This is a genomic window from Pantoea ananatis LMG 2665 (genome assembly GCF_000710035.2).
Taxonomy (GTDB): Bacteria; Pseudomonadota; Gammaproteobacteria; order Enterobacterales; family Enterobacteriaceae; genus Pantoea; species Pantoea ananatis.
This window is the reverse complement of sequence record NZ_JMJJ01000004.1, coordinates 1,207,241-1,264,911: the sequence shown is the minus strand read 5'-3', so window position 1 is coordinate 1,264,911 and position 57,671 is coordinate 1,207,241. Positions and strand designations below refer to the sequence as shown.

The 57,671-nt window shown below is 54.9% G+C and carries 52 protein-coding genes (2 of these 52 running past the window's edge); 24 read left to right on the top strand and 28 right to left on the bottom strand.

Annotated features, from left to right (window positions below; all coding sequences use genetic code 11):
• Positions 1 to 1,523, top strand: partial view of an ATP-dependent RNA helicase HrpA gene (hrpA, locus tag EL29_RS07680; RefSeq protein WP_028715183.1) — the final stretch only. The gene continues 2,377 nt to the left of window position 1, outside the view; only the last 1,523 of its 3,900 coding nucleotides appear in the window; the start codon falls outside the window, past its left edge; its stop codon occupies positions 1,521 to 1,523.
• A gap of 89 nt (positions 1,524 to 1,612) precedes the next feature.
• On the opposite strand, the gene EL29_RS07675 is transcribed toward hrpA, so the two are convergent.
• The 6 genes from EL29_RS07675 to rstA form a co-directional block, all read right to left on the bottom strand.
• The gene (locus tag EL29_RS07675; RefSeq protein ID WP_013025882.1) at positions 1,613 to 2,422 is read right to left on the bottom strand and encodes a trypsin-like serine peptidase; all 810 of its coding nucleotides are present in this window, start codon (positions 2,420 to 2,422) and stop codon (positions 1,613 to 1,615) included.
• A gap of 115 nt (positions 2,423 to 2,537) precedes the next feature.
• Entirely contained in the window at positions 2,538 to 2,618 is an 81-nt protein-coding gene (ydgU, locus tag EL29_RS23510) for a small membrane protein YdgU (RefSeq protein ID WP_013025881.1), read from the bottom strand.
• Positions 2,619 to 2,700: 82 nt separating this feature from the next.
• Positions 2,701 to 3,153, bottom strand: coding sequence for an acid resistance repetitive basic protein Asr (gene asr / locus EL29_RS07670; protein ID WP_029571422.1), 453 nt, complete (start codon positions 3,151 to 3,153; stop codon positions 2,701 to 2,703).
• Between the two features lie 167 nt (positions 3,154 to 3,320).
• Complete coding sequence (locus EL29_RS07665) at positions 3,321 to 4,808, bottom strand: carboxypeptidase M32 (RefSeq protein WP_028715182.1); 1,488 nt, start codon at positions 4,806 to 4,808, stop codon at positions 3,321 to 3,323.
• Positions 4,809 to 4,826: 18 nt separating this feature from the next.
• Positions 4,827 to 6,128: a two-component system sensor histidine kinase RstB gene (gene rstB, locus EL29_RS07660; RefSeq protein ID WP_013025877.1), complete on the bottom strand. Its 1,302-nt coding sequence runs from the start codon at positions 6,126 to 6,128 to the stop codon at positions 4,827 to 4,829.
• Positions 6,125 to 6,850 carry a two-component system response regulator RstA gene (gene rstA, locus EL29_RS07655; protein ID WP_014593781.1) on the bottom strand — a complete coding sequence of 242 codons (726 nt, stop codon included), beginning with the start codon at positions 6,848 to 6,850 and terminating at the stop codon, positions 6,125 to 6,127. Before rstA ends, rstB begins: the two co-directional genes overlap by 4 nt.
• A gap of 174 nt (positions 6,851 to 7,024) precedes the next feature.
• Between rstA and EL29_RS07650 the strand changes: the two genes are divergently transcribed.
• A complete protein-coding gene (locus tag EL29_RS07650; RefSeq protein ID WP_028715181.1) occupies positions 7,025 to 7,435 on the top strand; it encodes a hypothetical protein in 411 nt (136 codons plus the stop codon).
• On the opposite strand, the gene EL29_RS07645 is transcribed toward EL29_RS07650, so the two are convergent.
• On the bottom strand, positions 7,432 to 8,820 hold the full coding sequence (locus EL29_RS07645) for a basic amino acid/polyamine antiporter (RefSeq protein WP_015700238.1): 1,389 nt from the start codon (positions 8,818 to 8,820) through the stop codon (positions 7,432 to 7,434). The genes EL29_RS07650 and EL29_RS07645 overlap by 4 nt on opposite strands.
• 210 nt (positions 8,821 to 9,030) lie before the next feature.
• The gene (gene ydgH / locus EL29_RS07640; protein WP_013025873.1) at positions 9,031 to 9,984 is read right to left on the bottom strand and encodes a DUF1471 family protein YdgH; all 954 of its coding nucleotides are present in this window, start codon (positions 9,982 to 9,984) and stop codon (positions 9,031 to 9,033) included.
• Positions 9,985 to 10,517: 533 nt separating this feature from the next.
• Between ydgH and pntA the strand changes: the two genes are divergently transcribed.
• Both pntA and pntB read left to right on the top strand, forming a co-directional pair.
• Entirely contained in the window at positions 10,518 to 12,050 is a 1,533-nt protein-coding gene (gene pntA, locus EL29_RS07635; RefSeq protein WP_028715180.1) for a Re/Si-specific NAD(P)(+) transhydrogenase subunit alpha, read from the top strand.
• A gap of 3 nt (positions 12,051 to 12,053) precedes the next feature.
• Entirely contained in the window at positions 12,054 to 13,442 is a 1,389-nt protein-coding gene (pntB, locus tag EL29_RS07630) for a Re/Si-specific NAD(P)(+) transhydrogenase subunit beta (RefSeq protein ID WP_019105164.1), read from the top strand.
• Between the two features lie 48 nt (positions 13,443 to 13,490).
• On the opposite strand, the gene uspE is transcribed toward pntB, so the two are convergent.
• Both uspE and fnr read right to left on the bottom strand, forming a co-directional pair.
• Entirely contained in the window at positions 13,491 to 14,444 is a 954-nt protein-coding gene (gene uspE, locus EL29_RS07625; RefSeq protein WP_013025870.1) for a universal stress protein UspE, read from the bottom strand.
• A gap of 119 nt (positions 14,445 to 14,563) precedes the next feature.
• Complete coding sequence (gene fnr / locus EL29_RS07620; protein ID WP_013025869.1) at positions 14,564 to 15,304, bottom strand: fumarate/nitrate reduction transcriptional regulator Fnr; 741 nt, start codon at positions 15,302 to 15,304, stop codon at positions 14,564 to 14,566.
• Between the two features lie 318 nt (positions 15,305 to 15,622).
• Between fnr and smrA the strand changes: the two genes are divergently transcribed.
• Entirely contained in the window at positions 15,623 to 16,189 is a 567-nt protein-coding gene (gene smrA, locus EL29_RS07615) for a DNA endonuclease SmrA (RefSeq protein ID WP_014593778.1), read from the top strand.
• On the opposite strand, the gene EL29_RS07610 is transcribed toward smrA, so the two are convergent.
• Entirely contained in the window at positions 16,186 to 17,106 is a 921-nt protein-coding gene (locus tag EL29_RS07610; RefSeq protein WP_013025867.1) for a LysR substrate-binding domain-containing protein, read from the bottom strand. The genes smrA and EL29_RS07610 overlap by 4 nt on opposite strands.
• A 318-nt stretch (positions 17,107 to 17,424) precedes the next feature.
• On the opposite strand from EL29_RS07610, the gene EL29_RS07605 reads away from it, so the two are divergent.
• Complete coding sequence (locus tag EL29_RS07605; RefSeq protein WP_013025866.1) at positions 17,425 to 18,765, top strand: MFS transporter; 1,341 nt, start codon at positions 17,425 to 17,427, stop codon at positions 18,763 to 18,765.
• A gap of 67 nt (positions 18,766 to 18,832) precedes the next feature.
• Positions 18,833 to 20,173, top strand: a complete 1,341-nt coding sequence (hglS, locus tag EL29_RS07600; RefSeq protein ID WP_028715179.1) for a 2-oxoadipate dioxygenase/decarboxylase HglS — start codon at positions 18,833 to 18,835, stop codon at positions 20,171 to 20,173.
• Positions 20,174 to 20,206: 33 nt separating this feature from the next.
• On the opposite strand, the gene EL29_RS07595 is transcribed toward hglS, so the two are convergent.
• Complete coding sequence (locus tag EL29_RS07595; RefSeq protein WP_028715178.1) at positions 20,207 to 20,641, bottom strand: DoxX family protein; 435 nt, start codon at positions 20,639 to 20,641, stop codon at positions 20,207 to 20,209.
• Positions 20,642 to 20,813: 172 nt separating this feature from the next.
• Here EL29_RS07595 and EL29_RS07590 point away from each other — a divergent pair, with 172 nt between their 5' ends.
• Positions 20,814 to 22,334, top strand: a complete 1,521-nt coding sequence (locus EL29_RS07590) for a carboxylesterase/lipase family protein (RefSeq protein ID WP_019105167.1) — start codon at positions 20,814 to 20,816, stop codon at positions 22,332 to 22,334.
• Between the two features lie 189 nt (positions 22,335 to 22,523).
• Positions 22,524 to 24,194 (top strand): methyl-accepting chemotaxis protein, encoded by a 1,671-nt coding sequence (locus tag EL29_RS07585; RefSeq protein ID WP_013025862.1) that lies wholly within the window; start codon positions 22,524 to 22,526, stop codon positions 24,192 to 24,194.
• Positions 24,195 to 24,250: 56 nt separating this feature from the next.
• On the opposite strand, the gene pepT is transcribed toward EL29_RS07585, so the two are convergent.
• On the bottom strand, positions 24,251 to 25,477 hold the full coding sequence (gene pepT / locus EL29_RS07580; RefSeq protein ID WP_014605778.1) for a peptidase T: 1,227 nt from the start codon (positions 25,475 to 25,477) through the stop codon (positions 24,251 to 24,253).
• Between the two features lie 127 nt (positions 25,478 to 25,604).
• Between pepT and EL29_RS07575 the strand changes: the two genes are divergently transcribed.
• Together EL29_RS07575 and EL29_RS07570 are read left to right on the top strand one after the other, a co-directional pair.
• The gene (locus tag EL29_RS07575; RefSeq protein WP_013025860.1) at positions 25,605 to 27,200 is read left to right on the top strand and encodes an ABC transporter substrate-binding protein; all 1,596 of its coding nucleotides are present in this window, start codon (positions 25,605 to 25,607) and stop codon (positions 27,198 to 27,200) included.
• Between the two features lie 102 nt (positions 27,201 to 27,302).
• Positions 27,303 to 27,569: a DksA/TraR family C4-type zinc finger protein gene (locus tag EL29_RS07570; RefSeq protein ID WP_014605780.1), complete on the top strand. Its 267-nt coding sequence runs from the start codon at positions 27,303 to 27,305 to the stop codon at positions 27,567 to 27,569.
• Between the two features lies 1 nt (position 27,570).
• Here EL29_RS07570 and EL29_RS07565 read toward each other — a convergent pair whose 3' ends face one another.
• The 6 genes from EL29_RS07565 to ynfM all read right to left on the bottom strand — a co-directional run bounded on the left by EL29_RS07565 (position 27,571) and on the right by ynfM (position 32,244).
• Positions 27,571 to 27,669 (bottom strand): YoaK family small membrane protein, encoded by a 99-nt coding sequence (locus tag EL29_RS07565; protein ID WP_015700245.1) that lies wholly within the window; start codon positions 27,667 to 27,669, stop codon positions 27,571 to 27,573.
• A 26-nt stretch (positions 27,670 to 27,695) separates the two neighbouring features.
• Positions 27,696 to 28,019, bottom strand: a complete 324-nt coding sequence (locus EL29_RS07560) for a hypothetical protein (protein ID WP_013025858.1) — start codon at positions 28,017 to 28,019, stop codon at positions 27,696 to 27,698.
• 456 nt (positions 28,020 to 28,475) lie between these two features.
• A complete protein-coding gene (locus tag EL29_RS07555; RefSeq protein WP_014605781.1) occupies positions 28,476 to 29,660 on the bottom strand; it encodes a sugar transporter in 1,185 nt (394 codons plus the stop codon).
• Positions 29,661 to 29,825: 165 nt separating this feature from the next.
• Positions 29,826 to 30,371 (bottom strand): cytochrome b561, encoded by a 546-nt coding sequence (cybB, locus tag EL29_RS07550; RefSeq protein WP_019105174.1) that lies wholly within the window; start codon positions 30,369 to 30,371, stop codon positions 29,826 to 29,828.
• Positions 30,372 to 30,573: 202 nt separating this feature from the next.
• Positions 30,574 to 30,831 (bottom strand): hypothetical protein, encoded by a 258-nt coding sequence (locus EL29_RS07545; protein ID WP_028715177.1) that lies wholly within the window; start codon positions 30,829 to 30,831, stop codon positions 30,574 to 30,576.
• Between the two features lie 165 nt (positions 30,832 to 30,996).
• Positions 30,997 to 32,244 (bottom strand): multidrug efflux MFS transporter YnfM/SxtP(Kp), encoded by a 1,248-nt coding sequence (ynfM, locus tag EL29_RS07540; RefSeq protein WP_028715176.1) that lies wholly within the window; start codon positions 32,242 to 32,244, stop codon positions 30,997 to 30,999.
• A 95-nt stretch (positions 32,245 to 32,339) separates the two neighbouring features.
• On the opposite strand from ynfM, the gene EL29_RS07535 reads away from it, so the two are divergent.
• From EL29_RS07535 to bioD, 3 genes are all read left to right on the top strand, one after another.
• On the top strand, positions 32,340 to 33,227 hold the full coding sequence (locus EL29_RS07535) for a LysR family transcriptional regulator (protein WP_014593769.1): 888 nt from the start codon (positions 32,340 to 32,342) through the stop codon (positions 33,225 to 33,227).
• 133 nt (positions 33,228 to 33,360) lie between these two features.
• On the top strand, positions 33,361 to 34,578 hold the full coding sequence (mlc, locus tag EL29_RS07530; protein WP_015700249.1) for a sugar metabolism global transcriptional regulator Mlc: 1,218 nt from the start codon (positions 33,361 to 33,363) through the stop codon (positions 34,576 to 34,578).
• A 115-nt stretch (positions 34,579 to 34,693) separates the two neighbouring features.
• The gene (gene bioD, locus EL29_RS07525) at positions 34,694 to 35,392 is read left to right on the top strand and encodes a dethiobiotin synthase (RefSeq protein ID WP_019105177.1); all 699 of its coding nucleotides are present in this window, start codon (positions 34,694 to 34,696) and stop codon (positions 35,390 to 35,392) included.
• Positions 35,393 to 35,516: 124 nt separating this feature from the next.
• Here bioD and osmV read toward each other — a convergent pair whose 3' ends face one another.
• The 4 genes from osmV to EL29_RS07505 form a co-directional block, all read right to left on the bottom strand.
• Entirely contained in the window at positions 35,517 to 36,653 is a 1,137-nt protein-coding gene (gene osmV, locus EL29_RS07520; protein WP_015700251.1) for an osmoprotectant ABC transporter ATP-binding protein OsmV, read from the bottom strand.
• A complete protein-coding gene (gene osmW, locus EL29_RS07515) occupies positions 36,653 to 37,300 on the bottom strand; it encodes an osmoprotectant ABC transporter permease OsmW (RefSeq protein ID WP_013025849.1) in 648 nt (215 codons plus the stop codon). The genes osmV and osmW overlap by 1 nt, the downstream gene beginning before the upstream one ends.
• A gap of 9 nt (positions 37,301 to 37,309) precedes the next feature.
• A complete protein-coding gene (locus tag EL29_RS07510) occupies positions 37,310 to 38,173 on the bottom strand; it encodes a glycine betaine ABC transporter substrate-binding protein (RefSeq protein WP_235193304.1) in 864 nt (287 codons plus the stop codon).
• 64 nt (positions 38,174 to 38,237) lie between these two features.
• On the bottom strand, positions 38,238 to 38,954 hold the full coding sequence (locus EL29_RS07505) for an ABC transporter permease (protein ID WP_013025847.1): 717 nt from the start codon (positions 38,952 to 38,954) through the stop codon (positions 38,238 to 38,240).
• A 377-nt stretch (positions 38,955 to 39,331) separates the two neighbouring features.
• On the opposite strand from EL29_RS07505, the gene EL29_RS07500 reads away from it, so the two are divergent.
• Positions 39,332 to 40,795, top strand: coding sequence for an MDR family MFS transporter (locus EL29_RS07500; RefSeq protein WP_015700253.1), 1,464 nt, complete (start codon positions 39,332 to 39,334; stop codon positions 40,793 to 40,795).
• 95 nt (positions 40,796 to 40,890) lie between these two features.
• Here EL29_RS07500 and EL29_RS07495 read toward each other — a convergent pair whose 3' ends face one another.
• Both EL29_RS07495 and EL29_RS07490 read right to left on the bottom strand, forming a co-directional pair.
• Positions 40,891 to 41,187 (bottom strand): DUF1161 domain-containing protein, encoded by a 297-nt coding sequence (locus EL29_RS07495; RefSeq protein WP_022622813.1) that lies wholly within the window; start codon positions 41,185 to 41,187, stop codon positions 40,891 to 40,893.
• Positions 41,188 to 41,232: 45 nt separating this feature from the next.
• Positions 41,233 to 41,556: a DUF1283 family protein gene (locus tag EL29_RS07490; RefSeq protein WP_013025844.1), complete on the bottom strand. Its 324-nt coding sequence runs from the start codon at positions 41,554 to 41,556 to the stop codon at positions 41,233 to 41,235.
• A 132-nt stretch (positions 41,557 to 41,688) separates the two neighbouring features.
• On the opposite strand from EL29_RS07490, the gene EL29_RS07485 reads away from it, so the two are divergent.
• On the top strand, positions 41,689 to 42,015 hold the full coding sequence (locus tag EL29_RS07485) for a YnfA family protein (RefSeq protein WP_028715174.1): 327 nt from the start codon (positions 41,689 to 41,691) through the stop codon (positions 42,013 to 42,015).
• A gap of 28 nt (positions 42,016 to 42,043) precedes the next feature.
• Here the strand turns inward: EL29_RS07485 and ydfG are convergent, their stop codons facing one another.
• Positions 42,044 to 42,790, bottom strand: coding sequence for a bifunctional NADP-dependent 3-hydroxy acid dehydrogenase/3-hydroxypropionate dehydrogenase YdfG (gene ydfG / locus EL29_RS07480; protein WP_014605789.1), 747 nt, complete (start codon positions 42,788 to 42,790; stop codon positions 42,044 to 42,046).
• 372 nt (positions 42,791 to 43,162) lie between these two features.
• Here ydfG and guaD point away from each other — a divergent pair, with 372 nt between their 5' ends.
• The 5 genes from guaD to dcp are packed head-to-tail and all read left to right on the top strand — an operon-like array spanning position 43,163 to position 51,149.
• Positions 43,163 to 44,491 (top strand): guanine deaminase, encoded by a 1,329-nt coding sequence (gene guaD / locus EL29_RS07475; protein ID WP_022622812.1) that lies wholly within the window; start codon positions 43,163 to 43,165, stop codon positions 44,489 to 44,491.
• Positions 44,488 to 45,927 (top strand): xanthine dehydrogenase small subunit, encoded by a 1,440-nt coding sequence (xdhA, locus tag EL29_RS07470; RefSeq protein WP_014593763.1) that lies wholly within the window; start codon positions 44,488 to 44,490, stop codon positions 45,925 to 45,927. Before guaD ends, xdhA begins: the two co-directional genes overlap by 4 nt.
• Positions 45,917 to 48,283, top strand: coding sequence for a xanthine dehydrogenase molybdopterin binding subunit (gene xdhB / locus EL29_RS07465; protein WP_014605792.1), 2,367 nt, complete (start codon positions 45,917 to 45,919; stop codon positions 48,281 to 48,283). Before xdhA ends, xdhB begins: the two co-directional genes overlap by 11 nt.
• Positions 48,270 to 49,058, top strand: a complete 789-nt coding sequence (gene xdhC, locus EL29_RS07460) for a xanthine dehydrogenase accessory protein XdhC (protein ID WP_028715173.1) — start codon at positions 48,270 to 48,272, stop codon at positions 49,056 to 49,058. Before xdhB ends, xdhC begins: the two co-directional genes overlap by 14 nt.
• A 48-nt stretch (positions 49,059 to 49,106) precedes the next feature.
• Positions 49,107 to 51,149 carry a peptidyl-dipeptidase Dcp gene (dcp, locus tag EL29_RS07455; RefSeq protein WP_028715172.1) on the top strand — a complete coding sequence of 681 codons (2,043 nt, stop codon included), beginning with the start codon at positions 49,107 to 49,109 and terminating at the stop codon, positions 51,147 to 51,149.
• 30 nt (positions 51,150 to 51,179) lie between these two features.
• On the opposite strand, the gene hpxO is transcribed toward dcp, so the two are convergent.
• Positions 51,180 to 52,337, bottom strand: a complete 1,158-nt coding sequence (hpxO, locus tag EL29_RS07450; protein WP_019105184.1) for an FAD-dependent urate hydroxylase HpxO — start codon at positions 52,335 to 52,337, stop codon at positions 51,180 to 51,182.
• 259 nt (positions 52,338 to 52,596) lie between these two features.
• On the opposite strand from hpxO, the gene EL29_RS07445 reads away from it, so the two are divergent.
• Together EL29_RS07445 and ampC are read left to right on the top strand one after the other, a co-directional pair.
• Complete coding sequence (locus EL29_RS07445; RefSeq protein WP_028715171.1) at positions 52,597 to 53,778, top strand: glycosyltransferase; 1,182 nt, start codon at positions 52,597 to 52,599, stop codon at positions 53,776 to 53,778.
• A 532-nt stretch (positions 53,779 to 54,310) separates the two neighbouring features.
• Entirely contained in the window at positions 54,311 to 55,453 is a 1,143-nt protein-coding gene (gene ampC, locus EL29_RS07440) for a class C beta-lactamase (RefSeq protein WP_028715170.1), read from the top strand.
• Positions 55,454 to 55,511: 58 nt separating this feature from the next.
• Here the strand turns inward: ampC and EL29_RS07435 are convergent, their stop codons facing one another.
• Positions 55,512 to 56,405 carry an SDR family oxidoreductase gene (locus tag EL29_RS07435; protein WP_014593760.1) on the bottom strand — a complete coding sequence of 298 codons (894 nt, stop codon included), beginning with the start codon at positions 56,403 to 56,405 and terminating at the stop codon, positions 55,512 to 55,514.
• 611 nt (positions 56,406 to 57,016) lie between these two features.
• Between EL29_RS07435 and EL29_RS07430 the strand changes: the two genes are divergently transcribed.
• Positions 57,017 to 57,671 carry the 5' portion of a helix-turn-helix transcriptional regulator gene (locus EL29_RS07430; protein WP_013025833.1) on the top strand. 95 nt of this gene lie beyond the right edge of the window, so the window shows 655 of its 750 coding nt (coding positions 1–655); the start codon lies at positions 57,017 to 57,019; its stop codon lies off the right edge, out of view.

The following is a 57,671-nucleotide window of genomic DNA, read 5'->3' as shown; positions in this document are numbered from 1 at the left end:
CGCTGTTTGCTTTCTACGACCGGCGCGTGGGCAAGGATGTCGTTTCAGCCCGCCATTTTGACACGTGGTGGAAGCAGGCCAGCAAAACCAATGCTGAACTGCTGAACTTTGATAAGCAGATGCTGATCAAAGAGGGCGCGGATAAAGTCAGCCAGCTCGACTATCCCAACGTCTGGCATCAGGGAAACCTTAAACTCAAGCTGAGTTATCAGTTTGAACCCGGTGCGGATGCCGATGGCGTGACGGTCCATATACCTTTACCGCTGCTTAACCAGGTGGAGGAAGCGGGTTTTGAATGGCAGATCCCCGGCGTGCGGCGTGAGCTGATCATCGCCCTGATTAAATCGTTACCTAAGCCACTGCGCCGCAACCTGGTGCCTGCTCCTAACTATGCTGAAGCATTCTTAGGCCGTGTTACCGCCATGGAGATGCCATTGCTGGATGCGCTGTCGCGGGAATTCCGCCGGATGACTGGCGTGACGCTGGAGCGAGACAACTGGCAGTGGGAACAGGTGCCCGATCATCTGAAAATGACGTTTCGGGTTGTCGATGAGCACAACCGCAAACTTCAGGAAGGTAAAGATCTTGCTGCGCTGAAACGCCTGTTAAAAGGAAAGGTGCAGGAAACGCTCTCTAACGTGGCGGACGATGGCCTGGAGCAGAGCGGTTTGCACCTCTGGAGCTTTGGCGATTTACCGCGCAGTTACCAGCAAAAACGCGGCAGCTATGAGGTAAAAGCCTGGCCTGCTCTGGTTGACGAGAAGGACAGCGTGGGCATCCGCTTGTTTGACAGCGAGCATGAGCAGCAGAAAATGATGTGGCGCGGTCAGCGTCGCCTGTTGTTGCTGAATATCCCGTCCCCCGTGAAGTATCTGCATGAAAAGTTGCCGAACAAAGCCAAGCTGGGGCTGTATTTTAACCCTTACGGCAAGGTCATGGAGCTGATTGATGACTGCATTGCCTGCGGCGTTGACAAGTTAATCGCAGAAGCCGGTGGCCCGGCATGGGAGCAAACGCAGTTCGAAGCGCTAAGGGAAAAAGTGCGCGCCGAACTCAATGATACCGTGGTAGAGATCGCAAAGCAGGTTGAGCAGATTCTGACAGCGGTATTTTCGATTAACAAACGTCTGAAAGGGCGGGTAGATATGACGCTGGCGCTGGCACTGGCGGATATCAAAGCGCAGATGAACGGCCTGGTTTACCGGGGTTTTGTCACCCAGAATGGCTGGCAGCATCTGGCAGATACGCTGCGTTATCTGCACGGCATTGAGCGACGGCTGGAGAAGTTGCCGGTCGATCCTCATAGCGATCGCGCCCGAATGCTCAAAGTGCAGGCCGTCGAGCAAGCGAGGCAGGCATGGTGGAATAAATTGCCGCCGCAGCGTCAGGATGACGCGGACGTGCAGCATATCCGCTGGATGATTGAAGAGCTACGAATCAGCCAGTTTGCGCAACAGCTGGGAACGCCTTATCCGATCTCGGATAAACGCATCCTGCAGGCGATGGAGCAAATCGCAGGCTAGTTGCCGAGACAGCTCGCGTAAAAAAAAGCCCGCACCTTGATGGATGCGGGCTTTTTTATGTGTTCAGATCGTGTAACCCTTCAGGCAACCTACTGGGCCAGCGCTTCAAGCCGGTCTTTAAAGGAGGTCACGGCAATCGCCCGGTTATCCGCAAGATAGCGATCTTTTGCGGCAGGTGCCGAACTCTGCACGGCAATCAGCTGCCAGCCTTTATCGCCTTTCAACAGTAGCGGCGAACCGCTGTCACCCGGCAGCGTATCACACTGGTGCGATAACACGGCACGCTGCGCCCAGCCGGTGATCAGGCAGTCGCTGTGTGAATACAGGCTGTCAAGATGATCGGCAGGGTAGCCAGCCTGAGTCACTTTACGTCCGGCTTCTTTAAGCGCGTCCGTTAAATCACTGCGTGAACCATCAAACAGCGGAATCGGCGTAATGGCAGAAGGGGGATTACGTAAAATAACCAGACCATAGTCGAACGGTGCTGCGCTGCTGGGGACGATCCATCCTTCGCCATCGGCTTTTAGCCTGTGGACCAGAGAAGGTTCAACGCGGGCATCAATGTCGTGGATCTCGTAGCGCCAGCCTTTTTTGGTCGACATAAAGCGCAGCGCGACCGGTTTATCAAACTTGCCCGGTGGCGTCAGTAAACAGTGGCCTGCGGTCAGTGCCAGATGTGGTGAAATAAGCGTTGCGGTGCACAGGTTACCACTTTCGGTTTCCAGTTGACCTATCGCATCCCAGGGCGCGTCGCTGACGTCGGTAATCGCCTGACGATGATCCTTACCAAAAAACAGCATTTTTATTTCGGCAGGCGTCGGTGAATCATCATTATCATCGGCATGAACAACGGCGGTGAAACTGAAAAGTCCAACGATTAACAGGGTAGCCAGGCGCATAGAACTCTCAATAGCGAGAAAAAGAAAACGTTTTTGTTATTACTGAAGTGACATAACTATAGTCAGTGAGCGGTAAAAAAGGGAGTCTTTTCAGTTAATCAGTACGCGACAGCGACTAAATAAAAAAACTGGCCGCGATAACGCCACATAAGATCATCACAATCAGAATAATTTCGAAGCGATAGCGACGGACCATATTAGCCACTCCAGTAAAGAAACACCCGGCAGAACCGGGTGTTTTAATTATTAACGCTTACTCGGAACCCTAAAGGGTGACCTTATTTTTTAGCGGCTTTTTTGTGGTGCTTTTTAGCAGCCTGGGCTTTCTGAGCTGGTTTAGCTTTGTGGTGTTTTTTAGCGGCCTGGGCTTTCTGGGCTGCTTTAGCTTTGTGGTGTTTTTTAGCAGCCTGAGCTTTCTGGGCTGGTTTAGCTTTGTGATGCTTTTTAGCGGCCTGCGCTTTCTGAGCGGTATCTTTCTTAGCGACTTTCTTTTTAGCCGCCTGAGCTTTCTGCGCGGTGTCTTTCTTCACTGCTTTTTTCTTAGCAGCCTGAGCTTTCTGTGCAGCTTTATGGTGCTTCTTGTGAGCGGCAGCTTTGTGTTCGGTCTTAGCAGGTGCAGCGGTAGTAGTAGTGGTAGCAGCAGCGGCTGGAGCAGCAGTTGTCTCGGCAGCGAAAGCAACTGAAGACAGACCCATGGCAGCGGCGATTACCAGTGCAAATAATTTTTTCATTGCAAAACCCTCGGACTATTTTTTCATGTGTAGCCCACTGCGGGGCCGGTGAAATGACTATATGAGAAAATAACAGGCGCGTCCGTGGGTCATTGGTATCGCCGTGTAACCGATTGTACAAAGTGGGCGGGGGGAAGTGAAAGGCGGCCTTCAGGCCGCCTGCTACCTTAACTGTTCAGGTAACGCTGCTCAAGATGTTTGCGGAAATAGTCCGGGTTCAGCGCCTCTCCCGTGGCATTAAGCATCAGCTGATCGGTAGAGAAACGGCTGCCGTGTTGCCAGATATTCTGTTGGAGCCAGTCAAAAACGGGCTGCAGTTCGCCATGCAAAATCAGCTCTGCCGACTGTGGAATCGCTTTTTGCAAAGCCTGGAACAACTGAGCCGCGTACATCGCGCCCAACGTATAGGTCGGGAAATAGCCGAACGCGCCATCGGTCCAGTGAATATCCTGCATGCAGCCGTTGCGGTAATTCCCGCGCGTATTAATGCCCAGAGACTGCTGCATTTTCTCATCCCAGAGTGCGGGGATATCCTCGACCTCAATCTCACCTTCGATGAGCGCACGTTCAATTTCATAACGCAGAATCACGTGGGCCGGATAGCTCAGCTCGTCGGCATCCACGCGAATCAATCCGGGTTTTACCTGCTGAGCTAAACGCACAAAGTTATCAGCCTGCAGTGCCGGTTGCGCCCCCATCTTAGCGATCACCTGCGGCAGGATGCGTTGCAGGAACTGCGCGCTGCGGCCCAACTGCATTTCCATAAACAGACTTTGTGATTCATGAATGGCGGTGGAGCGCGCCAGTGCCACCGGCTGGCCCCGCCACTGTTTGGGCAGGTTTTGCTCGTAACGGGCATGGCCGGTTTCATGGATCACGCCCATCATGGCACTCAGAAATTCATCCTGATTGTAACGGGTGGTGATGCGCACATCGTCGGGGACACCGCCGCAGAAAGGATGCGCACTGATATCCAGCCGACCATGGTTAAAATCAAAGCCCAGCTCGGCCATAATGCTCAGCCCCAGCTCGCGCTGCGCCTCAATGGGGAATGGCCCCTGAGGGGGTAACTTGGGTTCTTGCGCCTGTTTTTCCACCACCTGTTGCAACAGCGCCGGTAGCCAGGTTTTTAACTGTCCAAACGTCTCATCCAGTCGGGCGCTGGTCATCCCCGGCTCAAAAACATCGAGCAGGGCATCGTAACGGGAACAGCCATTGGCTTGCGCGCGCAGTTGCGCTTCCTCACGACTTAAGCGCACCACCTCTTTCAAATTTGTGGCAAAGCCCTGCCAGTCATTGGCGGGACGCTGGCTGCGCCAGGCATGTTCACAGCGCGAACCCGCAATGGATTTTGCTTCGACCAGTTCGGCAGGCAGTAAGGTCGCCTGGGTCCAGGCGCGACGCATCTCGAGCAGGTTGGCGCGCTCTACATCATTGAGAGACTGCTGTTCTGCCTGCTCAAGCCAGTCACCCAGGCGCTTGTCTGTCAGGATCTGGTGCTGCAAAACACTCATCTCCGCCAGCGCTTCACCCCGCGCCGCACTGCCTCCTGGTGGCATCGTGGTCTGCATATCCCATCCGGCAATGGCGCTGACGTGGCTGAAACGCGACAGGCGCTGAAAAGTGGCACAAAGTTGTTGATAAGCTGAAGTCACATAATGCTCCTGAATGAGTTAACGTCGGGGCAGTTCCCGAAAGGGAAGATCCAGCGGCCAGCAAAAGCGAACGCTGGCCCCGCCTAGCGGGCTGGTTTCAATAGAAACCCGGCCACTTAATGCATGGGCAATAGAGTGAACGATGGCAAGGCCAAGCCCACAGCCCCCGGTGGCGCGGTCACGGCTTGGGTCGAGTCGTACAAAAGGTTCAAATACGCGTTCACGTTCATCAAGGGGAATGCCCGGGCCATCATCTTCGACCTGCAGGTTCCCCAGCGCACCATCAAACCACAGGCTGACCCGCAGGCGCTGACCGGCATAACGCAGTGCGTTATTGACCAGGTTATCCAGTACGCGCTCCATCAGTCGGGTATCTGAAATCCCGTAGTTTTCACGCTGGGGTAAATCAAGATCGATCTGTGTCTCCGGGTTTATCGCCCGGAAATCTTCCATGCGCTCACGTAACCAGTTCGCCAGATCCAGCGACTGCAAATTAAGATCGACGCGGGGCCGGTCGAGACGGGCATAGGTCAGCAGCTCTTCAATCAGGCTTTCTAACTGGCTGACATCGCGGTTTAATGCCGCTGACTCCGCTTCGGTCAGGTTGTCGCTCATCTCCAGACGATAGCGCAAACGTACCAGCGGCGTTCGCAGTTCGTGGGCGATGCCGTCAATCAGCTGTTTTTTACTGGCGACCAGCGTATTAATGTTTTCCGCCATTTGGTTAAAAGCCACGCCGACCCTGAACAGGCTAGAGGTGCTGTCGAAGTGCGTGCGGACATCAAGCTGTCCCTGACCAAAACGCTGAGCCGCGTGCTCCAGCCGCAGCATCTCTTTCCAGTGCGGACGTAGCCAGATAAAAACCGGCAACCCCAGCGACATCCCGATAAACACCACCAGGGCCATATCCAGCAGGCGCATCTGGTGCAGATAAAACAGGTAAGGGATTGGCCCAACGGTCAGAACGTAGTGGCTGCGGGGAATGTGCTGCAGGAAAGTGTATTTATCATCCAGCGCCACGATTTCGCCTGCGCGCAGCCGGCGCAGTTCATTTTCATCCAGTTCAAACTTACTCATTGGCTCAATATGCAGCTCAAACGACAAGCCGAGATCGAGACTCTTAATCGTCTTATTCCAGTCCCGTGGCGGGATCTCACGCAGTTCGCTGCGGATCAGATAGAGCGAACTGGCCATCAGGTCGTTCATTGACTGGCGACCGGCACGCTCGGCGGTAAATTTGTAAACCAGCCCGACCATTAGCGACATCACCAGGAAACAGACAAACAGCAGCAGGTAGAACTGAATAAAAAGTTTTTTCATACCGAACGCGTGTCCCAGGCCTGTGGCGCAAACAGATAGCCTTTATTACGGATGGTTTTAATACGAAATGGCTCGGTGGCGCTGTCGTGCAGCTTTTTGCGCAGGCGCGAAATCGCTACGTCAATGCTGCGATCCATCCCGTCGTAGCTGACGCCGCGCAGCGTTTTTAGCAGCGCGTCACGGTTCAGAATTTGCCCGGCATGGCTCGCCAGCACCCAGAGCAAATCGAAATCTGCCGTAGACAGGGCAATGTTTTCGTCAAACAGCACGACCTGACGATTGAGCGCATCAATCGTCAGAGAGCCAAAGCGTAACATGCGATTGTTTTTCGCTGGCGCCGGGGCTTCTTCGCTCTGGCCCTGCTGGGACTGGCGCAGATGCAGGCGCAGTCGGGCCAGCAACACCGCAGGGGGCGCCGTTTTCAGGATATAATCCTGGGCGCCCATCTCCAGCGCCAGGATATGGTTCATGTCGCTGTCGAGAGACGTGAGCAGGACAATCGGTCCCTGCCAGTTCGCGCGTAAGTCACGACAGATTGACATACCGTCTTTGCCTGGCAGCATGATATCCAGCATGACCAGGTCGGGCTGCTGCTCGACAATAGTGGCTTCCGCCCGATCGCCGCGCGTCTCCACAATCACTTCAATATCATGTCGTCCAAGGTAAGCGGCAATCAGCGAGCCCACTTCCGGTTCATCTTCAACGTAAACGATTTTGTGCATGATGCTTTCTAACGTAAAAAGGAGGGGTAAAGCATAACTTTTCCTGACGCAGAGCTCTATGCAATCACACGAAATATCCTTGAGTAACTGGGATATATTCCGCAAAATAGACAGTCATTAACCCTGCGTTTAACGTGTGTTCCGGATTCATTGTGATCACCTTGAGGAGCCAAAGTGTTTGATAAAGAGCTGGCATCAGCGGTATACCGCGATCGCATCTGCTTTAATTACAGTGATTTCCTGTCGGCATCCTGTAAAAAACGATGGAGCTTTGTGGATGCAATCTACGGCGTACTGCCTATATTTGGCATGGTGACACGCAAATCTGCGCACAGCTTACAGGCGAGTGAAGATCATCTTAAAGAATTAGCATTACAAATCATTTCAACGCAGGTCAGCGATGAAATCAACATAGCCCGTTTGATCACGCTTGCCGAGCAGCAACACATTTCTCGCTTCGATATTCAGCTTCCATACCCGCTGTCAGACAAGCAGCTTGAGGCTATTCATGAAGAATACCCTAAGCCTGTAGCACTGACACAGCAGGATGACCTGCTGTGTGTCGTACTGGATCAGGCGCACTAGGCAAGCAGTTCCCACATCGCAGGAAGGGTTGCCGCCACGATCAGCATCATGGCAACCCGTTCGACCGGTTTCAATGCCACCTCATGCCCGCGACGGCGCGCAAAAATAAACAGTAAAATACCCGGCGCATAGAGCACCACTGACGTAAACAGATGCAGCGGGCCTGACGCATACAACAGCCAGATGCCATACAGGCTGGCGCCCACACCGACGGCCAGCGCCCAGGGTTTTTGCTGTCCTTTCACCACTTTAATCAGATAAAGTCCGACCAGCAGGTAGGGCACCAGAATCATTTCAGAGGCAATGGTGAGCAGCGTGTTGTAATCTGCGCCGGTCAGGGCAATGAGGATCAGGCAAACCTGAATACTGCCGTTTGTCAGCCATAACGAGGCGGCAGGCGCGTTGCGGGCGTTCTGCCGGGCAATACTGCGTGGAAACGCACCCTGCTGTGCGGCAATAAAGGGCACTTCAGCCGCCATGATCGTCCAGCTCAGGTAAGCCCCGCACACGGAAATAATCAGGCCCACCACAATAATGGCGTTACCCCAGCTCCCCGTCAGGCGCGTCATCAGGCCCGCCATGGAAGGATTCCGCATTTCCGCCAGCTCCGCACGGGGAACGATGCCCAGTGACAGCAGCGTCACCAGCAAATAGACCAGCAGGGCAGCCAGCACCGCCAACAGCGTCGCGCGTCCGACATCCTTTTTATGCTTTGCACGAGAGGATACAACCACCGCGCCTTCCACGCCGATAAACACCCACAGCGTGATCAGCATGGTCTGCTTGACCTGTTCCCACAAGGGGACGCCCAAACTGAGTCCGGAAAAATCGAAGTGAAACCGGTCATAATTGAAGGCCAGTACGGCCAGCACAACAAACAGCAACAGTGGAACCAGTTTGCCAAGGGTTGCCAGCAGGTTGATGCTGGCAGCGGTTTGCACCCCGCGCAGCACCAGCCAGTGAACCAGCCACAGCAGCACCGATGCGCCCAGCATCGCCTGCCAGGTGTTACCGTTGCCAAAAATGATCCGATCAGGCGTATCCGTAAAGAAGCTCAGCGCAGAAAAAACGATAACCAGGTAGGAGACGTTAGCGATAACCGCACACAGCCAGTAACCCCACGCGGAACAAAATCCGGTCAGTTCGCCAAATCCGGCGCGGGCATAGGTAAAAATCCCGCCGTCCAGTTCAGGTTTCAGCCGCGTCAGTAACAGCATCGCCAGCGAGAGGAAGATAATCCCCGCGCCCGTGATCAGCCAGCCGATCAACAGCGCCGCCGGACCGGCGACCGCCGCCATATTTTGCGGCAAGCTGAAAACACCTGCGCCCAGCATAGAGCTGAGAACCAGCGCTGTCAGGGCACTGAGGCCTAATTTTTTCTCCAAAACGTTCTTCCTGCTAGCATAAGTGGCTGGATGACCAGCATAAACACAACGTTATATCGTCATTGTGTTACGTATAGCGCGTTAAATACTCTGAAAAACAGGCGGAGGATTTTACGGAGTGCGGTGAAGGATGGCAATGCGTGGCTATGCAAAATCGGGCAGGAATTATGCAAACAGACAACAGGGCGGCGGGCGCCGCCCTGCGGTATTTTATTTGAACAGATCGGCTGTCACGGTCAGGTTGCCACCGCTCTGGTTCTGCCACTGACGCGTCACATGGTAGAATTTAGCCCCTTTCTCGGCAGCGCGTTTCGCGGTTTCCTGTGAAACCTCGGTTGGCGTACCAAAATGTCCGCTAAAGGTTACGGTATCAAACGGCTGCATCTGTGCTGCCGTGACCGCATTCACTTCCTGGATCTCTTTGCCGTCCGGCAAGGTCACCGTATAGCGTTTACCGGTTGAGCTCTGCGTTTCAAAGAAGCGGCCTACCGTGTTGCTAGGGGTTTCTGAAGAGGCGACGCCGGGGATTTCCACTTTCTTAGCGGCTGCACCGCCTGCCGCCAGCGCTGCTTTGCCCGCCTGAGAGTCTGCCGGGATGGTGTCCGGACTCTGCACCACGCGCTGTTTCGCATCGGCCTTATAGATGTACGCGGTAATGAACTGGTTGCCGCCGGTATTGGCATCAACCTGACGCACGATAAAGAAGGAGGCTGCGCCTTTTTCTTTTGCGGCTTTGGAGATCGCGTCATTCACATCAGGCTGGCTCGGGAAGAAGCCGTTGACGGTCACGGTATCGAAGGGTTCCAGGCGATAAGCCTCTGCCTTGGGCAGCTCTTTCAGGCCATTGAACATCCGGTATTCAGTTTCCTGACTGGCTTTAGGCGCGTTGGCCTTGTACAGGTCTGCGGTCACGCGCCAGTTGCCGCTGTTACCGTTGCTGTCGTTAATGCCTTGAATGTAATAAGAATCTGCATTCAGTTCATCAGCACGTTTTGAAACGGCATCGGCCGCATCGCCAATTGCATTGAAACGACCGGTGATATTAATACGTTCGAATGGCTTCAACGCGGCCGCTTGTTCTGGCGTCAGCTCTTTAGCCGCAAATGCATTTGCCGCCAGCAGAGATAACAGGGTAGATGCCAGAATAGTGTTCTTCAGCTTCATAAAAATGATCCTTCGCCTTACGCAAAATGAGTACGAAAACGTGCTGGACTCTTGATGTATAACAGATTAGCCGCTGATTATTACATGTTATAAACACGCTGTCGCAGCCATTTTTTGCGATATATCTCTTGTTGTGAGCCAGATTATTCAATCCTGACCGCGCGCCGCGCGATTTTGCCTTACGCTTAAGACAATAAGATGAAATGCGCTGTGATAACAGTACGAAAATAGTTAATGCATTGTTAATTTTAGCTTTTTTTAAAAGGAATATCAGGGTGAAGCGCGCAACAGTCAGCAGATTGTTTGCTGCTAATGTCCCTATACAGTGAGGTTATGCGGAATTGTGTCACTCCGGCTGGATATTACGGCGAATGTGACATAACTGCGCCTGTGCAGTAGATCGTCCGTAACAATTTCAGTAGCTTTAGAAACGATTAGGTTATTGCTTTTTATCACATTGCCTGATGGTTGGTATCGGCACGGCAATGTGTACCGCAAGGATCATCCTCCTTTAATCGATGAAAGGGAAAACTATGTTAATTGGAATACCCAAAGAGCGATTGGCTAACGAGTCACGTGTGGCTGCAACGCCCAAGACCGTTGAACAGCTAATCAAGCTGGGTTTCAGCGTGGCTGTAGAGCATGATGCAGGTAAGCGCGCCAGCTTTGATGATGACAGCTATCTTGCCGCGGGTGCCTCGCTGACTGACCGCCAGCAGGTCTGGCAGGCCGATATCGTGCTGAAGGTGAACGCACCCGATGATGACGAGACAGGTCTGACCCGCGAGGGCAGCACGCTGGTGAGCTTTATCTGGCCCGCTCAGCATCCCGAACTGCTTGCAAAGCTCGCCGCGCGACATGTCACGGTGATGGCCATGGACGCCGTTCCCCGTATTTCCCGCGCCCAGTCGCTCGACGCGCTCAGTTCCATGGCGAACATTGCCGGTTATCGTGCGATCGTCGAGGCCGCACATGAGTTTGGCCGCTTCTTTACCGGGCAGATCACCGCGGCGGGTAAAGTGCCACCGGCAAAAGTCATGGTCATTGGTGCCGGCGTGGCTGGCCTGGCGGCGATTGGTGCAGCCGGCAGCCTTGGCGCCATTGTGCGCGCTTTTGATACGCGTCCTGAGGTCAAAGAGCAGGTCCAGAGTATGGGCGCGGAATTCCTTGAACTCGATTTTGCAGAGGACGCGGGCAGCGGCGATGGGTACGCCAAAGTGATGTCCGATGCCTTTATTCAAGCTGAAATGGCGCTGTTTGCTCAGCAGGCACAAGAGGTCGATATCATCGTCACCACGGCGCTGATTCCGGGAAAACCCGCGCCAACGCTCATCACCGAAGAGATGGTGGCCAGCATGAAGCCGGGCAGCGTTATTGTGGACCTCGCGGCGCAAACCGGCGGCAACTGTGCGCTGACGGTTGCCGATCAGGTTACCGTCACCGCCAACGGCGTGAAAATCATTGGCTACACCGATTTACCGAGCCGTTTACCCACCCAGTCTTCACAACTTTACGGCACTAACCTCGTTAATCTGATGAAGTTGCTGTGCAAAGAGAAAAACGGTGAAATTGCTATCGATTTCGCCGATGTTGTCATCCGTGGCGTTACCGTCGTGCGCGATGGCGAGGTGACCTGGCCTGCGCCACCGATTCAGGTCTCGGCTGCACCTAAAGCCACAACCACGTCTGCACCGGTGCAGAAAAAGAGTGAGGTTGCGACGGGATCGCCACGACGCAGCTATCTGCTGCTGGCGCTGGCCATCGTGCTTTTTGCCTGCCTGGCGAACGTCGCACCCCGTGAATTCCTGTCACATTTCACCGTCTTCGCGCTCGCCTGCGTAGTGGGTTACTACGTGGTGTGGAACGTGAGCCATGCGTTGCATACACCGCTGATGTCTGTCACCAATGCCATTTCCGGCATTATCGTGGTAGGCGCTGTGCTGCAAATGGGACATGGCGGTTGGGTCAGCTTCCTGTCTTTTATTGCCGTATTGATCGCCAGCATCAATATTTTCGGTGGCTTCACCGTCACGCAGCGCATGCTGAAAATGTTTCGTAAGGGGTAACACATGTCTGGCGGATTAGTGACAGCAGCATACATTGTTGCCGCAATACTTTTTATTATGAGCCTTGCCGGGCTTTCTAAACATGAAAGCTCAAGACAAGGGAATCTCTTTGGCATCAGCGGCATGGCAATTGCGCTCATCGCCTCCATTTTTGGTCCCGATAGCAGCAATGTCGTCTGGATTTTGCTGGCGATGGTGATCGGCGGGGCCATCGGCATCCGGTTAGCCAGACGGGTTGAAATGACAGAAATGCCCGAGCTGGTTGCCATTCTGCACAGCTTTGTCGGGCTGGCTGCAGTATTGGTGGGGATCAACAGCTATATCGATCATGCCCCCGGACTGCCCGCAGTCATGGAAAATATCCATCTCAGCGAAGTGTTTATCGGTATCTTTATTGGTGCGGTCACCTTTACAGGATCGCTGGTTGCGTTTGGTAAGCTGTGCGGAAAACTGTCGTCCAGACCGCTGATGTTGCCTCACCGGCACAAGCTGAATCTGCTGGCGCTGATCGTGTCATTCCTGCTGTTGCTGTGGTTCGTCAACACAGACAGTAGCGGCGCGCAGGGATTTGCCCTGTTTGTCATGATGGTCATTGCACTGGCTTTCGGCTGGCATCTGGTTGCCTCCATCGGCGGGGCAGACATGCCTGTCGTCGTTTCTATGCTGAACTCCTATTCAGGCTGGGCGGCGGCGGCGGCAGGCTTCATGCTCAGCAACGATCTGCTTATCGTAACCGGCGCGCTGGTGGGGTCATCTGGTGCCATCCTCTCCTACATTATGTGTAAGGCGATGAACCGTTCGTTTATCAGCGTCATTGCCGGCGGCTTTGGCAGCGACAGCAGCGCGGTAACGGACAGCGAAGAGGCTGGCGAATACCGCGAGATCAGTGCGGAAGACACCGCAGAAATGCTGAAGTCATCCACGAGCGTCATTATCACTCCCGGCTACGGAATGGCGGTGGCACAGGCACAGTATCCGGTGGCCGAGATCACCGAAAAACTGCGCGCCCGTGGCATAAAGGTACGCTTCGGTATTCATCCGGTCGCTGGGCGTTTACCCGGCCATATGAACGTCCTGCTGGCTGAGGCAAAAGTGCCTTATGACGTGGTACTGGAGATGGACGAAATTAACGATGACTTCAGCGACACGGATACGGTGCTGGTGATCGGTGCCAACGATACGGTCAATCCCGCCGCTCAGGACGATCCCGGCAGCCCAATTGCCGGTATGCCGGTGCTGGAAGTGTGGAAGGCGCAAAACGTGATTGTGTTTAAGCGGTCAATGAATACCGGCTATGCCGGTGTGCAAAACCCGCTGTTCTTCAAAGAAAACACCCAAATGCTGTTTGGTGATGCCAAAGCCAGCGTGGAAAATATTCTTAAAGCGCTGTAATAAACAAGGGCGACACATTGTGTCGCCCTTTTTGCGAACCTCGCCTGATTAGTCGTGCTCGTCATCCTCTTCAAGCGTAATCGGCGAAACAAAGTCATCCGGTTTTATCGCCAGTAGATCGCAGCGCAGGTGATCGATCACCTGTTCCGCCGTGTTGCCCAGGAAAGCGGCCGACAGTCCGGTTCGGCCAATAGTCCCTAATACCACAATCCCCGCGCCCAGATGCCCTGAAAGTTCGGGTATGACTTCTTCCGGTAAACCTTTCTCGACATGGGTGAACTCTTCACTGATAGAGAACTTCTGCCGTAGCGCTTTCATCGCCACCAGGTGCTGGCCACGAATCGCGTCGTTGTACACACTGGGATCAAAGTCGGGCAGTTCAATGGCAATATTGATCGGTGTGATGGGATAGGCGCCCACCAGATGAACTTCGGTATGGTTTACGCTTTCTGCCAGTTTAACGGTTTCACGAATAAGTTTCTGATTCAGGGCATCGTGGTGAGGTTCTTCGCTGGCGAGGTTAACCGCCACCAGGGCTTTGCCACCTTCGGGCCAGGGCTGATCTTTGACCATCCATACCGGACAAGGACATTTACGCAACAGATGCCAGTCCGTCGGCGTAAAGATCACCGCTTCCAGCCGATCGTGCTGGTGCGCCATCTTAAGCACCAAATCATGCTGATGAGCCAGCACTTCCTGAATGATGGCTTCGTAAGGACGGTTATGCCAGATCACTTTGATATCGATATCCACGCCTGCATCCAGATAGGCCTGGGCCTGTTCGCGTATCCACTCTGAGCGCTGAGAGATCACGCCCTGACGCATTGAGGTGCGCTCATCCGGTGAGAGCAGGGTGGTCATCTCATATGAGAAGTCGTAGATAGGCAGAAAAGCTTTGATTTTGCCGCCGATAAGCTGGTTGAGATATACCGCACGTCGCAGCGCGGGCTGGTCATCCTGTTGAGGATCGATGGCGACCAGAATATTTTGATACTGGGACATAGGCTACTCTCCTTAAACCAAAGCGACTGGATTAAAGATAGCCTATGTTCAACGCAGTAAGAAAGTGAAAAAGATGTAGCCGGATCAATAAAATAACATTTATTAACCCGGCTTAACCATCAGGCTGCCTGATGGCTCTGGCCCGCCAGACCTTCCAGCATGGCGTGGTTCTCAATAGTGATGTATTTCCCTTTCACCGCCAGCATGCCTGATTTCTGAAAACGCCCCAGCAAACGGCTAATGGTTTCAACGGTTAATCCCAGATAGTTGCCGATGTCGCCACGCGTCATGGTCAAACGGAACTCACGCTGTGAGAACCCCCGCTGACCGTAACGGCGGGATAAGTTCCAGATAAAGGCCGCCAGCCGCTCTTCAGCGTTCTTCTTGGACAGCAACAGGATCATGTCCTGATCGCCTTTGATTTCGCCGCTCATCAGACGCATCATCTGCTGACGCAGGGCCGGCATTTTGCCCGATAAATCATCCAGCGTATCAAAGGGGATTTCACAGACCATCGCCGTTTCCAGCGCCTGGGCAAAGCTTGGATGGCTGGCATTCATGATGGCGTCAAAACCGACCAGATCACCCGCCAGATGGAACCCGGTAATTTGTTCATCGCCCTGTTCAGTGATGGTATAGCTTTTGATCGTGCCGGAACGGATAGCATAAAGGGAGCGGAGGTCGTCACCGGCTTTAAACAGCGTATGACCTTTCTGAATGGGTTTCTTTCGCTCAATAATGTTATCTAGCTGATCAAGCTCATGTTCGTTCAGTGTGAAAGGGATGCATAACTGGCTAATGCTGCAATCCTGGCAGTGAATCGCACAACCGCCTGACTGTATACGTTTTTCAGGGAACATAGTGGTTTGCTCGACGATAATTGACTGCGGTCAATTTTACCATTTTTCGCTCGCAAAGGAACTCATCCGAGCAGTTTTTAGGCATACAAAAAGTGTGGTCTGTTACACTTCGCTGAAGGCTGTTATTACTGGCTTTCTTGATGTCAAAGTGTAACGGCCGTCAATATATGTTTACGGTTTTATGATTTCAGACAGGATCTTTCTTTATCTTAAGACCGGGAATAAGGGTTAAAAACGGGGTTAGCGCAGACTTTCCCGATTTTGCTACTATTCGGGTTAAGCACTATTTTGCGTCATATCATTTTACAGGGGCGAGCGATGAACCTTGACGATGACAATCTGTTCCGTGACGCGATGAATGACGTTACGCCACTCAGAGATGCGGACAACACGCGGTGGAATCCTCTCTCCGCCAGTAAAAAAGCACGTCAACTGCCGCCAGAACAGGAAGATGAAAACATCTTAACGCGCGGTTATCTGGATATTATCCCGCTGGATCAGCCTCTGGAATACAAAGCAGAGGGCATTCAGCAGGGCGTGTTAGATAAGCTACGCAAGGGACAGTATACGCTGGACGCCAGCCTTAACTTACTGCGTCAGCCTGTAGAGGTCTGTCGCCAGAACCTGTTTAATTTCATTCGTGAGGTGCGGCAAGCCGGGTTTCGCAACCTGCTTATCATTCACGGTAAAGGGCGCGACAGTGAATCCCACGCCAACATCGTACGAAGTTATCTGGATCGTTGGCTACGGGAGCTGGATGAGGTGCAGACCTTCTGTGTGGCGCAAAAGCAGCACGGCGGGGCGGGCGCGCTTTACGTCGGATTACGTAAGACCGAGAAAGCGCGTCAGGACAACTGGGAGCGACATGCAAAACGCAGTCGCTAACTGTGAAATTTACGAATAGTACTCATCAGAACCTCAGCGCTCAGGCTTAAGGTATCGCCGGTCCGGGTGATAATACCGACCGGCTCGCCAGGGCCTGGAGAGGTAATGGGCAGCGAGAAGACGGCGTTGTGACTGAGATCTTCTTTAATGGCGCCTGAAGGCACAAACCAGATGTAGTCATAGCGTAGCGCCAGTTGGCGGGCCAGCGATGTGGAAGAGGTTTCAACGCAATGTGGCGGTAAACAGCAGCCCTGTTCGTCAAGCATCTGCTGGGCCAGGCGGCGCGGAGCCGTTCCTTCGGGGGAAATCACTACCGGCCACTGCATGGCGCGGGATAAGGTGACGTTGTCACTTAACAGGGGATGTTCCGGCCTGACAACCAGTTTTAATGATTCGAGGAACAGCAGTTCATAGGTTAAGCCGGTCATCATCTCTTTATCAGCCATACGACCAATGCCGATATCAAATTCGCCCGCGCGCAGTCCGGCCAGCAAGACATTGTTGTGCAACGTGGCAACCTGAATGGTGGTGTTAGGACGCAGTTGATGAAAGCGATCGAGAATCTGTGGCAACATGCCCATCGCGGCAGTCGTAAGCGCGCCAAGCCGAATCACGGCAGGACGCTCGTTGATCTGTTCGTTAAAACTCTGACCGGCATGGTTTAGTGCATCCAGCACCTTTACCGCATGCGTCAGAAACTGCTCTCCCATGGTGGTGAGCTGTGCGCCCAGTCGGCCGCGTTCGAACAGCCTGACGCCCGTCAGTTCCTCAAGTTCGTTAAGGGTTTTAGAGAGTGCAGGCTGGCTAAGACTTAACGTCTCGGCTGCACGCCCCAGCGTTCCCTGCTGCGCAACGGCAACAAAGGCATGTAAATGACGCAAGCGGATGCGCTGATTGAAAAGGATATTTTTTTCCATTTCCCAAACTTAATGACATTGCCAGGTAACTGGCAACTATTTAAGCTGGATTTTGTTAACTTTGCTGCAAATTTTTATTAACAATGTGTACTTTTTATCGGGTTTTCATTTAAGTTACTGATAAACAAAGCTTGAGGCGCTATCGTGGGATAACGCAGCCGCCAGTCGTGACTGAAAAATCATTAACTTAACTAACCATTTTTTGAATGATTATTATTCTCGTGTAAAATTCACGCGTTTTATCGTTAACGATCGGCTATCATAAGCGCCGTTTTTTTTACCAAAACTGATAGTTATTTCGTTAAGGAGAGTACGTCCGTGAGCAGCGTTGAGTCGGTAGACGTTCGCCGGTTAATCAATCAGGGTGCCCTGAGCGGTGGCCAAATTCGATTGATTGTACTCTGTTTTATCGTCGTGGCGCTTGATGGGATGGATATCGCCATCATGGGGTTTATCGCGCCCTCGCTGAAAGCGTCCTGGAACGTCACGAACCATCAGTTAGGCGTCGTCATCAGTGCGGCGCTTATTGGCCTGGCGCTGGGCGCCATGATCGCCGGTCCACTGGCCGACCGCTTTGGTCGTCGCTTAATGATTATATTCAGCGTGCTGTTTTTTGGCTTATGGACGCTGGTCACCGCGTTTTCGCACAGCATTGAGCAGATGATCCTGTTCCGCTTTTTGACCGGGCTCGGATTGGGCGCAGCCATGCCGAACGTCAGCACCCTGGTCGCAGAATATGCCCCCGAGCGCCGTCGCTCATTCATCATCACCGTGGTTTTCTGCGGCTTTACCTTTGGCGCAGCCAGCGGAGGCTTTGCGGCATCCTGGCTGTTACCGCGTTACGAATGGCATTCTGTTCTGTTGCTGGGCGGTATTTTACCGCTGCTGGTGCTCCCGGTGCTGATACGGCAACTGCCAGAATCAGTGCGTTTCTTAATTAGCCGTGGTGCGCCGGCAGAACGCATCCGAACCATTCTGGAGCGTATGATTCCGGGCAGTACGAACCCGCACAGTCAGTTTCAATCCTCCGAAGCGGACGCCACTCAGCCAGACAAAAACGCAATCGCCACGGTTATCTCTCCCCGCTACCGTACCGGCAGCCTGATGCTGTGGGGCGGCTATTTTATGGGGCTCTTTCTGGTTTATCTGATAGGTAGCTGGCTGCCTTCGCTGGTGAGTAAACAGGGGATGACCGTGACCCAGGCCGCCATTATCACCGCCATGTATCAGGCGGGCGGCACCCTGGGCTCGTTATTTGCCGGCTGGTTGATGGACAGATTTAATGCCAACCTGGCGTTGGCCGTCATCTACTTTTGTGGCGGGATTGCCATTGTGGCGTTGGGTTTCTCACCGGCGCAGGTCACCGTCATGAGCAGCATAGCCTTCTGTAGCGGCTTTTGCTTTAACGGTGCTAATACCGGCATGAATGCCTTATCAGCCAGCTATTATCCTACCCATGCCCGCGCGACCGGCTCCAGTTGGATGCATGGCGTGGGCCGAATCGGTGCCATCCTCAGCGCGTTTGTGGGAGCAGAAATGCTGTCGCTCGGCTGGTCTTTTAACCTGATCTTTTTGCTTCTGGCGATCCCGGCCGTCCTCACGACAGCGATGCTGGTGATTAAAAACCGTTATGGTTTTAAGCCGATCACAAATTCATGATTTTTTCCGCTGACGGCAACGCGTTGGATTACAGTAGCTGCAACGCTCATGCTTTCAGGTGGTGATTATGGATAACGTTATCAGTGCGGATGCCATCCGTACGGGCTTTTCAAAGGCAATGTCGGACATGTATCAGCAGGAAGTGCCGCTGTACGGCACGTTGATGCAGTTGGTCAAAGACGTTAATCAGGCCTCGCTGGCGGCGGACAGCGCCCTGCAGCAGCGCCTGGCGCAAGCCGATGAGCTGAGCCGTTTAAGCCTGGAACGCCACGGTGCAATCCGCGTTGGCAGCGCCGAAGAACTGGCCATGCTGCGTCAGATGTTCGCCGTTATGGGCATGTTCCCGGTCGGCTATTATGACCTTTCTCAGGCGGGCGTACCGGTACACTCAACCGCGTTTCGCCCTGTTGACGACGACGCGTTGCGTCGTAATCCGTTCCGTATTTTTACCTCATTACTGCGGCTTGAATTGATTGAAGACCCGGCGCTGCGCGATGAAGCTGCCGCAATCCTGGCCTCGCGGGACATTTTCACCGCAGGCTGTCGCGCATTAATTCAACAGCATCAACAGCAGGGCGGTCTGACTGAGACGCAGGCGCAGCGCTTTATTACCGAGGCGTTAGAAACCTTTCGCTGGCACTCGCATAGCCTCGTCGAAAGCCACACCTATCAGGCCCTTAATCAACAACACCGGCTGATTGCGGACGTCGTGTGTTTTCCTGCCTGTCATATCAACCACCTGACACCGAGAACCCTGGACATTGATCGCGTTCAGGCGTTAATGCCCGAACGTGGTATCGATCCCAAAAACGTTATTGAAGGCCCGCCTCGGCGCAAGGTGCCGATTTTATTACGCCAGACCAGTTTTAAAGCGCTGGAGGAACCTGTCGTTTTCAAAGATGGCTACCAGGGCACCCATACGGCAAGATTTGGTGAGATAGAACAGCGCGGCGCGGCCTTAACCCCAGAGGGGCGCGCGCTTTACGATCGGCTGCTGACTGAGGCCGGAAGCGGCGCTGACAATCAACAGCATCAGCAACGGTTGTCTGCTGTATTTCAGGCTTTTCCGGATAACGAAACCGATCTACGCCGGGAGGCTCTGGCCTGGTTTCATTATCGCCTGAGTGATAAAGGCCGGGCTGAACAGCCTCAGCCCGGTGAACCGCTGGACGCCCTGATCGAACAGGGCCGCATTCTGGCCGATCCCATTATTTATGAGGATTTTCTACCGGTCAGTGCGGCGGGGATTTTTCAGTCCAACCTCGGGGATCACACCCAGGCGCGCTCGTCAGGCCAGGCAAGCCGCAGCAGCTTTGAAGCCGCACTGGGCTGCGCAGTACTGGACGAAATGGCGCTGTATGCCCAGCGTCAGGAAGCCTCATTACAACGTTGCGGCCTGGCATGCTAACCCACCGGGGCGCGATTGCCCCGGATTGCGCGACTATTGCAGCCGTGAATCGCGTATCAGCGTGAATCTTCCCGCGCCCAGCAGCATGATCACCAGCGCGCCCAGCAGAAACAGCGCTTCGGTCTCCAGCGACCAGGCGCCCACGCCGGTGCGATGCCATAGTACCCCAGTTTTGACCAGCAGCGTTGCCACCACCATATTCACCGCCACAATGAACGCCGCAGGCCGCGTCATCAGCCCCACAATCAGCATCAGCGGGGCGATAATTTCCCCGATCCAGGCACCCCAGGCAAGAAATCCTGGCAGGCCGTGCTGGTGCAGCAGTTGGGAAATCCAGCCCACCCCGTGCACCAGCTTGAACTCACCGTGAAACAGCAGCAGTCCACCCAGTGTCAGACGCAATAACAGCTTGCCCAGGTCAGGATGATCGGTCATTCGAACAAAAAGCTGATTGATGCCACTGAACATTTTCTATTCCTCTCACGCGTTAAACGACATGCAGTACTAAAAACAGGTTCGCCGGGAGCGGTCAATCCCGGCGGACGTGCGCCGCACATTTTCGGTATTTTTACCCGCTGTGTTTCTGGACAAAGACAGATGGCCTGAAATAATGACCGCCTACGCAGACAAGGAATAATGCATGAAAAATGAGCACGGCCTGAAGATCGCTATCGCGGACGGTGAGCTGCAAGGCGGCATCGATGACGGGATCTTTGTGTTTAAAGGTATTCCTTATGCTGCGCCGCCGGTGGGGGACCAGCGCTGGCGCGCGCCCCAGCCCGTCATCCCCTGGCAGGGCGTGCGAAGCGCACTGCATTTTTCTGCCGCGAGCTGGCAGAACCGCGAATACTGCCTTGCGATTGGCGGCGGCGATCCCGGCGATTTCAGCGAGGACTGTCTTTATCTCAATGTCTGGACGCCTGAACTGCAGCCCGATAAGCCTCTGCCGGTGATGGTATGGCTGCACGGGGGCGGATTTACCCTCGGTTCCGGCGGGCTGGCTCCCTACAACGGCAAACCGCTGGCCTCACGCGGCGCGGTTATCGTCACGATTAACTATCGGCTGGGCCATCTGGGCTTTTTTGCGCATCCGGCCATGGAAAAAGAGCAGTCGGCGACCGGGACGCTTCACAATTTTGCCTTGCTGGATCAGATCGCGGCCTTACGCTGGGTTCAGCGCCATATTCACGCCTTCGGCGGCGATGCCCGTAACGTTACGCTGTTTGGCGAGTCATCTGGCGCACGTAGCCTGTTATCGCTGTGCTGTTCGCCCCTGTCAGCCGGTTTGTTCCACAAGGGAATTGTGCAGAGTGCCTATAGTCTGCCAGACGTGACGCGGACCACGGCGCTTGAGAAAGGCGTGCAGGTGGCCAGCCGTTTAGGTTTGCCCGCTGATGCCAGCATGGAACAGCTGCGCGCGCTGCCTGCTGAGGCCTTTTGGTCACTGGACAGCAGCTACGGGCTCGGTCCTGTTGCCATCGCGGGCGATGCGGTCCTTCCCGCGCCGGTACTGGAGACGTTTATGGCCGGACGTCAGCATCGTCTGCCGCTGATGGCCGGAAGCAACAGCGACGAAGCCAGCGTACTGGCGTATTTCAGTGTCGATGCCGCCACGGTGGTAGACCGGCTTCGTCGTCAAAACCGGTTCAGCTATCAGCTGTTGAAATGGATTTATCCGCTTGAGACGGATGCGTTGCTCGGACGTGCCGTGGCACGGGATATGACGTTTAGCCTGCTTCCCTGGCTGGTGATGCGGGCGCAGCAAAAAGTCGCTATGCCGGGCTGGCGCTACTGGTTTGATTACGTATCTGAACATTCGCGGGACCTTTTTCCGCACGGCACCTGGCACGGTAACGAAATCCCCTACGTCATGAATACTCTGCATAACCTGCCCGCTGTCAGCGACGATCGCCGCTTTACGGACGCCGATCACGCGTTTGCGCAGCAGGTCAGTGACTACTGGTTTCTCTTTGCCCGCGACGTGAACACCAGCACGACGCAACTGGACGGGATCTTGCCCTGGCCTGCCTGGCAGGCGAAGAATGACGTGACAATGTCACTCGGGTGCGAGGGGAAAGCGGGGCTCAGACTCATGCCGCGCTTTATGCGTCGGCGGCTGGCGCTGTTTCGCCTGATGATGTCGCGTATGGTTCGCTTGTAGTGCTCCCTCAGCCCTCGTGCCGGGTGCCATCCTGCGCGCCCTCCAGGCTGATTTTTGCTGAAACGGTGATCTGTCGCGGAGGCAGTGCACCAGCATAAAAAAGTTTAACAGCGCTGTTACATTTTCGGCCTTTATGCCGATATATACCATACGCCCGGTGTCACGGGTTAACGTTTAAGGGATTTCAGTATGGGTATGCTTAAAAATTTCACAATTCGCGCGGTAATGCTGACAATACTCGGGCTGTTTTGCCTGCTGTGGAGCGGAATCGGGCTGTTCAGTATTCATTCGCTCAATTCGTTGAGTGACGGCAACGATGTCGATCGCCATATCGTGGAACAGATGACCGCGTTGAGTAAGGGCAACGATCAGTACTTTCGTATGATTACGCGCCTGTCGCGCGTCATGGAGAAAAAAGCGGCAGGCACAGCGCAAAACGATGAGGCTTTCGCGCCCGTACAGCAGGCACTGGACAGTATGTCTCAGCAGCTGACCCTGTTCAAACAGCTCTCTCCCGGCCCAATGGATGCAGCCGTTGCCAATGACGTCATTGATAAATGGCAAAAACTGCTCGACCAGGGCGTGACGGTTCAGCTTCAGCGCGCCCGCCAGGATTCGCTGGACAGCTATCGCCAACAGGCAAATGACGTCACCCCTGCGCTGAGCCGTGCCTTTGGTGCCAGTACTGAAAACTTCAATAAAGTGGCAAGTGTCAAACTGGGTCAAACGCGGGTTGAAGTCGATCGTATGACCGCGATGACCAAAACCCTGATTTCAGTCACCGTGGTGATTGGCTTGCTGATTCTGCTGTTTACCGACCGTTATCTGGTAAAAATGTTGGTTAAGCCGCTGGAAAAAATTCGCGAACATTTTTCAGTCATCGCCAAAGGCGATCTCAGCAAGCCGGTTGAAGATATGGGCCGTAACTGCGTCGGCAAACTGGTGCCCTTACTGAGCGCCATGCAGGACAGCCTGCGCGAAGCCGTCAGTGCGATTCGCAGCGGCACGGAAAACATTTCACGCGGAGCCGCTGAGATTTCGATTGGTAATAACGATCTGTCTTCACGTACGGAAGAGCAGGCTGCCGCGCTGGAGCAAACCGCAGCCAGTATGGAACAACTGACGGCGACCGTGAAATTCAATGCGGAAAATGCGCGTCAGGCCAGTACCCTGACCGAAGCCGCAACGATCACGGCCAAACAGGGCGGTAGTCTTGTCGGTGAAGTGGTCACCACGATGAACGGAATCTCTGACAGTTCGAAGAAAATTGCAGAGATTACTAACGTCATCAACAGCATTGCGTTCCAGACCAATATCCTCGCGCTTAACGCCGCAGTAGAAGCCGCCCGCGCCGGGGAACAGGGCCGTGGCTTTGCCGTTGTGGCCAGTGAGGTCAGAAATCTGGCCCAGCGTAGTGCGGGTGCGGCAAAAGAGATCGCTGGCCTGATTGCGGATTCCGTTGAGCGCGTGGAAAAGGGGGCGCAACTGGTCAGCACGACCGGCGGCACCATGAGCGGTATTCTGAAATCGGTGCAGGATGTTGACGCGATCATGAAGCAAATCGCGGCCGCCTCAGAAGAACAAAGCAAAGGCATTTCGCAGGTTGGCACGGCGGTAACGGAAATGGACAGCGTAACCCAACAAAACGCCGCGCTGGTGGAAGAAGTCTCCGCCGCCGCCAGTGCGCTGGCGCTGCAGACGGAAGCCTTGCAGGCCTCTGTCGCACAGTTCCGCCTGTCCAGCGATGCGCCCCTGGCACCGACGTCAACGCGGAAGCCGCCCTCACAGCCGGCCAGCCCAACGACCTCATTCCAGCCTAAAGCCGCGTCGGCGGATAACGGCGATTGGGTAACTTTCTAAACCCGCATCTGACCACCGCCTTCATCGCGAAGGCGGTTTTTACTGCCTGTATCCCATCACTCCGCCGCCAGATAACACAGCTTCTCTGCCACCTGGTATGACTTCACAAAGGAGGTCACGGGCAGGAACTCAAAGCGCGAATGGAAGTTATGCGCGCCAGTAAAGAAGTTGGGTGTTAACAGACCTTTCGCCGACAAAGCCGCGCCATCGGTGCCGCCGCGCATGGGGATCACCTTAGGCGCAATATCCAGCGCTTGCAGGGCGGCGAAAATCAGATCAACCGCCCGACGATCTTCACCCATCGCATTGCTGATATTGCTGTAAATATCGCGAAGGGTTAGCTCAACTTTGCCCGTGGGATAGCGCGCGGCGATGATATCTCTGACCGCCTGCAACTGCTGTTTGCGTGCAGCAAAGCCTGCCAGATCAAAATCGCGAATCGAGGCGTTAAGCGTGGCAATGCTGGCGTTGGCCTGCATCTCGTTAAACCAGATATAGCCTTCGCGACCTTCGGTATGTTCCGGCGTCGCCTGCCGGTCGAAGTGGCTGATAAAATCGTGAGCCATCAGTAAGGGATTGACCAGCACGCCCTTGCCCGACATCGGATGCGCCGGCACACCGGTAAAGCGGATTTCCGCTGCGGCCGCGTTGAAGTTCTCATAAACGACTTCGCCCAGCTCGCAGCAATCAATCGTCCAGGCGAAATCCACATTAAAACGGGTTTCAAGATCCAGCGCTTTCGCGCCGCGCAGCCCGATCTCCTCATCCGGCACGAACGCCACCACGACGTCGCCGTGTTTGCCCTGCAAATTCTCCATCAGCGTCATGACGACGCTCACGGCCGCCTTGTTATCGGCGCCCAGCACGCTGGTGCCGTCGCTGAAAATAATCTGCTGGCCGATATAGGGCGCGATCTCCGGGTGCGCATCCCGACGTAACCAGATGTCCTGCTGTGGGTTCAGACAAAGGTCTTCACCCTGCCAGGTGAGGATCTGCGGGTGAATGTCAGGGGACAGCCCCACGTCAACCGTGTCGATATGGGTGATAAACCCCACGCGCGGCGCATCGGGGCAGTTTCCTCGTTTCAGCGCCGTTACCGTGGCATGTTCATCAATCACAACCTGCTCAAGGCCAAGGTCACGTAATTCGTCCGCCAGCAGCTGCGCCATCGCGTGCTGGCTGGGGGTGCTGGGTAAGGTGCTGGACTTTGCATCACTTTGGCTGCTTACCGCCAGGTAACGAAAAAAACGCGTAATGAGTTGCGCCTGAAGTTTGTCGGTCATCACTAATCCTTATTAGTTGACGTACTGCGGGGTTCGCTATGGTGGTGATTCATGCTATCTATCAAAGCGCTAAATCATTCATTTAGATATTCAGACTAACGGAAGTCAACAGAAAGCGAGGACAATAATGAGAAACAGGTTTACGACCCTGGCACTGCTTACTGCAGGTGTGGCTCTGGCGGGCGGCGTCCATGCAAAAACGCTGGTGTACTGCTCCGAAGGCTCCCCTGAAAATTTTAATCCGCAACTTTACACCTCGGGAACCAGCGTGGATGCCAGTGCTGTACCGGTATTCAATCGCCTGGTGGACTTCAAACCGGGCACGACCGAACTGATTCCCAGCCTGGCAGAACGTTGGGATATCAGCCCGGACGGCAAGGTTTATACCTTTTATCTTCGGCACAACGTCAAATTTCAGAGCAATAAGCAGTTTACGCCCAGCCGCGATTTCAACGCAGATGATGTGATCTTCTCGTTTATGCGGCAAATGGACAGCAAAAATCCCTATCATGCGGTCTCTGGTGGCAATTATTCCAACTTCGACAGCCTGCAGCTGGCGACGCTTATCACCCATATCGATCGCATCGACGATCACACCGTGCGCTTCACCCTGGCCCATCCGGAGTCGCCGTTTTTGGCCGACCTGGCCTGGTACTTTGCCTCTGTCCATTCAGCGGAATACGCGGACAAGATGCTAAAGGCCGGCACGCCAGAGAAGGTGGATATGGACCCGATAGGCACCGGACCTTTCCAGCTAGTGCAGTATCAAAAAGATTCACGCATTCTCTATAAGGCGTTTCCTGACTACTGGCAGGGGAAAGCCAAACTGGATCGGCTGATTTTCAGCATTACGCCGGATGCCGCCGTGCGCTACGCCAAACTGGAAAAAAATGAGTGTCAGGTGATGCCATTCCCTAATCCGGCCGACCTGGACAAAATGCGACAGAACAAGGCGATCACGCTCAAACAGGCAGCAGGGCTGAATACCGGTTTTCTGGCATTCAACACCACTAAAGCGCCCACTGATAATGTGAAAGTCCGTCAGGCGCTGGCCATGGCGATAAACAAACCCGCCATTATTGAGGCCATTTTTAAAGGCACGGGCACGGTCGCCAAAAATATTCTTCCGCCTGGCGTCTGGAGCGCAGACAAGGATCTCAAAGACTACGATTACGATCCGGAAAAGGCTAAAGCCCTGCTGGCCGAAGCGGGTGTGAAACCGGGAACGGAAATCGCGCTGTGGGCGATGCCGGTTCAGCGCCCCTATAATCCGAATGCGCGCCGGATGGCGGAGATGATCCAGGCCGACTGGGCAAAAGTCGGCATCAAGGCCAACATCGTGAGTTATGAATGGGGCGAATACCTCAAACGCGTGCGCAACGGTGAACATCAGGCTGCTCTGATGGGCTGGACAACGGCGACGGGCGATCCGGATAACTTTTTCGGACCGCTCTATACCTGCACCGCGGCGAAAGGCGGTTCAAACTCATCAAAGTGGTGCTATCAGCCGTTTGAAACCCTGATCACCCAAGCCCGGGCCGAACCGGATCAGCGCAAACGGACTCAAATGTACCTGCAGGCGCAGCAGATCATGCATGACCAGATGCCCGCCGTCATGATTGCCCACTCCACCATTTATGAACCGATACGCACGACGGTCAGCGGTTATGAAGTGGATCCCTTCGGCAAGCATATTTTTTATCAGGTCGATATCAAGCCGTAATCCATGATGCGGCGGCTCACAGGGACGTGTGCCGCCTTGCCTGCAAAATGTCAGATATGTTGTACAGTTAAGAGTGTGTTTGGTGTTCAGAAGGGAAATAACATGGCGAACGGTTGGGCTTCAGAAGGGGCGGTTCAGGAACAGATCGACAGTACCGTTAACGACGGGATCGAACGCGTGCGCCAGTCGATCGGTCAGGGCGAAAGCGCCACGGAATGTGAACTGTGCGGCGAACCGATACCGGCGGCGCGCCGTCAGGCACTGAAAGGCGTGCGCTACTGTGTCACCTGTCAGGAAAAAATCGATAAGCAGCAAAAAGAAACCAGCCTTTACAACCGTCGCGGCAGTAAAGACAGCCAGCTTCGCTGAATTATGATCCCGGCATGGCCAGGCCGCTGCCGATGAACCAGGCGAGAAAACCGATGCCGGCCACGATGATAGCAATGGGGAACAACAGACCAATTCTCATGTTTATCCTGTGAGTCTATTCAGGGATTAAGCCAGCCGTAACACGGCGTGATGGTTCTTCAGCAACGTAAACAGTTCAAACTGGGTCGCCTCATTTACCGCACGCCGTATCTCGCCTTTGGTGTAAATCATTGTGTGGATATGACCCAGTTGACGCCACACAACAATCGCCGAGGCCACAAGCGCGCAGGTATTCTCTGCCTGCACACATTCTACTGTGGCATGGCAGGCATCGTCTAAGTCATTGAGAAAAATTTTCACCCCATCAGTGGGCAAGATCGCCCGAATATCATCCAGCATGACCCGGCTGACGCTGCGTGACAAATATAGAGTTAACCACTTCCTCGTCATTATGACACCTGACGTTAACGATTTTCTCCGTTATACGGGGTAAACATAGGTAATGGAAGTGTTGAGAATAGGGTAATGATATTTAACGAACTTTTTTAGCTTATTAACGGCAGGCGAATTCCCAGACGTTTTATACCTTAACGATGCGGCTTAAATAACCAATTTACACGTGCCAATTTTATACCGGCCAATACGCTGTCTCAGGTTACGACGTTAAAAACGCGGGGTGCGGTGCGTATTCCGTTATTTAATGTTTAGGGTTGTCTGTGACCTTAATTCACTGACTCGTGCTGGCTAACGTCGGGCAGGCTGGTGACGCGGCGTGATCGATGACGCAGATAACCGCCAACGCGCGGCGGCATGATCCCGGTGCCGGTAGCCGAACGGCTGTTTTCACGCATTGTGTCTGTGAGGAATAAACCAGAGCAGGCTCCGTCATCACGAAGCCTGCTGTTGTCACCCGTTGGAACGCAGTTGCGGATAACGTTTGAAAATATAAATACACCATAACAGCGCCGCGAGTCCGATGATCGCTCCCACATTACCCACATCAGACAGGCTCATGTAAGCGCTGACCTGGCTGCCTAATAGCGCGCCCGCACCAATACCGATATTATAAATACCGGACATTAATGACATCGCGACGTCCGTCGCGTCCGAGGCTAAAGACAGCACGCGGATTTGCATCGCCAGGCCAATCATCATCATTGCCATTCCCCAGACCACGCACAGGGTAATGATTGCGCCGGGCCGGACTGCGGCGAAGATTAACAGTCCCATGCACAGCGTCACCAGCGCGATAGCGGCAATCAGCAACGCAGATGGGAATTTTTTCCCCAGCGAACTGAATAACAGGCTGCCAATAATGCCCGCCGAACCGAACAGCAGCAGCAGTAAGGTGGTGAACCCCTCGCTGGCATTAGCAACGAGCTGCATAAAAGGCTCAATATAGCTGTAGGCCGTATAGTGCGCGGTCACAATTAACGTCACCAGCAGATACATCCCGACAAGCGCCGGTCGGCGGAACAGCAGGGGAACGCTGCTAAGCGAACCCGTGTGCTCGCTGGGCAACCGTGGCAGGATACGCGCCAGCATAATCATCAGCACCAGGGCGGACAGCCCGATCACGCCAAACGTTGTGCGCCAGCCCAGCGCCTGACCGACCACGCGTCCAATCGGCACGCCCAAAACCATTGCCAGCGCGGTGCCGGTTGCCAGCATGCTGAGTGCCTGGGTTTTTTTACCTGCGGGGGCAACACGAATTGCCAGCGATGCTGTAATTGACCAAAACACCGCATGGGACAACGCAATTCCCACACGGGATACGATCAGGGAGGTAAAACTCCACGCAAACGTAGAAAGCACATGACTGGCAATAAAGACGATAAACAGAACCGTTAACAGGAGCCGGCGTTCAATATTCCGCGTCAGCAGCATCAAAGGCAGTGACAGTAAGGCCACCACCCAGGCATAGATCGTCAGCATAATGCCCACTTCAGACGTTTTCATCGAAAAGCCTGCGGCAATATCGGACAGTAAACCGACCGGCACAAATTCGGTGGTATTAAACACAAAAGCGGCGATGGCCAACAGCACCACGCGTAGCCAGGCCGTTTTACGGGAAACAGTTGTTAATGGCATGAGAAGTTAAATCAGTCTGTGCGTCAAAAAGGAGTCAGGGCGATCACCCCATGATAGTGACCTGCGTCACACTTTAGCGGTTATTGTGGAGGAATTACGCGCCGGGTGGAACCACCAGGCGCAGATTAAGATGAAATTTTTTTGCCCGATACGGCCGTATGGCGTTTACGGCCCGCGATGACGCTGTCCGGGCATCATCCGCAGCAGCGTATTGTCCTTCAGGGCGTAATGATGAAACAGCGCCGCCGCCACATGTAAGCCAATCAGCCAGTAGCCAAGTGGGGCCAGCGTTTCGTGCCAGTCGGTCAGCGTATCCGACAGATCAAAGTCAGGTTCGGCCGCCACCGGCATCGGTATACCAAATAACTGCCACTCGCGACCTTTCAGATAACGCGATGCCAGTCCCAGCACCGGAAGCGTGATGAAAAGCGCATAAATCAGCGTATGCGTCAGGTGAGCCAGCCCGGTTTGCCAGCGCGGCACCGGAGGAACAATGGCGGGACTACGATGACGGAGTTTCAGCAGTAATCGCGACAGCATCACCACCAGAATCGTCGCCCCGGCGCTGAAATGCGTCACCATCATCGCAAAGCGCTGCCAGGAACCCCGCTCGACATAGCCACGTAACTCCATCGTGGCATAGGCAATGATGAGCAGCAGAACAGTAAGCCAGTGAAGCGCAATTTGAGACGATGCGAATTTATTACGCATGGTAGAGCCCTGTATGAAAGTAAGGGTTCTAAGATAACGGAAAAAAATGAAAAAGCTTAACGAAATGACGACTCTGTGGGATGACAGACCAACCGCAGACAGCAGACTCGGGGGCAGAGAAGGCGAGGATAACCGGCATACGGGCTGGGCTGAGAATGGCGGCCAGCAACCGCCATACTGACGTCAAACGGGCGTTGCGTAATCAGGAATCCACGCCGTGCTTAAGCGCCACACTGTCCTGAGTGTGCACATTTTTACCCGGGGCAACCGGGCAACACGCATCGCACCCTAATGAACCGGGATAGTACTTACGGGCCTGCTGAATGGCTGCGGTTGCGGAATAAAATGTGCCGAGAAACAGCCGACCTTCCAAATCCGGAAGATATTTACAGCCGCTTGCATGAACCACGTGATTATCGTTGTAGCCTGATTGTTTGTTGACGTAATAGTATCGCGCCATTAGGTCTCCCCCTTGCTGTGAATTCAAAGATGACATTAATCTTTGGGATCAAACCGATTATAGCGGGGAAACGCGTGCTTTAGGCAATCATACTGATAATACGGACAATTCTTGTACGGGCCGCATTCCGGGCAGTCAAACACCCGGAATATTCATTAAGTTTTGCTAGAGTTTGCGGCGGTGCAGCTGCCAGGCAACCCACAACGCTAACAGCAGTAAAGCGGAGATAAACAGTGTCAGGCCGCCCCAGCCAAACTGATGCCAGAAAAAGCCGCCAGCCGTACCCGCCACGCTTGAGCCGACGTAATAGCTGAACAGATAGAGCGAAGAAGCCTGACCTTTTGCCCGACGAGCGCGTGGGCCAATCCAGCCGCTCGCCACGGAGTGCGCGGCGAAAAATCCTGCCGTAAACAGCATCATACCAATGAAGATCAGCACGATACCGTTAAATGCCGTCAGCAGTAACCCCATCAGCATAATAAAGGTCGAGCCAAACATAACCGGGCCGCGCCCAAACCGGCTGGTTAACGCGCCGGCTTTCGGGGAACTCCATGACCCGGTCAGATAAACCACCGACAGCAAGCCCACCACAGCCTGACTTAAATGCCACGGCGCGCCCAGCAGGCGATAGCCGATATAGTTGAACAGCGTCACAAAGGCGCCCATCAGCAGCAGGCCTTCGGCAAACAGCAGCGGCAATCCCGCATCGCGCCAGTGCAGACGGAAGTTAATGGTCAGATGGCGCGGGCGCAGCGAGGCCGGACGGAAATGGCGCGATTCCGGTAAGATTTTCCAGAACATCAGGGCAGCGGCGAGGGCAAAACAGCCAATGGCCGCAATGGCTATGCGCCATGAAAAGAAGTCGGTTAATACACCGCTTATCAGGCGGCCGCTCATGCTGCCAATCGAGTTTCCGCTGATGTACAGCCCCATCGAAAAGGCCACCACACTGGGATGAATCTCTTCACTCAGATAGGTCATGCCCACCGCGGCCACACCGCTCAGCGATAAGCCGATCAAGCCCCGCATCAGTAAAATGCCGTGCCAGCTGGTCATAGTGGCAGAGAGCAGGGTACAGATTGCGGCCAGCATGAGCGCCGTTACCATCACGGACTTCCGTCCTATGGCATCGGACAGCGGGCCTGTCACCAGTAATCCCAGGGCCATCATGGCGGTGGAAATGGAAAGCGAAATACTGCTCGCGGCGGGAGAAATGCCAAACTGTGCAGAGAGCACCGGCAGAATAGGCTGCACGCAATACAGCAGGGCAAAGGTGGCCAGCCCGGCAGAAAACAAGGCGAGCGTGACGCGCATAAAAGGCCGGGTGCCGCGCACAATCCAGTCAGACGAGGAAGCCTCAGACTGTGCAGGCATATCGCTGTCCAGCGGCACCGCAGGTGAAGAGCGATTCACAGGGGGATCCTTATGAGTAAAAACAGAGTGTTACTGTAGAAAAGGTCTATTAGGTTGTCTAATATATTAATCATCTTAAATAAGACGTTTAACCTATGAATATTGAGCTGCGTCACCTGCGCTATTTTATTGCCGTTGCGGAAGAGCTGCATTTTGGCCGCGCAGCCCAGCGCTTACACATCTCCCAGCCGCCGTTGAGTCAGCAAATCATGCAGCTTGAAGCGGAAACCGGCGCGCAGTTGTTTAACCGCACCAACCGTAGCGTGCAGCTTACGCCGGCCGGCGCGCAGTTTTTACAGGATGCGCGGGCAATCCTGTTACAGGTCGAGCAGGCAACCCAGCGCGCCGCGCGTCTGCATCGCGGTGAAGAAGGAGAGCTGCGCATTGGATTTACCTCCTCTGCGGCTTTTATTGGCGTGATGTCAGATGCGCTTTATGTGTTTCGCCAGCGCTGGCCCAACGTACATGTTCAGATGCAGGAAATTAACACCCGTCAGCAGCTGGCTCCGCTGCATGAGGGCAAGCTGGACCTCGGCGTCATGCGCAACACGCCGCTCCCCGCCGATTTGCATCATCAGCTTTTGCTGCGCGAGCCATTGTGCGCCGTGGTGCATAAAGCCCATCCGCTGGCGACGGCAGGGCGGATCACCTTGCAGGCGCTGGCGCGGGAACCCTTTGTGTTTTTTGATCCTCAGGTGGGAACGGCACTGTACAGCGAAATCCTGGATTTGCTTCAGCGCTATCAGATCCGGCCCTACATTACCCAGGAAGTGGGCGAGGCCATGACTATTCTCGGACTGGTCGCGACCGGGCTGGGTGTATCTATCTTGCCTGCCTCCTTCAGCCACGCGCGTCTGGCGAACGTGGTGTGGTTACCGCTGGAGGAGCCTGATGCGCAGTCGGAGATGTGGCTGGTCTGGTCGGGCGAACGCGAAATGAGTGCGCAGATGGCGCATATGATGGCGTTACTGCGCCGTGAGTGACAATTTATCCGCCAAAGCCGGAAAAATTATGTGTGTTAAATCACATATCTAAGCAAATATTTGCCGCAAAAAGTGAATCTGCCGCACCATAGCGGATATTTATTTAGAAGCGCGAAAATAACCGGAGCAGGGTGTGAGTTCGGACAGTCAACCTGGCCATATTGACCAAATTAAACAAATTAATGCTGGCGTCGTTTACCGGTTAATCGATCAGCATGGGCCAGTCTCGCGTATTGAACTGTCCAAACGGGCCCAGCTGGCGCCTGCCAGTATTACCAAAATCGTGCGGGAAATGCTGGATGCCCACCTGGTTCAGGAAACCGAGTTTCAGGAGCCGGGCGCTCGCGGCCGTCCGGCGATTGGTTTAATCCTTGATACGGACGCCTGGCACTATCTGGCGATTCGTCTGCACCGTGGCATATTGACGCTGACCTTGCGTGACCTCAGCAGCAGGGCGCTTGTCGAAGACAACCTGCCGCTCATTGATGACGCCACGGAGCCGCTGCTGACGCGTTTGACCGACCATGTTGACGCGTTTTTTATCCGTCATCAGAAACGGCTGGAAAGGCTGACCGCCATTGCCATCACCCTACCGGGGCTGATTAATGCCGCATCCGGTGTGGTGCACCGTTTACCCGGCTATACCTGCCATGATATGCCGTTGGGCAGCACCCTGGCGGCGCGGACCGGCCTGCCGGTATTTATCCAGCACGATATCTCCGCCTGGACGCTTGCCGAGTCGCTGTTTGGTGCGTCACGCGGTGCGCAGGACGTGATTCAGATTGTGATCGACGAAACGGTAGGGGCTGGCGTGATCACTGGCGGTCAGCTGTTGCACAAAAGCGGACGCGCGCTGGTGGAAGTCGGCCACACACAGGTCGATCCTTACGGCCAGCAATGCTACTGCGGCAATCACGGCTGTCTTGAAACAGTCGCCAGTACCGGCAGCCTGCTGGCGCTGATTGCGCACCGACTTCCGGGTCAGCCCGACAGCCTGTTACACCATCAGCCCTTAACGCTTTCTGCCGTTTGTGAGGCAGCACAGAGCGGCGACAGGCTGGCGCGGGATGCCATAGCGACAGTGGGGCATCATGTTGGCAGGATCCTCGGCATGATGGTCAATATCTTTAATCCTCAACAAATTCTTATCGGTTCTCCGCTAAATCAGGCGGCAGATGTTCTCTTTCCGGCAGTACAAAATACCATTCACCAGCAGTCTTTACCTGCATACAGCGCAGTGATTCAGCTTGCACCCACTGAATTTACTGAGCCAGGTACGCTGGGTGCGGCCGCGTTGATCAAGGATTCGCTTTACAGCGGCTACCTGTTAATTAAGTTACTGCAAGGTTAAGCAACACTAACCTTGCGCTAACGCAATCTGCTCCCCCTTTTCCTTCCTTAGAATGATCATTCGCATGAAAGCCGAATCGTCAGTGAGCTGACACCGCTTGTGAAGGAGAAGTAGAGTGAAAACGCTATTTATTACCGGAACCGATACCGAAGTGGGGAAAACCGTGGTCGCACGCGCCCTGCTGCAAAGTTTTACCCAGGCGAACGAGCGGGCTGCGGGCTACAAACCTGTTGCCCGCTGGGGCGTCAAAACAGAAGAGGGCCTGAGAAACAAGGATGGATTGTTTTTGCAGAGCGCCTCTTCCCTTGCGCTGCCTTATCAGGCAGTGAATCCGGTCATTTTTGAGAAAGAAGAAATCTGCGGCTATCCGCCCAATAAGGTCGATTATGCGAAAATCACGCAGGGGCTTCAGCATCTCAATCAGCTTGCCGATCGCGTGGTGGTCGAGGGCACCGGGGGCTGGCGCAGCCTGATGAACGATGCCCAGCCGCTGTCGGCCTGGGTGATCGAGCAGCAACTGCCCGTTATCTTAGTGGTCGGGATTAAGTTAGGTTGTATCAGCCATGCGCTACTGACCGCTCAGGCGATCCAGGCCGACGGATTGCCGCTGGCCGGATGGGTGGCTAATCGTATTAATCCGGGGCTGGCGCACTATGCCGATATCATTTCCGTCCTGCGTGAACAGATTACGGCACCGCTTCTCGGTGAGTTGCCTTATTTGCCCCGCGCAGAGCAGCGCGATCTGTCCCGTTATCTGGATATCTCCCTGCTGAATAGCAATAACCTGCACTACGCTCGGACAAAAACAGCCTGAGAGAACCAGAGCAGGATGGCGCCACGCGCGCGACGGTACCATTCATCAGAGATAACTGACCAACAGTGATACGGAATGAGAGGCAGGATTAAGTGGGCCGCAACCAACGTGCGGCCCTGATTCATTATGGATTCAGGCGGCGACGGGTACGCCCGGAGCTGAGATAATCAGCAATGTAGTCCTGGGAAATCTCGCCACTGTAACGGCCATCTTCGTCCACAATCGGCATCCAGACGGTGTTGTGTTCATAGAGTTTCGACAGAACCACACGCAGGTTTTCTTCTGCTTTGCCGGTCACTTTAAACGTATGCAGCATCTCTTCACAGCGCCCGCTCGCGTGACGCGCCTCACGGCGTTTCACAAATCCTAACGGCTTGCCGTCGTCGTCAACCACGGTGATGGAACGCATGTCGTTTTCGTCCATGGTGCCAAAAGCCTCCGGTAACGGCGTAGAGCGTTTTACCGTGATGGTGGGCTGTTGGTCGGTCACGTCGCCTGCCTGTACCAGCAGCAGACGTTTCAACGTACGGTCCTGGCCAACAAAGGAGCCGACAAAATCGTTAGCCGGCGTCGCCAGCAACTCATCGGGGCTGGCGCACTGGACAATTTTGCCCTGGCCGAAGACCGCGATGCGGTCGCCAAGTTTGAGTGCTTCATCAATGTCGTGGCTGACCAGCATCACCGTTTTCTTTAACTGACGCTGCATATCCAGAAACTCATTCTGAATAACTTCCCGGTTAATTGGGTCAACCGCGCCGAAAGGCTCATCCATCAGCAGTACCGGCGGATCAGCCGCCAGCGCGCGAATCACCCCAATGCGCTGCTGTTGTCCACCGGACATTTCACGCGGGTAGCGATGCAGAAACTTATTCGGATCCAACGCCACCATGCTCATTAACTCCGTTGCCCGCTCGCGGCACTGCTTTTTATCCCAGCCCAGCATGCGTGGCACCACGGTGATGTTCTCTTCAATCGTCATATTGGGGAACAGACCAATTTGCTGGATCACGTAACCAATATTGCGACGCAGGGTGGTGGTATCCTGAGTGCTGGTGTCTTCACCATTGATGAGAATCCGCCCGCTGGTAGAGGGAATTAAGCGGTTAATCATTTTCAGCGTGGTGGTTTTGCCACAGCCCGAAGGCCCAAGCAGCACGCACATCTCGCCAGCAGGAACCTCAAGACTCACATTGTCCACCGCTTTCATCAGCGTGCCGTTTTTCTGGCTGAAGGTTTTCGTCAGATTTTCAAGTTTTATCATTATCGAATTCCCTTAGGAGTCAGCGCCAGCTGCAAACGGTGCAGCAGCCAGTCAAGAACAATCGCCAGCAGGCAAATCATCAGCGCCCCGGCAATCAGCATACGAATATCACTGCCGCTAATGCCATCCAGCAGCAGCATGCCCAGCCCGCCAGCACCAATCACCGCCGCGATAGCCATCACGCCAACGTTCATGACCACGGCGGTGCGAATACCACCAAAAATCACCGGAAGCGCCATCGGGATCTCAACCCAACGCAGGCGTTGCCAGAACGTCATGCCAATGCCACGACCCGCTTCACGCAGGCCGTCCGGCAGATTTTCCAATGCGGTATGCGTGTTGCGCACAATCGGCAGTAATGAATACAGGAAGACCGCCGTGATAGCCGGTAGCGCACCAATCCCTTTCCCAATCAGCGAGAAAAGCGGAATCATCAGGCCAAACAACGCAATCGTCGGGATGGTCAGTACAACGGTGGCAATGCCGAGCACCGGCGTGGCCAGCCATTTAAAGCGCACAATTAAAATCCCAAGGGGTACGCCAATAACAATCGCGCATCCTACTGCAACCAGCACCAGCCAGGTATGTTGCCAGGTCAGCGTGAGCAGGTTATTCCAGTTATCAATGATGTAATGAAGGGTATCCACGATGCCTCCTTACAGCATGTTTTTGGATTGAAGGAAATCGCGCGCCACCTGTTCAGGCGACTGGTGATCGATGTCCACGCGCTTGTTCATCTCGGTAATGGCCTCATCGGTGATCAGCAGGGAAAGCTGATTCAGGGCGGCTTCAAGACCGGGATGGCTCGCCAGCACGTCTTGACGCACAACCGGCGTCACGTTGTAGCTGGGGAAAAAGTGTTTATCGTCTTCCAGCACCTTGAGATCGAAACCTTTCACGCGCCCGTCCGTGGTGTAGATCAGGCCGGCATCCACAAAACCATCGCGCACGGCGTTATAGACCAGCCCCGGATCCATCTGGCGAATCTGTGGCCTGTCGAGCGTCAGGTTGTAGGTTTTCTGCAGTGGCTTCATGCCGTCTGAACGGCCATAAAACTCCAGGTCCAGCCCGAGTCGCCAGTTATGTTTCGGATCTGTTTTACGCACCTGATCCATTTTGGCCACCAGTTGCGACAGCGTCGAAATACCTTCTTTTTCCGCGCGCGCGCGCTGCATGGCAAAGGCATAGGTGTTATTCATCGGGGCGGGATTGAGCCAGATAAGACCCAGTTTGCCGTCCAGATTTTTCACGGTTTTATAGGCGTCCTCGGAGGACATCGGTTTATTAATATGGTTAAAGATGATCAGTGAGGTACCGGTATATTCCCAGGTCATGTCGATCTGCTTGTTAATCATGGCATTACGACTGATGGTGGTGGCGATGTTGCGTTTCGGGATAACCTCAAAGCCTTTCTTTTGCAGCCACATAACCGTCATGGCTGAAAGAATATGTTGCTCGGTAAAGCTTTTTGTCGCGAGCACCAGCGGCGTGGCCGCCTGTACGCTTTGGCTGAGTGCCATTGAGGCCACCAGTGCCAGGGTAGAGCTCTTAATCCAGCGCGTTAGCATTACAAACCCCTTATCGTTATGCCGCAGCGTGCGGGCTAAGGTAGCGCCCTAATGACGCCAGTAGCATATCCAGCACCAGTGCAACCAGCGCCGTAGCAACGGCACCCAGGATAAGCACAGGGAAGTCATTAAGATAAATGCCGGGGAAAATCAGTTCGCCAAAGCTGCTGGCGCCAATCAGGAAGGCGAGCGGGGCGGTGCCCACGTTAATGGCGGTGGCAATGCGCACGCCCGCAAGAATAACCGGCAGGGCGTTAGGAATCTCAACCTGACGCAAGCGCTGCCATTTGGTCATGCCGATGCCGTTCGCGGCTTCGATCAACGAAGGCGGTACGGCGCTGAGTCCGGAGTAGGTGTTACGGACGACAGGCAACAGTGATGCCAGAAACAGCGCGACCAGGGCGGGCTTATCACCAATGCCAATGACAACCATCGCCAGCGCCAGAACGGCAAGAGGAGGCAGCGTATTGCCGACGTTAAAGATTTGCATGACATATTCCGCCCAGCGCCGGGCAAAAGGGCGGCTGAGTAGAATACCGCTGGGTATACCGACCAGCAGGGCGAACAGCATCGACCAAAACACCAGAAACAGGTGCTGCTGTCCAAGGTAAATCAGATCGTCTTTGCGGGCGACCAGCGTATCCCAGCCAAGCCCCCATACCAGCGCACCTGCCACTGCGACCACAGCCAGCAGTGCCAGACCGGCACGCCTGGCCAGTGAAGCGTTATGCATACGGTTTCTCCCTGTTTACGGATCTGTTGTTATAGCTACCTAAACCAGCATGACAAAAGTGGCTATCGTCAGCGCCCCTTCCAAAACCATGCCGGTCGCTAAATGCGGCAAACCGCAGTGAATTTCTGCGTAATTTCACAAAGTGCGGAAAATACCGCTTTATTTCTATAGCAGCGGTAAGCGGGGCGCGCCAGCTTTTATCGGAAAAATCAGGAAGATAGCATGAGCCAAAAAACGCCTCAGCCCTTACAGCAACAGGTTTCAGAGTGAAACGACCTGAAAAGGCCTTTTTTAAGTGACAGTGTCACAATTTGGATTGAATCGGTTCCCGTCTGGTGAAATATGCGCTAGCCTTAGGGAACAAAAAAGGGAGCATCATGACCAACAGCACCTCCGCACCACGCCGTCGCCACTGGATTCTCTTTGCCTGTATGCTCGCCATGTTTATGGCTGCGATTGAAGTCACGATTGTGGCGACCGCAATGCCCACCATTGTGGCCGATCTCGGCGGTTTTTCGCAGTTTGGCTGGGTTTTCTCTGTCTATCTCCTTACCCAGGCGGTGAGCGTGCCGCTCTATGGCAGGCTGGCGGACCTGTGGGGCCGCAAAAAAATGCTGTTTCTGGGCATCGCGATCTTCCTTACCGGGTCGGTGCTCTGCGGTTTCGCCCACACGATGCTCTGGCTGATTGTCTTCCGGGCATTTCAGGGGCTGGGGGCGGGCGCGATCATGCCGCTGAGTTCCACCATCGTGGCAGACATCTATTCCCCCCGGGAACGCGCCAGCGTGCAGGGCTGGTTGTCCAGCGTCTGGGGCGTTGCGGCGATTGTCGGTCCGCTGTCCGGTGCCTGGCTGGTCCAGCACTTTAGCTGGTCCGTCATCTTCTGGGTCAACGTACCGATCGGCATCGTCAGCATGCTGATGCTGGCAGCCTTGCTGCCTGCCTATACGCAGACACAACCCTCCCAGTCTTTGAATCTGACCGGGAGCGGCTGGCTCACGCTGTGTATCAGCGCCGTTCTGATTGCGCTGCTGCAGGCTGAACAGCTTGGCTACTGGCTGCTGCTGTTCTTAGCCATTGGCCTGGTGGCTGGCTGGCAGTTAACCCGTCATGAGCAGCGCACCCGCTCGCCGCTGTTCCCGCTCAGCCTGTGGAAAAGCCCACTGATTATCGCGGGCAATCTCGGCAACTTCATCATTGGTGCAACCATGATGGGCGTCAGCGCTTTTCTGCCGACCTGGATTCAGGGCGTAACCGGCGGATCGCCGCTTCAGGCCGGGACTGCGCTGGCCATGATGTCTGTTGGCTGGCCGCTGGCCAGTACGCTAAGTGGCCGTCTGATGCTGTTGACCTCCTACCGTTTTACCGCGCAGCTGGGCGCACTGTTATTAATCGGCGGCAGCGCCTTGCTACTGCTGTTGCACACAGAAAGCACGCTGTTCCAGGCGGGATTCACCGCCTTTGTCATCGGAACCGGCATGGGAATGACCAGCACGACATTTCTGGTATCTGTCCAGAATCATGCCGACTTTAACGTGCAAGGCATTTGTACAGCGTCGGTCATGTTTAGCCGTATGATTGGATCGGCGCTGGGGACAGCGGTGATGGGCGCGGTGCTTAACCTGAATCTGCAATGGCGGTTGCCCCATGCGCAGGATCCGGTTCAGCAAATCATGTCGCAGGAAACGCGCGACCGCCTGGCACCGGACGTCCTTCAGCCTATGCTGCAGGCAATAGCCGCATCGCTACATTGGGTCTTTATTGTGGCACTGGTCATTGCGTTCCTCACCCTGTGGGTAGCGTGGAAGATGCCGCGCCAGCAGCCGCAACAAACGGAATAGTGCGCTGAAACCTCAGGCGTGATGGGCAGAGAAGGGCCAGCAAAAGACAGGAAAAGACAGGAAAAGACAGGGCGACATCATCGTCGCCCTGAACATTATTGTGTAGAGGAGTCTTGCGAGCTGCCTGCGCTGTCGGGTACGGAGGTGCCCTCATCACGGCCCAGCTTTTTATAAACAATTTTCTGTGTGTCGTTATCGCAATGGCCGACGACCTGACCGCCAGCCTGATCAACCTGATCGTTGGCGACCACATCCAGGCTAAAGCCTGATTCAGGCACGCCGTTTTGAATGATTTTCTGGCTGATATCCGCTTTTACAGATTCGCAGGATGCCTGAGCCAGCAGGGGGAAGGCTAAAAACGTCGCTGTCAGTAATGCACTCTTGATCTTCATAACCCTTTCCTTTTGTCATGCGTCAGTCATTACTATAGCCGAAATTTACGGCAATACCGGGCGGCCCGTGCGGCGGTCTAAGCAGCGCAGCGTATTGGGTTCCCAATAGGCATTCAGATTAGCGCTCTGTTCACATTTGTCGCGCGTGTCGAATGCGCGATCGGCTTTATCGAATTCTTTCTCAACCCGGCTGTTCACTTTGTTGCGCAGCATGTGCGTATCATTCCACTGCTCTTTACTCTGACGTGCCGCTTCGTTGCTCAATGCGCTGCTGCCGTTTTCAATAATCACGTGTTCGGTGTTCGCACTGACACGCATCGCGGTGGCAGAAAGCAGGGCCACCATCAGAACCGGAACCAATTTTTTCATCGTAATATCCTTCGGTTAACACTGTTTTACTCTTGGGTAAAACTATTGCATCAAATGAGAATAGTATACCATTGCCGATTACTTGCTCACCAGCTGTGTGCATGTTGTTTACCTGTCAGAGAGATTATTGTGCTGCTTAAAACCACGCTGCTGTTTTTTATCACCGCGCTGGCGGAAATCATCGGCTGTTTTCTGCCGTGGCTGTGGCTAAAGAAGGGGGCGTCCATGTGGCTGTTGTTGCCTGCCGCATTGAGCCTCGGGTTATTTGTCTGGTTGCTGACCTTACATCCTGCGGCCAGCGGCCGGGTTTACGCGGCGTATGGCGGCGTCTATGTGCTGACGGCCATGCTTTGGCTGCGCGTGGTCGAAGGTGTCAAGCTGAGCGCATGGGACTGGAGTGGTGCGCTGATTGCGCTGAGCGGCATGCTGATTATCGTAGCGGGATGGGGCAAAGCGTAAAAGCCAGCCTTTGCGGCTGGCTTATCGGTCAGGGTTTATGCACTTTCAACCCTGCCAGCGTCTGGCTGACAGGCATCATCTCAAGCGTATTGATGTTGACGTGCTTCGGCAGCGTGGCCACCCAGTAAACGGCTTCGGTAACGTCTTCAGGCGTCAGGGCCGTGGCGCCCTCGTAGACCTGTTCGGCCTTGCCATCGTCCCCTTTAAAGCGCACGTTAGAAAACTCCGTGCCGCCGACCAGGCCCGGCTCAATATCGGTCACACGCAGGGCCGTACCGTGTAAATCGGTGCGTAAGTTAAGGCTGAACTGGCGCACAAAGGCTTTGGTGGCACCATAAACGTTGCCCCCGGCATAAGGCCAGCTGCCGGCAATCGAACCAATGTTAATAATGTGACCGACGTTACGCTCTACCATGGCAGGCAAAACCGCGCGCGTCATATAGACCAGCCCTTTGGTATTGGTGTCGATCATGTTTTCCCAGTCGTTCACATCTGCCCGGTGCGCGGGTTCGATGCCCAACGCCAGACCGGCGTTATTCACCAGGACATCAATATTGCGCCACTCGGCAGGCAGCTGTGTGATGGCCTCTTCAATCGATGCCCGGTTACGCACATCTAACTGTACGGTATACAGATTCTCACCCAACTCCGTTTTCAGCGCCTTCAGGCGTTCAGCACGACGTCCACTGGCAATCACCTTGTGACCTGTTTCGATGAATCGGCGGGTAATGCTTTGGCCAAAACCGGCTGTGGCCCCCGTAACAAAAATAATCATCTCACTTTTCCCTCTTCCAGTTTCGTGATGTCTCCTCACCTTATCACGGCATTTTAGCCTGTGTCCGCTGAATTCCGCGGGGAGGCGCTTTTGCGCGTTTTTAGCGCACGCTGCCCCGAAATCGTGCAGAGAACGGGGCAGCAAGGTAACGTGGCAGGGTGCATTTTTACTGGCAACCGATTGCGTTGGATGAGCAACCGATTGCGTGGCGATTTTGTCAGCGAAAGCGTTGCGCAACAGGATGATCTTAATAAGTCACTGATAATAAAGTAATTTATCAGGCGCTAATCTGGCATGCGTCTTGCAAAGTGTTTAAAGAGAGTACGAGATGAACAGGGCGACAACATCAGGCGCCCGGTAAGAGGAAACGATATGTCTACATGCCAGGACACGGCGATTCGTGCCAGTTTTTTTGATTTTGCCGCGGTGGCGAACGAGCCTGAGGCTATTCTGTCTCAGGCGCGTTATATCGAAGATGGTCTGCTCATTCTGCGTGAGGGCCGCGTAGTCGGTTTGCACCCCTGGTGTGATGTCAGCAGCAGTCAGGCAGCAGAGCGCGTTATCGATCTGCGCGGTAAGCTGATCCTGCCGGGTTTTGTCGACTGCCACATTCATTACCCGCAAACAGAAATGATCGGCGCCTATGGTGAGCAGCTTCTCGAATGGCTGAATCAGTATACGTTTCCGGTTGAGAGGCAGTACCGCTGTGCCGAGCATGCCGCGCAAATGTCAGCGTTTTTTCTCCATCAGCTACTGGCTAACGGCACCACCAGTGCGTTGGTTTTTGGCACGGTGCATCCGCAGTCGGTAGAGGCGCTTTTTAGCGCGGCCGAAGCGCTTGAGATGCGCATCATCGCCGGTAAAGTCATGATGGATCGCAATGCGCCTGATTACCTCACCGAAACGCCGGAGGAAAGCTATCAACATTCCCGCGATCTGATTGAGCGCTGGCACGGCCGCGGCCGACTGAGCTATGCCCTGACGCCGCGTTTTGCGCCCACCTCGTCACCAGACCTGTTAGAGAAAGTGCAGGCGCTGCGCACGGCTTACCCGGATGTCTGGCTCCACACGCACCTCAGCGAAAACCCACAGGAAGTAGCCTGGGTCAACGCGCTGTTTCCCGAACGCAATGGCTATCTGGACGTTTACCACCACTATCAGCTGACCGGCCGGCGAAGCGTCTTTGCACACTGCCTGCATCTGGAAAATCATGAATGGCAGTGTCTGCACGATACGGATTCCGCCATTGCCTTTTGCCCGACCTCAAACCTGTTTTTGGGAAGCGGCCTGTTTAATATCAAGCGCAGCTGGCAGCAGGGCATCAAAGTGGGCATCGGCACCGATGTTGGCGCCGGAACCACCTTCAATATGCTGCAAACGCTGGGCGAGGCTTACAAGGTCGGCCAGCTACAGCAATACAGGCTGAGTGCTGCAGAAGCCTTTTACCATGCCACGCTGGGCGGGGCCCGTGCGCTGGATCTTGACCAGCACATCGGTAATTTTGCACCAGGTAAAGAAGCTGACTTTGTCGTGCTGGATCCCGCCGTATCGGCGCTGCAAAAGCTGCGTATGGGGAACTGCAAGGATATCTGGGAAAAACTGTTCGTCTTGATGACGCTGGGTGATGACAGAAACATCGTAGAGACGTGGGTTAACGGCCGACCGGTCTGGCAATCCACCACAAAGGAGAATGCCGCATGATTCAGTTTCTGCTTAACGACCAGCTCGTCACAGAAGAACGTATCGATCCCAATCTGACGGTACTCTCTTATCTGCGCACGCATCAGCGTCGCTGTGGCACCAAGGAGGGCTGTGCGTCCGGCGACTGCGGTGCCTGCAGCGTCACGCTGGGGAGCGTGGTGGACGGCAGGTTGCACTATCAGACCGTTAACAGCTGCCTGATGCTGGTCAGTGGATTACAGGGCAGGCAGCTCATCACCGTCGAAGATTTACGTGAGGGGAAAACCCTGCATCCGGCTCAGCAGGCGATGGTGGACTGTCATGGCTCGCAGTGTGGCTTCTGCACGCCGGGCTTTGTGATGTCATTGTTCAGTCTGCAAAAAAATCACAGCGACTGGGACCGGCAGCAGGCAGAGCATGCGCTGGCCGGCAACCTGTGTCGCTGTACCGGTTATCGTTCCATTATGGCGGCGGCCGAACAGTTGGTGACGCAGGCACAGCCGGACAGCTTTGATCGCTGTGAGCAGGGCGTGGTTGAGCGCCTGCGCGCGCTGGAGAATCAGGAGGTCCGGGTAATTCAGGATAAAGGCCGTCACTGTTACCTTCCCACCACCGTCGCGCAGCTCGCTGCACTCTGTGTCGCGCACCCCGATGCCGCGTTACTGGCGGGCGGCACGGACCTGAGCCTGCTGATTACCCAACGCTACCAGGGCATTCCAGTGATGATTGCGCTGGGGCAGGTGGATGCACTGAAACACTGTTATGAGGACGACGCATCCTATCACTTAGGTGCCGCCGCCTCGCTCGACCAGATCGCAGCGTTTATGGCGACGCGCATTCCGGGAGTAACGGAGATGCTGACGCGTTTTGCCTCGCTGCAAATTCGCCAGCTTGGCACACTGGGCGGTAACCTTGCTAATGCTTCCCCGATTGGCGATGCATCGCCAACGCTGCTGGCATTAAACGCCTCTCTGCTGCTGCAGAAGGGCGACACGCAACGCACTTTGCCACTCAGCGCGTTTTTTACCGGCTACCGGCAGACCGTGCTGCAACCCGGTGAGTTTATCCATACCATCATTATTCCAAAAGTGACGGTGTCACCTGATTTTGTTGCCTGGAAGGTCTCGAAACGGCTGGATGACGACATTTCAGCCGTGTTTGCCGCTTTCAATATCCAAACCGATAACGGCATTGTGACAGCGGCACACATTGCCTTTGGCGGGATGGCGGCAACGCCGGTGCGCGCCACAGGCTGTGAGCAGGCCATGATTGGATCGGCCTTAACCGCACAAACGATAGCCACGGCCTGTCAGGCGCTGGAAGAGACCTTTGAGCCGCTCAGCGACTTTCGCGCCAGCGCCGGCTATCGCCTGCAGGTGGCGAGCAACCTGCTGCGCCGTTACTTTTACCGTCTCAACGGATTGTCCCTGACTGAGGTAAGCCGCTATGTCCCATAATCGTCCGGCTCTGCCCGATTCAGCATTACCCATTGCTCATGCACGCGACATCAGCAGCGGCGTGGGGCGCAGCAATAAGCATGAAAGCGCCGATAAACACGTGTCCGGCGAGGCGATATATATCGATGACAAAGCGGAGCAGCCCGGTCTGCTGCATCTCTGTCCTCGCCTGAGCGATCATGCCCATGCCCGTATCACTCACGTTGATGTCCAGCCGTGCTACGACGTTCCCGGTGTCGTCCGCGTCCTCACCTGGCAGGACGTGCCCGGCGTCAACGATGTCGGCCCGCTGCAGCCCGGCGACCCGCTGCTGGCTCAGGACTGCGTCGAATATGTTGGGCAAATTATTATTGCCGTGCTGGCCGACTCGCCGGATGCGGCCCGACAGGGCGCGATGGCGGCGGTGATCGAGTATGAGGTATTGCCCGCGCTGCTGGATGTAGAACAGGCTCTGCTGCAGGGCAGTTTTGTGCAGGAGCCCCATATCCACCAGCGCGGCGACGTCGAGGCGGCGCTGGCCCGTGCGCCGCACCGCATACAGGGCGCGTTTCATATTGGCGGGCAGGAACACTTCTATCTGGAAACCCAGACGGCCATGGTGATCCCGGGTGAGGACGACGCGCTGCAGGTGTTCTGCTCCACGCAAAACCCCACGGAGGTCCAAAAGCTGGTGGCAGAGGTCATGGGCATCAGCATGAACAAGGTCACGATTGATATGCGCCGAATGGGTGGCGGTTTTGGCGGTAAAGAAACCCAGGCGGCGGGCGTGGCCTGCCTGTGCGCCGTCGCGGCAGGCCTGACCGGCCGGGCGGTTAAAATGCGCCTGGCCCGACGCGATGACATGCGGATAACCGGCAAGCGACATCCTTTTTATGTCCGCTATGATGTGGGCGTTGAAGACGATGGCCGATTGTGTGGGGTAAAAATCGATCTTGCCGGTAACTGCGGCTACTCGCTCGATCTGAGCGGATCGATAGTGGATCGGGCCATGTTTCATGCCGATAACGCCTACTATCTGGGTGATGCGCGCATCACCGGCTACCGCTGTCGCACCAATACCGCGTCAAATACCGCTTTTCGCGGCTTTGGCGGGCCGCAGGGCATGGTGGCGATTGAGCAGATTATGGATCACATCGCCCGCGAGCGCGGTCTGGATCCGCTTACGCTGCGAAAACGCAACTACTACGGCAAGAACGAACGCAATATCACCCATTACCATCAGCAGGTAAAAGACAACCTGCTGGATGAGATTACGGCGCAACTGCAAACCAGCAGTGACTATGATGCGCGCCGCGCGGCGATCGCAGCCTTCAATGCCAGCAGTCCCGTACTGAAACGTGGACTGGCGCTGACGCCGGTTAAATTTGGCATTTCATTTACCTCCAGCTTCCTCAATCAGGCCGGGGCGCTGATTCTGATCTACACCGACGGCACGGTGCAGCTCAACCACGGCGGAACGGAAATGGGCCAGGGGCTTAACACCAAGGTGGCGCAGATTGTGGCGCAGGTGCTGCAAATCGAGGTCGATCGTATTCAGATCACCGCCACCGATACCGGGAAAGTCCCTAACACTTCGCCCACGGCGGCGTCCAGTGGCACAGATCTCAACGGCAAAGCGGCACAAAATGCCGCCGAGATATTGCGTGAGCGCATGACGACCATGCTGTGTACGCTGCACGGATGCGGGCCAGAGGCGGTGATGTTCAGTAACGGTATCGTTCGGGCTGCCGAGCACTATTACACCTTCGCCCAGGTCGCGCAGCTTGCCTGGCTGAATCAGGTACCGCTATCGGCGACGGGCTATTATCGCGTCCCCGGCATCCATTACGACCGTCAGGCCGGTCGCGGCGAACCTTTTTACTACTTCGCCTATGGCGCGGCCTGTTGTGAAGTCATTGTGGACACGCTGACGGGCGAATACCGGCTGCTGCGTGCGGATATTCTACACGACGTGGGCGCGTCGCTGAATCCGGCCATCGATATTGGCCAGGTAGAGGGCGGCTTTGTCCAGGGGCTGGGCTGGCTGACCTGTGAAGAACTGGTCTGGAATGACAAGGGCCAGTTGATGACCGACGGCCCCGCCAGCTACAAAATCCCGGCGATCGCTGACGTACCGGCCGATATGCGGGTTACGCTGGTGGAAAACCGCAAAAATCCGCAGGACACGGTGTTCCATTCCAAAGCCGTGGGTGAACCGCCGTTTATGCTGGGGATAGCCGCCTGGTGTGCGTTACAGGATGCGGTAGCCAGCGTCGCCGACTATCGTCTGCATCCCGCGCTGGACGCGCCCGCTACGCCGGAGCGAGTATTCTGGGGCGTCCAGCGCATGGCGGGAGGCACCCATGATTTATCATGACTGGATAGCGATTTTGCACGACCTGCGCCAGAAGCGGCAACACTGCGTGCTGGTCACCGTGTTGCGCGATCGGGGTTCAGTCCCGCGTGACGGTGGCGCGAAGATGGTGGTGACGGCCAACGAAAGTTTTCTGACCATCGGTGGCGGCCATCTTGAGTTTCAGTGCATTGCGCAGGCGCGCGCGCTGTTGGAAAGTGGAGAGCGTCGTCCTCATACCGAAGACTACAGCCTGGGCGCCCGGTTAGGCCAGTGCTGCGGCGGGATGACCACCATTCTGTTTGAACCGTTGATGCAGGCGCAGCCGGAAATCCTGGTTTTTGGCGCGGGCCACATCGGTCAGGCGCTGGTCAGCCTGCTGTCTACGTTACCCTGTCACGTTAACTGGATTGACGGTCGGGACAATCAGTTTGCCTCTGTGCCACCCGGCGTCAGCGTGCAACAGCCCGACGATCCCCTGGACTGCGTGGCCGCGGCGGCGGCGGGGAGCTATTATATTGTGATGACGCACCATCATCCGCTGGATCTTGCGCTGTGTGAGGCTATTCTGCGGCGCGGTGATTTCCGCTACGTGGGCGTGATCGGTTCGCAAACGAAAAGTCAGCGTTTTCGCTACCGGCTGGAAGGCAAAGGCATTGCCGAAGACCGGCTGGCGCGATTACGCTGCCCCATGGGCCTGCCCGATGTAAAAGGGAAACTGCCTGCCGAAATCGCCGTTGCGATTGCCGGGGAAATCATTGCGGTGTATCAGCAACAACGCGGTCAGGTTGTTCTGTAAGAGGCAACCTGCCACTATGAGACTCTGTGTTGTTCACCAGGAGCGCCTATGAACGCCCGTCAAAATCCTTTTTTTAACGTCAGCAGCTTGCCTTATCACACGCCACCTTTTGATCAGATTCAGGAAACCGACTTTCTGCCCGCGCTTCAGGCCGGAATGGAAGAAAAGCGCCAGGAAGTCCTGGCCATCGCCACCAATCCGGAAGCGGCAACCTTTTTGAATACCTGCGAGGCCCTGGAAAAAAGCGGTCAACTGTTGACCCGTGTGAGCCTGGTGTTCAATGCCATGACCTCCGCCCACACCAGCCCCTATTTACAGCAGGTTGACGAGGATATTGCGCCACAGCTCACCGCGCTTAACGACGAAATAATGTTGAACCGGCCGCTGTTTTCACGCATCGACCAGGTCTATTTGCAGCGCAACTCGCTTGATGCTGAATCGAAACGCCTGGTCGAGGTGCTGTGGCAGCGCTTTCAACTGGCGGGTGCCAACCTGCCGGAAACACAGAAGCAGCAGTTAAAGGCGCTGAATCAGGAGGCTGCACGACTGAGTACGCAGTTTACTAATAAGCTGCTTGCTGCAACCAAGGCGGGCGGTTTAGTGGTCAATGACGTGCAGCAGTTAGCGGGGCTGAGCCCGTCTGATCTGGCCGTTGCTCAAGCGGCGGCGGCGGCACGAGGCCTGGAGAATGCCTGGCTGCTGGTGCTGCAAAACACCACGCAGCAGCCTGCACTGCAGTCTCTGGAAGATCGCCCGACGCGCCAGGCGCTGTTCCAGGCCGCCATGACGCGCAGTGAGAAAAACGATGACAACGACACGCGAGCGTTAGTGCTGCGCCTGGCACAGGTGCGGGCAGAGCAGGCGAAGCTGTTAGGGTTTGCCAGCTTTGCCGCCTGGCAGCTACAGGATCAGATGGCGAAAACCCCCGATGCCGCCTTTGCGTTTATGCGCAATATCGTTCCTGCGGCCCGTGCGCGGGCCGAGCGGGAAGCCGCGGCCATTCAGCAAACCATCGACAGCCAGCAGGGGAATTTTACCCTTGGCGCGTGGGACTGGAACTTTTACGCGGAGCAGGTTCGGCGGGCGCAGTACGATCTCGATGAAAGCCAGATTAAACCCTATTTCGAACTGAACAGCGTGCTGGAAAAGGGCGTATTCTGGGCCGCGACTCAACTTTATGGCATCCAGTTTACCCAACGTCACGACCTGCCGGTTTATCACCCCGATGTCCAGGTGTACGAAATCTTTGATACCGACGGCAGCGGAATGGCGCTGTTCTATACCGATTTTTTCAAGCGCGACAGCAAAGGCGGCGGCGCATGGATGAGCAACTTTGTTAACCAGTCCACGCTGCTGGACGAGAAACCGGTGATTTACAACGTCTGTAATTACACCAAACCCGCCAACGGCGAGCCTGCACTGCTGAGCTGGGATGACGTAATTACGCTGTTCCATGAGTTTGGCCATACGTTGCATGGCTTGTTTGCCAGCCAGCGCTATCCCAGCCTCTCCGGCACGGAAACGCCACGTGATTTTGTTGAGTTTCCATCGCAGATCAACGAGCACTGGGCCAGTGAGCCACAGGTGTTTCGTCATTTCGCCCGTCATTATCAGACCGGGGAGGCCATGCCAGCGGCGCTGCATGAAAAAATCATCAGAGCAGGCAAGTTCAATAAAGGTTATGAGATGACCGAGCTGCTGGCGGCCGCGTTACTGGATCTCCACTGGCATAGCCTGGAGGGGAAAACCCCGGTGCAGTCGGTCGACGCGTTCGAACAGCAGGCTTTACGCAGCGATGATATTGATCTGGCCGCAGTTCCACCGCGCTACCGTTCCAGCTATTTTCAGCATATCTGGGGCGGGGGGTATTCTGCCGGCTATTATGCCTATATCTGGACCCAGATGCTGGCCGACGATGGCTACCAGTGGTTTGTCGAACACGGCGGATTAACCCGGGAAAATGGCGACATCTTTCGGCAAAAAATCCTGTCGCGTGGCAACAGCAGCGATCTTAAAGCGTTGTATGAGTCCTGGCGCGGCGGAGCGCCTCAACTGGAGCCGATGCTAAAAAATCGCGGCTTAGCCGAATAAGCGAAAGGGCGGTGATACCGCCCTTTTTGACTATCCCAGCGGTCCACCTTCAATGGTTTCGCACAGTCCCGCCAGCACCCGTTCACCCGTTTCCGTTTTCAGCGACTGATACCATGCCGATGTCAGATGGGGATCTTTAGCATGCGTGATGTCGCAGCGTTTACGCGCTTTCAACACCAGATCCTTAACGCGTTCAACGCGGCGCATCTGGTAACGTAACAGCGCATCCTCAATGCCAAGCGAATGTGCAGACAATGCCGAGGCCAGTACAATCCCGTCTTCCATTGCCGCGCAACCGCCCTGACCAATATCCGGCGTGGTGCTGTGTGCTGCGTCGCCCAGTAAGACCACCCGGCCTTTTACAAAGCGGTGAAAAGGCTCGATGTCGTGAATCTCCACGCGGTTAGTGGTTTCCACATCAATTGCCGCGATGAGCTTCTGAACCGGTTCAGACCAGCCGCTGAAGTAGTGCTGCAAATCGTGCCGCATCGTTGATCGATCCTGCTCCAGCCCGGCGGGCAGCGGCACATCGAAAAAGAAGTAGAAGCGGTTGCCGCTGACCGGCATGAGAGAGACGCGTTTACCCTCGCCCACAAAGGTTGTCCATTGATCGGCAGGCGCGATGGACTCATCAACGCTGACCAGGCCGTTCCAGTTCACATAGCCTGCGTAGCGACGGGGCAGTTTTTCCCCCAGTACGTAATCACGAATAACCGAATGCGTTCCATCGGCCGCAACCAGAAAGTCACCCTGGGCCTGACTGTTATCTTCGAAGGTCGCGATCACGCCGCTGGCATATTGCTCCACCTGCACGATACGCTTGCCAAAATTCACCCGATGGCGGCCGTAAGCATCCAGCAGCATGGCCTGAAGCTCGGCGCGGGCAATGGGATAGGGAAACTCGCCCACCTGCTGCACCAGGGGGGAAAGGCTGAAACGGGTGAGGGTTTCACCCGAAAAGGCCTCTTTATAGGCCATATAGGCCATGTTGCCGCCCAGGGCGCGCACTTTTTCTCTCAGTCCCAATGCATTAAGGCATTTCACCCCGTTAGGCCAGACGGAAATGGCCGCACCCACGGGACGTATCGTTTTGACCGCCTCAAAAACCTCAGTGTCGAAACCTGCCTGTTCCAGAGCCAGCGCGGCGGTCATGCCACCCATCCCGCCACCAATGACGATCGCTTTCATATGTTATCTCCTGTGCACATATCAGTTATTTGCAACTTTTGTACCAGAAGCGCGACGCGCGGAGTGCGCGTCTGAATGGGGGCATGAAGGGTGAAAATGGCGCAGATGCACGGTCGCTGTGCAACAGGCTGCACCTGTCGGGTGCAGAGAAATCTGTAAACCACAGTAATCACATGTTTTTAAGATGTTACCTATGATCTGTTTCATATTCAGCGTGATATAGATCACGTTCGCACTCACTACGACTTCGGAACCCTTCATGAAAATCGGCATAAGTAATAATCACTATCCGGAGCAGCGCAATATTTTGGTCAATCCGGAAAACGACTACATTAACCTGAAAAAACGTAACGTTTTCTATTTCCTCAATCCGCTGCGTACGCGTTTACTGAAAAAAAATAAACGTTTCGTCTTCTTACCTGTCCCGTTTGCAATGGGGCAGAAGCCCGACATACTCCATCTGTTCAATGAAGTGGCAATAACGCAAATGAACTGGGTCGCGACGTTTGAAACCGAGCTGCCGCGCGTTCTGCCGGTAGCAGGCGTGGCCAAACACGACAATCCAGAGCTGAAACAGCTGATCCCTTATTTGCTGAAAGATAACTGTTTCGGTCTGATTGCTATTTCAGAGGCGACGCTGCACATCCAGATGAAGCTGTTTAAACCGGATGTGGCGGCAAAAATTCGGGCTAAAACGCTGGTGATGCATCCGCCACAAACGCTGTTTACCCCGCAGAAAAGCGCATGTCACAGCGACAAAATCCGTCTGGTCTTTGTCGGCAATGAGTTTTATCGCAAGGGCGGGGCCGAAATTGTGCTGGCGCTGAGTGAGCTTGTCGAAGCGGGTCAGATCGATGCATCCCAGCTTGACGTGCAGCTTATCGGCGATTTGACTAAGCGTCATAACGTGGCACACCGTAAATTCCAGGACGACGAGGCTTTTTACCGGAATATCCAGGATCGTATCTCCCGCCTGAGCTTCGTCACCCATCATGCGCAGATGGCAAACTCGGCACTCCTGAAACTGTTCCAGAACAGTGACCTCGGTTTGTTACCGACCTGGCAGGAAACCTACGGGTTTTCCGTGCTGGAGATGCAGGCGAGCGGCTGTCCGGTGTTAACCAGTAATGTGCGTGCTCTGCCGGAAATCAACCCGGCCAGTGCAGGCTGGACGATCGGCGGCGAGCTGAATGACGATCGTGAATATCAGGTCAACAGCGAAGCCGATAAAGATCGCCTGCGCCGGGCGCTGATCGACGGCATAAAATCGACCCTGCTGGACATTCTGGCACACCCGGCCTGCCTGACGGAAAAGGGAGAAGGGTCAATTTTACGCATTAAACAGCAGCATGACCCGCGTCAGTACGGCGTCCGACTTAACGATATTTATCGTCGCGGCGTTGTGGAATGTGTTGAACATCCGCCCGCGCTCTCAATTTAACAAGATTTATCAGACGTTACGCGTCAGAGTTACCATACTTAACGGACGCGTATCTCTGGAGATCGGTTATGAAATGTCTTTTTGCTTTGCTGCTGTCCTGCCTGACGGCCAGCAGCGCACTGGCACAACCCGCACACAGCTTTCCGGCGCGCGCGCCGCTTCCTCAACTGATGCCCATCGCCGCAAAATGTGATCTCTCCAGCTGTCAGACTCGCTGTTATGTTGAGCAATCTCATTGTAATACGCGTAATTCCGGTGCCTGTAGTACCCAGGCGCAGCTTTGCGTGCAATCATGCGCTGCTCAGTGTCATTGACGGCTCCCCGCCCTGGGCGAGGATTCCCACTTCACCGAGCCGAACCTAAGCCGCGTTAAGCGATTTGGAATTTACAGGCTCTCCGTGAGCTAACACTGCCAGCCCGGCAGCTTTACCATTACGGGCCGCATTAATGTCGCGATCATGGTCGCGCGATTATATCTCCGCCCGATTGGGCGAAGTCTTACGCGCAAACTGATGAACTGTCACCTGAATGAGTGCTGATGAAAATATATTTTACTGCATTACTCTTCGCCCTTAGCGCCAGCAGCAGCGCGACGGATTTATCCTCACAGGAGATTGCCTCGCGGGTTAAGGACGTGATTACGCCATTAATGGCGGAGCAGGGGATTCCTGGCATGTCCGTCGCGGTCCTGTATAAAGGCCGCCCGCAGTACCTGAACTTTGGCGTAGCGGATACCGCAACCGATCGACGGGTGACGGAAAATACGCTGTTCGAACTTGGTTCCGTCAGCAAAACCTTTACCGGCGTACTGGCTGGCGTGATGATACGTAACAGCGAACTTCGCCTGAACGATCCGGTACAAAAGTACTGGCCCGCGCTAAAAGGCCCGCAGTGGCAGGCGATCAGGATGGTGCACCTCGCCACCTACAGCGCAGGTGGCATGCCGTTACAGCTTCCTGCCAGCGTGGTCGATCAGGATTCCTTACTCCGTTACGCGCAGCAGTGGCAGCCCGGTGTCGCGCCGGGCATTCAGCGGCAATATTCCAATGTCAGCCTCGGCCTGCTGGGTTATCTCATGGTAAAGGGCGAGTTTGAAGAAGCCATGCAGAAGAACGTCTTTACACCGTTGCGGCTCACGCGCACTTTTTATACCGTTCCGGCGTCCATGATGTTCGACTATGCGTGGGGTTATAAAGACGGCCAGCCCGTGAGCGTCTCTCCCGGAATGCTGTCGGCAGAAACCTATGGAGTGAAGTCCACCGCGCGCGACATGATGACCTTTATGCAGGCCAATGCGAATCCCAACGGGTTATCGTCCGGCAATACGGTTTTACGCAACGGCATACTCACCGCACAGTCGCACTATTTAACGGCAGGTCAACTTTCTCAGGGGCTGGGATGGGAAATCTATCCATGGCCGGTGAAGGAGCAAACGCTCATCGACGCCAGCGACACGAAAACCGCGCTGGAGGCTCAGCCTGCCACGCTGGTGAACCCGGTAAAAGCCGCGGACCGCGCCAGCTGGATCCACAAAACCGGCTCCACAAACGGGTTTGGGGCCTACATTGCCTTTGTCCCTCAGCTCAACAGCGGCATCGTTATGCTGGCGAATAAAAACTATCCCAATCCGGAACGCATTAAGGCGGCCGTGGCGATTCTCGACGCGTTACAGTAATGCCGAAAAGCAGGCAAAAAAATGGCCGCGCAGTGCGGCCATGGCGTATTAAAAACGCTTACAACGTTCCGGTTCCCCCGTCAGAGCACCATACCTGCCCAGAGGCAAAGCTGCACTCGTCCGACGCAAGGGTGACGTAAAGTGGGGCGATCTCTACGGGTTGACCGGGGCGGCCCAGCGGCGCGTCTGCGCCAAACTGTTCCACTTTCTCCTGCGGCTGACCGCCGCTCGGCTGCAGTGGCGTCCAGTACGGACCCGGTGCGACCGCGTTCACGCGAATCCCTTCCGGGCCGAGCTGTTTAGCCAGTGCTTTGGTAAAGGCGACGTTGCAGGCTTTAGTCTGCGCGTAGTCCAGCAGGATATCGCTGGGTTTAAAGGCCTGCACGGAAGAGGTGTTAATGATACAGGCCCCGCGCGGCAAATACGCCAGCGCGGCTTTCGTTACCCAGAATGGCGCATAGACATTGGTTTTAAAGGTGGCATCGAAATCTTCTGTGCTCAGCGTACGGATGGATTCATTAAACTGCTGACGTCCGGCGTTATTGACAAGAATATCCAGCCCGCCCAGCTTCTCGGCCGCTTCGTTAACCAGCGTCTGGCAAAAGGTTTCAGAACGCAGATCGCCGGGGATGGCCACAGCTTTGCGCCCTTCGGCTTCAATCAGTTTAATCACTTCAACCGCATCGGACTCTTCTTCCGGCAGATAGTTAATGGCCACATCTGCACCTTCACGCGCATAGGCGATTGCAACCGCACGGCCAATACCCGAGTCGCCGCCGGTGATCAGCGCTTTACGGCCGGTAAGGCGACCATGTCCACGATAGCTTTTTTCACCATGATCGGGAGCAGGATCCATCTCACTGGCTAATCCGGGTGCCTGCTGCGGCTGCTGCCTGAACGGCGGCTTCGGAAAGCGATCCGGGTCTTGAATGTGGTTATTTGACGTCGTCATAGTGAACTCCTTGAACAGGGTGGTCAGAGAGTTTAAGCCTGGCACAGATGTGATATTTGTCACATTCAAATGCTTATTTAATCCGTATTGGTAGATGAAAACAGGCTTTATGACGAGGGTTTGCCGACGATATTGCAGATAAGCGCAGCGGAAGTAGCAGAATATGTTGATTTTTCCTTAAGGGGGAGCGCCATTAGGCCAAAAAGAGCGCATCCTCTTTCCTGGCGACACGCACAGGTGAAGGCTAACGCATTGAATAAAAGGCGCTTATGGCATGAAAGAAGAGGGGAGATCATTGCATATGATAAAGGAGGACAATCAGGTGTGGGAAAGCGAAGGTAAATGTTTGTACAAATGTTTCTGAGATGTTACTCTGAGTGTCCCGGCCAGCATCACTTTATAGTTTGTGAAGTCTGGCCGGAAAGTTTTTCCCTGGTGTTGGCTGTTTCAGCGACCTGGCCTTGCAGGTCAGGTTTTTTTTTACCGCTAAACAACTCGAACCCATTGTAACCTCTGGCTGAATCATTGTAAGTTATTCTTAAGTATTATCTTACCTGTACTAAAGTGCAGGTTATGTCATCGTTAAGTAAAAGAAGCAGCATGGAGCCTGAATGTTTTCTTTTTTTCTTGAAAATCAAACAATAACGGATACGCTTCAGACTTACATACAGAGAAAGTTATCTTCGTTTGGCAGTCCTGAGTACGCTTACACTGTTGTGAGCAAAAAAAATCCTTCAAATGTTCTGATTATTTCCAGTTATCCTGACGAATGGGTCAGGTTATACCGCGCCAATAATTTTCAGTTAACCGATCCGGTTATCCTTACCGCCTTTAAACGCACCTCACCCTTTGCCTGGGACGAGAACATCACTTTGATGTCCGATCTCCGGTTTACTAAAATTTTCTCATTATCGAAGCAATACAACATCGTTAATGGCTTTACCTACGTGCTCCACGACCATATGAACAACCTGGCGTTGCTATCGGTCATCATTAAAGGCAACGACCAGGCCGCACTGGAACAGCGTCTTGCCTCAGAGCAGGGCACGATGCAGATGTTGCTGATCGATTTTAATGAGCAGATGTATCGACTGGCTGGCGCAGAAGCGGAAAGAGCACCGACGGTGAATCAAAACGCCGATAAAACCATCTTTTCTTCGCGTGAGAATGAGGTGTTGTACTGGGCGAGTATGGGGAAAACCTACTCTGAGATTGCCGCCATTACCGGTATTTCTGTCAGCACTGTAAAATTTCACATCAAAAATG

Excerpts from the sequence above, each read along its gene's own strand:
- EL29_RS07575 (WP_013025860.1), top strand. The coding sequence starts at position 25,605 with ATGAGAAACAGGTTTACGACCCTGGCACTGCTTACTGCAGGTGTGGCT.
- hpxO (WP_019105184.1), bottom strand. The coding sequence starts at position 52,337 with ATGAAAGCGATCGTCATTGGTGGCGGGATGGGTGGCATGACCGCCGCG.
- EL29_RS07495 (WP_022622813.1), bottom strand. The coding sequence starts at position 41,187 with ATGAAGATCAAGAGTGCATTACTGACAGCGACGTTTTTAGCCTTCCCC.
- EL29_RS07435 (WP_014593760.1), bottom strand. The coding sequence starts at position 56,405 with ATGACGACGTCAAATAACCACATTCAAGACCCGGATCGCTTTCCGAAG.
- xdhC (WP_028715173.1), top strand. The coding sequence starts at position 48,270 with ATGATTTATCATGACTGGATAGCGATTTTGCACGACCTGCGCCAGAAG.
- EL29_RS07565 (WP_015700245.1), bottom strand. The coding sequence starts at position 27,669 with ATGAGAATTGGTCTGTTGTTCCCCATTGCTATCATCGTGGCCGGCATC.
- smrA (WP_014593778.1), top strand. The coding sequence starts at position 15,623 with ATGAACCTTGACGATGACAATCTGTTCCGTGACGCGATGAATGACGTT.
- asr (WP_029571422.1), bottom strand. The coding sequence starts at position 3,153 with ATGAAAAAATTATTTGCACTGGTAATCGCCGCTGCCATGGGTCTGTCT.
- EL29_RS07585 (WP_013025862.1), top strand. The coding sequence starts at position 22,524 with ATGGGTATGCTTAAAAATTTCACAATTCGCGCGGTAATGCTGACAATA.
- uspE (WP_013025870.1), bottom strand. The coding sequence starts at position 14,444 with ATGTCCCAGTATCAAAATATTCTGGTCGCCATCGATCCTCAACAGGAT.
- EL29_RS07675 (WP_013025882.1), bottom strand. The coding sequence starts at position 2,422 with ATGCGCCTGGCTACCCTGTTAATCGTTGGACTTTTCAGTTTCACCGCC.
- pepT (WP_014605778.1), bottom strand. The coding sequence starts at position 25,477 with ATGACCGACAAACTTCAGGCGCAACTCATTACGCGTTTTTTTCGTTAC.
- guaD (WP_022622812.1), top strand. The coding sequence starts at position 43,163 with ATGTCTACATGCCAGGACACGGCGATTCGTGCCAGTTTTTTTGATTTT.
- ydfG (WP_014605789.1), bottom strand. The coding sequence starts at position 42,790 with ATGATTATTTTTGTTACGGGGGCCACAGCCGGTTTTGGCCAAAGCATT.
- fnr (WP_013025869.1), bottom strand. The coding sequence starts at position 15,304 with ATGTTCCCTGAAAAACGTATACAGTCAGGCGGTTGTGCGATTCACTGC.
- xdhB (WP_014605792.1), top strand. The coding sequence starts at position 45,917 with ATGTCCCATAATCGTCCGGCTCTGCCCGATTCAGCATTACCCATTGCT.
- osmV (WP_015700251.1), bottom strand. The coding sequence starts at position 36,653 with ATGATAAAACTTGAAAATCTGACGAAAACCTTCAGCCAGAAAAACGGC.
- EL29_RS07535 (WP_014593769.1), top strand. The coding sequence starts at position 32,340 with ATGAATATTGAGCTGCGTCACCTGCGCTATTTTATTGCCGTTGCGGAA.
- ydgH (WP_013025873.1), bottom strand. The coding sequence starts at position 9,984 with ATGAAGCTGAAGAACACTATTCTGGCATCTACCCTGTTATCTCTGCTG.
- EL29_RS07500 (WP_015700253.1), top strand. The coding sequence starts at position 39,332 with ATGACCAACAGCACCTCCGCACCACGCCGTCGCCACTGGATTCTCTTT.
- pntA (WP_028715180.1), top strand. The coding sequence starts at position 10,518 with ATGTTAATTGGAATACCCAAAGAGCGATTGGCTAACGAGTCACGTGTG.
- dcp (WP_028715172.1), top strand. The coding sequence starts at position 49,107 with ATGAACGCCCGTCAAAATCCTTTTTTTAACGTCAGCAGCTTGCCTTAT.
- xdhA (WP_014593763.1), top strand. The coding sequence starts at position 44,488 with ATGATTCAGTTTCTGCTTAACGACCAGCTCGTCACAGAAGAACGTATC.
- EL29_RS07590 (WP_019105167.1), top strand. The coding sequence starts at position 20,814 with ATGAAAAATGAGCACGGCCTGAAGATCGCTATCGCGGACGGTGAGCTG.
- hglS (WP_028715179.1), top strand. The coding sequence starts at position 18,833 with ATGGATAACGTTATCAGTGCGGATGCCATCCGTACGGGCTTTTCAAAG.
- EL29_RS07490 (WP_013025844.1), bottom strand. The coding sequence starts at position 41,556 with ATGAAAAAATTGGTTCCGGTTCTGATGGTGGCCCTGCTTTCTGCCACC.
- EL29_RS07510 (WP_235193304.1), bottom strand. The coding sequence starts at position 38,173 with ATGGCACTCAGCCAAAGCGTACAGGCGGCCACGCCGCTGGTGCTCGCG.
- EL29_RS07560 (WP_013025858.1), bottom strand. The coding sequence starts at position 28,019 with ATGACGAGGAAGTGGTTAACTCTATATTTGTCACGCAGCGTCAGCCGG.
- EL29_RS07610 (WP_013025867.1), bottom strand. The coding sequence starts at position 17,106 with ATGGAAAAAAATATCCTTTTCAATCAGCGCATCCGCTTGCGTCATTTA.
- pntB (WP_019105164.1), top strand. The coding sequence starts at position 12,054 with ATGTCTGGCGGATTAGTGACAGCAGCATACATTGTTGCCGCAATACTT.
- ydgU (WP_013025881.1), bottom strand. The coding sequence starts at position 2,618 with ATGGTCCGTCGCTATCGCTTCGAAATTATTCTGATTGTGATGATCTTA.
- EL29_RS07545 (WP_028715177.1), bottom strand. The coding sequence starts at position 30,831 with ATGGCGCGATACTATTACGTCAACAAACAATCAGGCTACAACGATAAT.
- cybB (WP_019105174.1), bottom strand. The coding sequence starts at position 30,371 with ATGCGTAATAAATTCGCATCGTCTCAAATTGCGCTTCACTGGCTTACT.
- EL29_RS07595 (WP_028715178.1), bottom strand. The coding sequence starts at position 20,641 with ATGTTCAGTGGCATCAATCAGCTTTTTGTTCGAATGACCGATCATCCT.
- EL29_RS07505 (WP_013025847.1), bottom strand. The coding sequence starts at position 38,954 with ATGCATAACGCTTCACTGGCCAGGCGTGCCGGTCTGGCACTGCTGGCT.
- EL29_RS07445 (WP_028715171.1), top strand. The coding sequence starts at position 52,597 with ATGAAAATCGGCATAAGTAATAATCACTATCCGGAGCAGCGCAATATT.
- rstA (WP_014593781.1), bottom strand. The coding sequence starts at position 6,850 with ATGCACAAAATCGTTTACGTTGAAGATGAACCGGAAGTGGGCTCGCTG.
- rstB (WP_013025877.1), bottom strand. The coding sequence starts at position 6,128 with ATGAAAAAACTTTTTATTCAGTTCTACCTGCTGCTGTTTGTCTGTTTC.
- EL29_RS07555 (WP_014605781.1), bottom strand. The coding sequence starts at position 29,660 with ATGCCATTAACAACTGTTTCCCGTAAAACGGCCTGGCTACGCGTGGTG.
- EL29_RS07570 (WP_014605780.1), top strand. The coding sequence starts at position 27,303 with ATGGCGAACGGTTGGGCTTCAGAAGGGGCGGTTCAGGAACAGATCGAC.